Origin of the sequence: Brucella sp. 22210, from assembly GCF_052045675.1 — a bacterium.
Taxonomy (GTDB): domain Bacteria; phylum Pseudomonadota; class Alphaproteobacteria; order Rhizobiales; family Rhizobiaceae; genus Brucella.
In genome coordinates this window covers 172,640-222,578 of record NZ_JBQEPD010000008.1, presented here as the reverse complement: position 1 = coordinate 222,578, position 49,939 = coordinate 172,640, and the positions used below count along the sequence as shown (strand labels likewise).

Below are 49,939 nucleotides of genomic sequence, written 5' to 3'. Positions count from 1 at the left end.
AGAATGTCGAGGGCGACGTCGATGATCATGTCTTCCTGACCGCCGACCATGCGGCGCTTGCCAAGTTCGATGAGGATTTCGCGCGTATCGACGCCATAGAGTTTCGAGGCGTTTTCCGCATGACGCAGGAAGCTCGAATAAACGCCCGCATAGCCGAGCGAGAGGCTTTCACGGTCCACCCGCACCGGGCGGTCCTGCAACGGACGCACCAGATCGTCAGCTGCATCCATCAGGCCATAGAGGTCGCAGCCCGTATCAATGCCCTTGCGGTTGAGAACGGCGATCAGGCCTTCAAGCGGCGCATTACCGGCCCCTGCCCCCATGCCTGCCAGCGATGCATCGACGCGAACAGCGCCCGCTTCGATACCGGCAACGGCATTGGCAACGCCAAGCGTCAGATTGTGGTGGGTGTGAACGCCGATTTCTGTTTCCGGACGCAGCGCATCGCGCAGCGCCTTGACGCGCAGCGTATATTGCTCCGGCAACAGCGCGCCTGCCGAGTCGGTGACATAGACGCATTCCGCGCCATAGCTTTCCATCAGCTTCGCCTGTTCGACCAGCTTTTCCGGCTCAGCCATATGCGACATCATCAGGAAGCCGATCGTGTCCATGCCCAGTTCACGTGCAGCCTCGATATGCTGGCGTGATACATCGGCCTCGGTGCAATGGGTTGCAACGCGAACCGAACGTGCACCGGCATCATAGGCTTCTTTCAGATCATGCACCGTGCCAATGCCCGGAATGAGCAGCACGGTGACACGGGCATGCTCGCAGGCGTCGGCAACCGCGCCGATCCATTCGACATCGTCATGCAGGCCAAAACCATAATTGAAGGTCGAACCGGCAAGGCCGTCACCATGGGTGATTTCAATCGCGTCCACCTTGGCTGCATCCAGCGCCTTCGCAATGGCGACGACATCCTTCAGCGTGTATTGGTGGCGGATCGAATGCATGCCGTCGCGCAGCGTGACATCCTGAACATAGAGCTTATCGGGATTGGAGCGGGCCATTATGCAGCCTCCTTGGCAAGCGCTTTTGCTGCCCAATGATCGGCGGTGACCAATGCAGCGGATGTCATGATGTCGAGATTGCCGGCATAGGCAGGCAGATAATGTGCAGCGCCTTCCACCTCGAGCAGGATCGTCGTCTTGAGACCCGATACGAGCCCGATGCCCGGCACGCGAACCGGCGCATTATCGCCGATGACTTCGAACTGCACTTTCTGCTTCAGGCGATAGCCCGGCACATAGGCCTGAACCGTCTTGACCATTTCGGCAATCGAAGCCTCGATGGCTTCGCGGCTGCCGCCCTGCGACAGAACAAACACCGTATCGCGCATGATCAGCGGAGGTTCGGCAGGGTTGAGAATGATCAGCGCCTTGCCGCGTTCGGCACCGCCCAGATCACGGATCGCCTTCGACGTGGTTTCGGTGAATTCATCGATATTGGCGCGGGTGCCGGGACCAGCCGAACGCGACGAGATCGAAGCGACGATTTCGCCATAGACCACGCGGTCGGTGGTGCGCTTGACGGCATAGACCATCGGGATCGTCGCCTGACCGCCGCATGTGACCATGTTAACGTTCGGCTCGTCGATATTGGCATCGCCATTGATGGCCGGAATGGTGAAAGGGCCGATGGCGGCAGGTGTCAGGTCGATGACCTTCTTGCCGTCCTTCTGCAACAGCGCGTCATTATGCAGATGCGCCTTGGCCGAGGTTGCATCGAACACGATATCGATATCGCGATATTCCGGCATACGCAGCAGCCCGTCGATGCCTTCATGGGTGACCGGCACGCCGAGCCGTGCGGCGCGTGCCAGACCATCCGAATTCGGATCAATGCCGACCATTGCGCCCATTTCGATATTCTTCGACGTGCGCATCACCTTGATCATCAAATCCGTGCCAATATTGCCGGAACCAATGATCGCGCATTTCTTCTTGGACATAGTGGGTCCTTTCTGATCTTCAAGCCGGTTATTAAAGGCCTTGCTTAAAGTTCAACCGCAGCCAATTCCTGCAAACTATAGCTTGGCTCAACGGCAACCGTATTGCGCAGAGGATGACCAAACCCTTCAGCCATGATCTCGAAAACATCGCCGAGTTGGGTGTGAATTTTATCGGCAAATGAAAGCGTGGCTGTGCCGAACATATGGACATGAACATCGCCCGGCTGGCGGAAAATCCCGTATTTGAAATGGTGATATTCGAGATTGGCAATCGTGTGGGACATGTTCGCCTCACCAGACAAAAACGGCTTTTCCCATAGAACTCTGTCATCACGCAGAATGCGACTAGTCCCCCGAATATCCAGAGGCGCAGCACCAATCCGGATTTCCGGTCCCAAGGAAGCTGGACGCAGCTTGGAATGGGCAAGCCAGAGATAGTTGCCCCGCTCCGTCACATGATCGGAGAACTCATTGGCCACGGCAAACCCCAAGCGCATCGGGCGACCGTCATCTGCGATAACGTAAATTCCCGCTATCTCCGGCTCTTCCCCGAAATCCTGTGCGAATGCCGGCGAAACCAATGCCGCATCAGGTGCGGCTAGCGTGTGGCCGTTGCCTTTGTAAAACCATTCCGGCTGCACGCCTGGTTCACCTGCCAACGGTTTGCCGCCTTCAAGGCCCATACGGAACATCTTCATGGAATCCGTTAGTTCGGCTTCTTCTGTCATGACTTTCGCATGCATGCTGTCACGGGTCGCAGCCGACCCCAGATGGGTGAGCCCCGTGCCGGTCAAATGTAAATGTGCAGGATCGAAATGAGTAATCGGCGGCAGGTAGAGGCCATCGGCGGCAAGCCTTTCCGGTTCAAACTGCGCTCCGAAGCCTTGTCCCTTGACCTGATCGACGAGGCTCCTACCGCTTCTGGCCGCAGCAAGCGCCAGCTCGCGCACGCTGGCCGCGCCAAGCACTTCGCGCGCTGGTTCGCCGTCCTCCCGTGCAAGAACGCGGATCGTTCCGTTCTCGTCCTGAATTTGAGATAACAACATTTCCAAACTACCTTTGCTGGAGCGTTACATGCTCAGGATCAGCTTGCCGAAATTGTCGGCAGCTTCCAGCATGCGATGTGCTTCCATTGCGTCACTGAAGGGCAAAACCCCGTGGATGGTCGGCGCGATTGCGCCCGATGCGAGAACCGGCAACCAGCATTGGCGGAAACGCTCGACAACTTCGGCTTTCTCGTCTGCCGTATGCGGCCGCAGGGTAAAACCACGTAGCTGCAGCATCTTGGTCAGAATGGCGGGCACATCAGCCTCGGCCTTTCCGTCGCTGAGCAGCCCCACGAATGTTATGCGGCCTCGCCAGCGTAAAAGTGCGATATGACGCGCCAGATATGCGGGGCCGACAAAGTCTTCGATCACATCTATGCCATCAGGGTAGATCTCGCGGGTTGCCTCTGCAAAATCTACCTCGCGATAATTCAGAACATTTGTTACGCCCCAATCGCGCAGGCGACGGGCCTTGTCCTCGCGCCCCACCGTTGTAATGATTTCCGCCCTTACATGTTGCGCCATGCGGATCGCAGTACTGCCGACGGCGCTACCGCCCGCGTGAATTAGTACCCGCTCACCCGCCTTAAGGCGCGACAATTCGAATAAGGTCTCATGGGCCGTACAGAATGTTTCAATGACTGCAGCTGCCTGCACATCATCCCAGTCTGAAGGAACCACAACCACATGCCGCCAGTCGGCGACAGCGTATTCTGCATAACCACCGCCGGAAAGAAGAGCTGCAACCCGCTTGCCGCGTAGATAATTTGGTACGTCGCCGCCCGTTTCGACAACCTCACCGCCGCATTCAACGCCCAGCACGGGATTTGCGCCCGCAGGCAATGGATAGATACCTGCTCGCTGCATAGCATCAAGCCGATTGACCCCCACAGCGCCAACACGGATCAGCACCTCATTCGCAGTCGGTGTCGGGCGCTCCACTTGCATAAAACGCAGCGCTTCCGGCCCACCCGGTTCCGGAGCATGACAGATTTTCATCATAGACACGGATCAGTTTCCTCCAGTTTGCTCGGCAGGCTTGCGCATTTCAGCATGGAACCATTGTTCCTGAATGAAGCGATACTCCCCTTCATATCCGCGCCTGACACGAGCAAAGCCGGGAAAGTGGATATGCATTCCGCCAACAAGAAGGTCTTCATCGACACAGCGCTGCAGAATCCTGCGACGCGACAAAGCAGCAGCAGGCGTATCGGTGTCGAAAATCATCCCAACATCAGGATCGGCAAGCTGCACCTCGGGCACATGAACAGTGTCCCCCCAAATGATCATTGCTTCACTGCGGGAGCGCAGAATGTAGCAGCTGTGTCCCGGCGTATGTCCAACGGATGGAACAGCAACGATCCCGGGCAGAACTTCGCACTCAGCATTGAAAATGCGTACGTTATCAGCGAGATAAGGCGTTATCTGAATGCGTCCAGCATCAAAGTAAACGCGCTTCTGGCGCTCCGTAGCGCGAGCTTTTGCCTCGTCATCGAACCAATGCTGAATTTCCGCCTCATGAACATGAACAACCGCTTGCGGAAAAAGCTTAACGCCGGTTTCCGGATTGGTGAGACCATTGGAATGATCTGGATGGATATGGGTCAAAAGCACGTCAGTGACCGCTTCTGGCGCGATATCTAGCCGTGCGAGAAGTTCGGGCAATCGCCCGCAAGTTGGCCCCATGATGTCGCCCGAACCGCAGTCGATAAGGATAACCCGGCTTTCATACCGGACAAGAAACGCGTTGATCGACACAACTGGAGGCGCAATCCGTGTCTCAGCGGTCAGAAACTGTTCCAGCCGCCCAGCATCGCCATCACGGAAAATATCGAAAGTGTCGTAGGCGACGTAGCCGTCGCAAAGCGTTGTGACCAACATATCGCCCAGCGGGCGATGATAAATAGCTGGTATCTGTTCGAAGCCGCTCATATGTGCCTGCCTTTCCCGACAAGTGCCGGTTGCGGCGTTTCAATGAGGTCGTAAAGCTCCGCAAGCCGGCGGCGTAGTTCGGCGCGTGACAGTTTGCCGATTGCATTGCGCGGCAACTCATCAATGGCGACAAAAAGCCTTGGCCGCTTGTACGAGGTCATGCTGGCCAGTGCAGGGGCCAGACGCTCCTGCCAATCCGATGGTGGACACTCGGCAACCAAAGTGACTATTTCACCCCAATATTCCGACGGAAAGCCGAGCGCGATTATTTCGGTTTCGGGAAGTGCGGCGGCCAGCGCTCGTTCGACCTCATCTGGGGCTACTTTGTAGCCGCCGGTTTTCATCATGTCGGACTGGCGTCCCACGAGAAAAAGACAGCCCGTCCGGTCAATCCTTCCTAGATCACCGGTATCGTGAAACTCGCCGGGCGCAAGCATCTTCAGGCCGCTGACCGTGATGTAGCCCCGAAACATATGCGGGCTATGCAGGAAAATATGCCCCGGCTCGCCGTCTCGAAGTACGCGACCTTCATCGTCGCGAATTTCAATCCGCACGCCCGTTGCCGCCCAGCCGACGCACAGCCCCTCATCGCTGCTGGCGTTTCCGGCATAGGCTTCGGCGGTCTCGGGAGGTGAGAGCACGGTGATGGGATTGAACATCTCGCTTTTCCCGTAGGTGACGCGGATGATCTCACCAAATTGCGCAACAGCCTTGTGATACAGCATCGGGGACAGAGGAGCCGTTCCTGTCAGTATCGTATGCAATTGCGGCTTGGCGCTGTCGGTTTGTTCCAACGCCTCGGTCAACTTGGAGAGCACTGTCGGCGGCGCAAACATTTCAGTGATCGAACCTGACGCCAGAAGCGGCAGAACGGCGGCTGTATTCACACCATGCATCAGATGCACGCTCGCGCCTTCGGCAAGATAAGCGAAGGTCAGCAGTGAACTCCCATGCGAAAAGGGCGTCATCAAGAGAATGCGGTTTTGCGCGCCCGGACGAGTGGGAAGAACCGAACGCAAGAGAAGCCCCGCCGTCCAGCGTCCGAGATGCGTGTGGATAGCACCCTTAGCGGGCCCCGTGGTGCCACTTGTGAAAACGATACGGCTCGGCGTTTCCGGCTCCACATCCGGCCACCCTTCCGCCGTCAGCGGGCGCGGTGCGCATTTGCGCACATCCTCCACCGCAACGCACGGCGTCAATGTCATCGTTGTCGCTCGGTCGAGAAGCACAATCCGAGTACCCGTGCAGGAGACCGCGTGATCGAACTCTTTCTGGCTGAGTACGGGATTAATCGGAACCTCTGTCGCTCCAGTCAGCGCAACGGCATAGCTTGCCGCCGCGGCCAGCATCGAATTTTGAAAAACCGTTGCGATAAAATCACCGGGACCAAAGCTAAGCGCACTCAGACGATCGGCAATGCCCGCCGCACGGTCAACAATTTCAGCGATTGTATGGCTACCCTCAGCATCAATGATGCCGACACGCTGACCATAGCGTCCGCGCATGGTCGCAAGTTCATTTCCCCAATGCATTTGATCCTCCCGTATTCACAGTACTTCCTCGGGAAAATGTTCAGGCCCAAGCGGGTCCTCATTGTTCGCCGCCAAGGCCCGAGACCATTTTTCCAACCACCAACCATAGGGTTCAGGCCAACTGGAAAAATCGCGTTCTACTCCCATCTCCCAGGCCACATGGCGCACCCAAAAAGGGTTGAACAGCATCTGGCGGCCGATACAGATCAAATCGGCCTTGCCCTCGCGGAGAATGGTTTCAGCATATTGGCCCGTGCGGATCATACCAACAGCGGCGGTTGGCATTCCTGCTTCGCGACGCAGTCTTTCAGACAGTGCCACCTGATAGCCCGGTCCCCGCGACAGGTTCGAGTTGGTCGCGCCAGCACGCATATTGCCGCCAGAGGAACAGTCGATGAGATCGACACCCGCAGCCTTCAGCGCTCGGGACAGCACGACGCTTTCGTCTTCGGTCCAGCCGCCGTCGATCCAGTCCGTCACCGAAAGCCTCGCAAAAAGCGGCATCGAATCCGGCATAATTGAGCGAAGCCGGTCAACCACCATCAGGGGCAGGCGCATTCGGTTTTCAAGATTACCGCCAAAACGGTCGGTGCGCTGATTGGCCAATGGCGAAAGAAAGCTCTGGAGCAGATAGCCATGCGCCAAATGTAGTTCGAACAAATCAAACCCTGCGAGAATAGCCCGACGAGCACCCGCTGCGTAGGCATCAACGATACCATCAATCTGCTGTTCACTCATTTCGACCGGCGTTAGCCAGCTTTCCGATAACGGAATGGGTGAAGCTCCCATCGGATAAAGCTGAATATCGCCCGCAGCCAGATTGCGCTCAGAAATCGGACCGTTACCTTCGTGCGCGCGCTGTTGCCCGCCCTTGCGCCCGCCATGACTGATCTGGATGGCAGTCTTCGCGCCATAGCGTTTCATCTCGGAGACCAATCGCGCCATTGGCTCGATATGGCTGTCGGACCAAAGACCGGGATCGCCGTTGCTCACACGACCGGCGCGGGTCACGAAAGTCTGCTCCATGATGACAAGACCCGCGCTTCCCATGGCCATGCGTTCATAATGCGCGAACTGAAAGGGCGTCAGGCACCCGTCTTCCGCCGAATAAGTACCCATGGGCGAAACGACGATGCGATTTTTCAAAGTCACGCCGCGCACATGGTAGGGATGGAATAGAAGTGGTCCTTTTGTCATCTGGTATTCCGATCCTATCGGTTACCGGTCAATGCGAGCGTGTCACGCAAAACGTCGGCAATCGGAATATTCGCCCCGTCATCAAGCGCCGCGAAGAGTTTCGCGGCGTGATCACGCGCAACACCAACCGGGGCTCCAAGCTTGGTCAACCTGCGCTCGAACACATCCAGAGAACGTTCCTGTGTTTGATAGATCAGATTGCGTGGCATTTCCTGAGAATGCGCTTCGCGTTCACTGCCATCCTTCATGGTCACCGTCAGCAGCGAATCCCACGCACCGTTAACCGCGTCGGGGATAACAGCCGTCTTGGCGATCAGATCGAGGACCAGCGGATCGTTGCGCAGCTCATTGCCCATGTCATAGGTGATGTCACCTTGCGACAGCATAGTCGCCACTGCAAAAGCGGTGCTTGCCTGCGTCTGAACCAAACGTTCGTAAGGGCCCTTAAAGTTGGTGCCTGGATAGGCCGTGAATGGCTCCCAGAGTGTCACCTTGATGTCAGCAATCTCGCGCGGATCGATTTTGTCCAAGTAGAGCTTCTGCGCAGCCATGGCTGCTGCCATGTTGTCCCCGAGTGTTGCGTAGGGCTTCGCTTGTATGGAGTTCATGATCGCCGGATCGGGGGGCAGAGACCACACTTCCGGGGTGGCATCCATACCGGCCACTGTGGCCAGAAAACCTTTCGGACCATCAAGAGCCTGCGGCGCGCCCGTGACGCCTGCCTCGGCAAGACAGGCTGCAATCAGCCCGCCCTGTGCTGCGCGGCCATTCTGTACACGCCATTCATCGGCACCAGCACGAACCGGTTCTAACGTGCCTGCGGTGGTGGATGCAGCGATCGAAACAGCGGAGCCTGCTTGTGTCGCATTTAGTCCGAGAAGAGCAGCACTACCGGCAGCAGCAGCGATAGTGCCGAAGGTTGGGCTGGTGCGAAATCCGCGTGCAATCAGTTTCCGCGCGACGACTTCATTACGCCCGAGCCAGTTGATCACACTATAGCCAGCGACAAGCGCGCGAAGCACATCTTCAAGCGTCGCACCGTTGCGCTCACCAAGCGCGACAATAGCAGGGGGCACAAGCGAGCCGGGATGTGTCCAGGATTCATGGTCCGTGTCATCCTGAAAATGCGCATGTACCGCGAGGCCATTGGCGAAGGCAGCTTCGCTTGCCGAAAAACGTGCGCCGGATATCCATGCGGTCGCGGAATTGGGGGCACCCTCACCCAGCGGATATGACAAAGCAACCGCTGCCCGCGCAGTGGGTTCTGTGCGCGCCGAAAGTGCCAAACCCAATGCATCGAGCAGGCAGATCAAAGCCTTTTCCCGAACGGAACGTTCCAGTATCAATGTGGAATAACTGGCAAGGTAGTCGCCAAGAATCTGGCTTGCGATTTTCATAGTGTCCTTCTCCCAAAAGACGAATTTTTTATTGTGATGGGCCCTACCGCCTATCCGCGGCTGTAAAGCCAGGCACGGCTGGTTCCTATACCGGCCTTGCGCAGGCGCACGAGGCTCAAGGCATGGCTCCAGGCCGCAGCGAAAACATCCAGCACTGTCGCTTTGTCGATCTGTTTGAGGCCTTCGCGTGCCAGAATTTCCGCCATCACGCCCTCGGCCGGAACAATAACTTCCGCCCCCCGCGCAATTAGCTCCCGCGCAGTTGCCGTAAACGTTTCAATTAATTGAGCGGGCTCGTCGCGCGCTGCAATAAGCTCATATTCGTCCATGCCGGGCGATAGCGCCGTGACCTCCAGGACCCGTGTTTCCAAATGATGCTTGGCCACCGAGAGCTTGGTCATGTAGGCAACATTCGGAGCGTTCGAAATCAGACCAATTTGTCCACCAAGCGAACAACCGGTCAGCAGAGCAGCTTCCGTCAGCGAAACAACTGGAATATCGACAGCCGTACGCATCTCTCGCAGATATGGCTCGCTAAATGACCCCATGATGAAGGCGTCATAGCCCTGCTTCTCTGCCTCGACAGCCTGCTCTACGATAGGTGCAAGCACACGATGATAGAGATAGGCGTTGCCAAGAGCATCGCTTGGGCTCTGGTCGCCGTAAGTACCCTCCGGTAAGCCCTGAACATGCACTTCAGCCTCGCCATCCAGCAAATTGCGGGCATGGGCTTCTATACCGCGCTTGTAGGCGTCAATTCGGCTCAACTCATTGACCGATTGGTGCCAGAATTTCATTGCCATGCTTTTTCCTCCCTAAGTTCTCCCGTTCAGGCGGAAGCTTGGCTCTTCACAGCTGCGGCGGTGGGAAACACCTCTGGTCCCATCGGCTTTTCGCCGTTGGACGAAAGTGCCCGGCCCCATTTTTCGAGCCACCAGCCATATTGCGGCGGCCAACCGGAGAAATCGCGATTAACGCCAAGCGCCTCGGCCGCATGATGTGCCCAGAACGGATCAAACAGCGCCTGACGGCCCAGGCAAATCAGATCAGCACGGTCTTCCTGCAATATGGCTTCCGCGAATTCCGGCGTCCGGATCATGCCGACAGCGGCAGTTGGAATGCCCGTTTCCTTGCGTATCTGCTCAGCGAAAGGCACCTGATAACCCGGACCACGACCAAGGCTGGAATTGGTAGCACCGATGCGTAGATTGCCGCCGGAGGAACAGTCGACAAGATCGACACCCGCGTCGGACAATGCGCGCGCCAGAACGACACTGTCCTCCATCGTCCAACCACCATCGATCCAGTCTGTGGCTGAAATGCGCGCGAGAAGCGCCATGGAATCAGGGATGACCTGCCGTACGGCGCGCACGACTTCCAGCGGAAAGCGCATACGATTTTCGAGACTGCCGCCATAGTCGTCAGTGCGCTGATTGGCGAGCGGCGACAGAAAGTTCTGCAAAAGATAGCCGTGCGCCATATGGATCTCGATGAGGTCGAAACCTGCAAGCATCGCGCGTTTTGCTGCGGCGACAAAAGCCGACCGAAGGCCGTCAAGGTGATCCAGAGAAATCGGTTCCGGCGTCAGCCAGCCCTCGCCTAGTGGCAGCGCCGATGGCGCCAGTGGTACCCATTGTTCTTCCCCCATCGCCAGATCACGTTCGGTCAAGGGTCCGTTACCGCGAATGGCGCGCTGCATACTGCCCTTGCGCCCACCGTGATTCAGCTGAATGCCGGTCTTCGCACCATAAGATTTCATATGACTGACAATCGACCGCATTCCAGCAATCTGGCTGTCATCCCAAAGGCCCGGATCACCATTCGTCACGCGGCCACGTCGGGTGATAGAGGTCTGCTCCACCATGACCAAGCCAGCGCCGCCCATGGCAAAATTCGCGTAATGCGTATGGTGAAAGGGCTGCAATTGCCCGTTCTCCGCCGAATAGGTTCCCATCGGCGAAATCACGATGCGGTTTTTCAGCGTCACACCACGCAGTTTGAATTCGGAAAATAATCGGACATTCGTCGGCATTTTTGCTCCTCCACAAATTTCCCGGACTATGCCTTTTGACAGGCATAGCTCTCCCGTTCCGCGACCATGCGAGCGCGGATTGCATCATTCCCTGTTGGCGATTGCCGGTTACTTCGGCGTCAAATCCCCCACGAGAGGCGGCGTGCAGGACGCCTGCGCATTGAACGTGGTTGGAATGATGACGCGACGTGGCTCTTCCCTTTTCCCGTGCGCAATCAGATCAAGCAGCAAGGCCGCAGCCGTTGCGCCCACTTCGTTTTGATCCCAGCTGACGACAGCAATCGGCGGCTGATGCAGATCGGCCAGTTCGCTTTGCCCGGACCCAACGACCGAAATATCCTGCGGAATGCGCAGTCCCCGCGTGCGAACCGCCTTCAACACGCCCGCAAGCATATCAATGCCGCCTGCAATAATGGCTGTCGGAGGTTGTGACATTCCGAGCAGAGAAGACGTCACTCGATAAGCCTGATCGCGTAAAAAGCTCTCTGCAATGATCAGTTCCGGGGCTGGTTCCAAACCGCGCTCCTTGTAAGCGCGCATGAAGCCGCGAACGCGTGCGCCACCCGGGTGCAACCTGGTCGGGCCCGTCAAAAGTGCGATGCGACGATGACCAAGATCAAGCAAATGGCCTGTCGCCTGAGCAATACCGGCCTCGTGATCGGCATAGACGGCGTTGCACCATGACGGTTGATCGCGGTCGATCATTACGAACGGCACAGGTAACGTGCGCAGCAGCTCTTCAAACTCGCCTTCTATCGGCGTATAAGGCCCCATCAATACGCCATCGACCTGCCCGCTCGAAAAGCTGCGCAGCAATTCAACCTCGCGGTTGCGGCGGCCTTCGGAATTCGCGATCAGCAGTGCATAACCGGACTCATTGAGCATGTTATGTGCCGTGGATACAAAACCGCCCAGTTGCGCAATATTGATTTCGCGCAGGATGCAGCCCACCGTCTTTGTCCGCCCCATGCGCATCGACTTTGCTGCGGCATTGGGCACATAGCCTAATTCCGCAATCGCACTTTCAACCGCCTTGCGGATCTGCGGACGCACATCGGCAGCATCGTTGACCACGCGCGAAACCGTACCGATCGATACGTTAGCGAGCAAAGCGACATCGCGTATGGTTGGGGTTTTGGCCATGTTCGATCCGTAGCGAAGCCTTTCAGATTTCAAAGTTCCATTGTTCGGTAGCGACCCTATATCCGGTTCCCTCCCGCACAAGCCAGCCGAATCCGGGGAAATGAATATGCATTCCGGCAACGAGCGTGTCCTGTTCGAAAATCCGTGCCAGCAGGTTTGTGCGGTTACGAGCCGCCATATCCGGATCATGATCGAAGCTCATTGAAACTTCGGGACGGGCAACCTGAATTTCGGGAACATGTGCAAGATCGCCCCAGACAATCATCTGCTTGCCTTCCGAATTCAAGAGCCAGGTACTGTGGCCCGGCGTATGGCCCGCGCATTCCACAAGCGTAATGCCTGGCAGCACCTCTTCACCATCGCCAGCAAGTCTTAATCGCCCATCACGATACGGGTCCACCTGCTCACGCGCCCAACCGAAGTAACGAAGTCGCTTACGTTCGTCTGCTGCTTGCATTTCGGCATCTGAGTACCAGTGCTCGATTTCCTTGCGGTTGGCGATGACCGTCGCATTCGCAAACAATCGTTCACCCGTCACAGGGTCGGTCAGTCCACAGGAATGATCCGGATGACAATGCGTGAGGAGAATATGGTCCACCTCCTCCGGCCGCACGCCAGCTACCTCCAGATTTTCGAACAATTTGCCCGCCGTCGGACCGAATTTTTCGCCGGAACCACAATCAATCAACACGGTGCCGGCAGGACCGCGCAGGAGGAAACAATTGACCGAGATTCTCGGCGGTGAAACCCGATGATCCCGCGCCATCATCTCATCGACTTCATGCGGTTCGAATTCACGGAAAATATTATAACCCATCTCAACATAGCCGTCGGAAAGGGCTGTCACGAGAAAAGAACCGAAGCGGCGATGATAGACGCCGGGTATCTGTCGGGTGGGCAAGCTGTTCATCACAAATCGTTCCAGATCAAATATGCATGCATTTCATATCGGGCCGTTGTTTCATCACATCAGATCAAGCTCGCGCAGATCTTTCATTGCCTCAATGCGGTATAGCTTTTCAAACAACGGACCCAGCTTTTCTTCGGGCAGGAGAATGCCAGCGCAATCCTCGAATTTTTCCTTCAAAGCTTCACGGTCAAGCTGCATCTGCCAGCTTCCACGTGCATGTTCCACCGGTTCATGACGCAGCACTGTGCCATCTTTCAGGGTGATCCAGACGAGATCGAACGGTGCAAACGGTAGATCTTCGCCCGCTTCTTCTTCACTGACCGTCACCTCGACACGCTCCAGCATAGACTGCACGTCGCTGCGACTGACGAATTCATCTGTCAACTCCTTCAGTCCCACTCGTCGGGCCACGACAGCACTCGCCATTGCGAACTCCATCGAGAATTTGGCTGCCAGACCGGTCTGCGGACGGGCATTGCGCAACATGAGTTGCTGGGTCACACCTGTATGAACATTGATTTTCGCGATTTCGGATGGAGCAATATCGTTTTCATCAACAAGATCGAGCATGGCATCAATAGAACGATGGGTCGCATAGCATGTAGGATAGCGTTTAATATTGACGCCATAACGCGCAGCCATCGATTCCTCACCAATTTTGAACGCATCGGCGCTCAAAGTCGGAGCCCCTGACGGTGAAAACGATTGCAGGAAACCTACCCGGTGCTCAAGCGCATCAGTGCTACCGGTGTAGCCTGTCTTGGCAAGCCGCGCAGCCTGAATGCCTGATTGCGCCGTTCGTCCGGCATGCAACGACTTGGTCATCGAACCAAAGTTTGCAACCAAACCAGCCGCGAGCGAAGCAGCAATGGCCAACGCATGTGCGGTTTCTTCAGAAGAGAGCTTGTTGAGCCTAGCAGCACCAGCAGCACAGGCCAGCGTACCCATGACCGCGGTGGGATGGAACCCACGGTCATGTAAGCGTCCCGCCTCGAGTGCCGCCAGATGAGCCCATAATTCGTAACCGACGAGATAGGCTTCCAGCACCTCCTGGCCAGAGGATTGCAGCGCATGTCCTTCCGCCAAGATCATGGGTACCAGCACCGCACTGGGATGACCGGCAAGCGCCACATCATCAAAGTCCAGAACATGGGCCGCCACGCCATTGACGAGTGCGGCATCCGCCGCACCATATCGCTGGCCGTTGACGGCACCGGGTGCGTCATTGCTTCCACTGGCAGGCGTTGCAATCGTCGCGACGAGTTCGACCGCCGGTTCACGCGCGCCAGCAAGCATAGTGCCGACACAGTCCACGATACCGATGCGTGCGGCGTGAACCGCCTCTGCCGGAACATGAGCGAGGTCGAAATCCTTGATGAACTCCGCGGCCTTGATCGTGATGCTATCCATGATGGACCTCAATAGGACCGTGGGAGACCCAACATGTGCTGACCGACATAGGCCAGGATCATGTTGGTCGAGATCGGCGCAGTCTGATAAATGCGGCACTCACGCCACTTCCGTTCGATGCCGTATTCCACTGCATAACCGAAGCCGCCAAACGTCTGCAGCGCAGTATCAGCTGCTTTCCAGGTCGCCTCCGAGGCAAGCAGTTTGGCAATATTGGCTTCGCCACCACAGGGTTGGTGCGCGTCGAACAAGGCAGCAGCCTTACGGGCCATGAGATCGGCGGCTTCAAGTTCCGCATGGGCGCGAGCAATAGGGAATTGCACACCCTGATTGGCGCCAATTTCGCGATTGAAAACGCGACGTTCCTTGGCATATTCCACCGCGCGGCGGACCATATAGCGGCCATCGCCAACACATTCCGACGCAACGAGAATGCGTTCTGCATTCATGCCATCCAGAATGTAGCGGAAACCTTTGCCTTCCTCACCGATTAGTGCTGACGCCGGTACGCGTAGATTTTCGATGAAAACTTCCGTCGTGTTGTGGTTGATCAATGCGTTGATCGGACGAATGTCAACACCGTTTCCACGCGCTTCACGCAGATCGATCAGGAAAACCGAAATGCCGTCCGTTTTCTTGGCAACCTGATCAAGCGGCGTGGTGCGGGCTAGAAGCAGAAGGAGATCAGAATAAAGCGCGCGCGATGTCCAGACTTTCTGGCCGTTAATCACATAGTGATCACCGTCACGCACGGCACGGGTTTTGAGCTGCGTCGTGTCCGAACCAGTCGTCGGCTCTGTCACGCCAAAGGCCTGGAGGCGCAGCCGTCCCGCGGCAATCTCAGGCAGGTAAGTGCGCTTCTGCTCCTCAGAACCGTGGCGCAGCAATGTGCCCATGATATACATTTGCGCATGTGCAGGGCTCGCCTGACAGCCACAGGCATTGATTTCTTCCAAAATCACAGCCGCAGCGCGCAGTGGCAATCCAGCTCCGCCAAATTCTTCCGGGATGAGCGCCGCCAGAAAGCCTCCATCTGTCAATTCCTGTACAAATTCAGACGGGTATCCAGATTTTTCATCCAGCTTTGCCCAGTAATCGAGCGGATAGTTTTCACAAATTCGACGGATCGATTCACGCAGTTCCGGAAAGTCTTCGCCCAGTTCCATGGTAGCGACGGTATTGGTCATAGCGTAGTCTCACTTTGCGACTGAAAATGTTTTGGGAAGACCGGCGCGTGCTATCGCGCCGCTGTAGCGTTCTTCTTGGCCAAGCCACGCTTCGACAGCGCGGCGGATATCCAGCAGTGCATCAATGTCGACACCAGTAGAAAAACCCATGCTTTCAAGCATATAGGCTGTATCTTCCGTGTTGATGTTACCTGTTGCACCCGGTGCAAATGGACATCCGCCAAGCCCGGCCAGCGAACTGTCGAACGCACGGACGCCGGTTTCCAACGCGGCTGCCACATTGGCGAGGCCGAGGCCGCGCGTATCGTGGAAATGACAGATGATGCGGCGTCCATCTGCGATCTCGACAATCGGCGGCAGGATTTCGTGGACCTGCGCCGGATTGCCGTAACCGACCGTATCCGCCACGATCAGCTCGTCTGCCCCCATATCCGTCACACGGCGGGCAATCTCGAACACGCGTTCCGGCGCGACATAACCTTGCAGTGTGCACCCAAAACTGGTTGCCAGCCCACAGGCGAGCACCATATCGCGACCAGCCTCCGACTGTTTTAGCGCCACGATGCGCCCGAATTCCACGACCGCCTCTTCCGCAGAGCGACGGACATTGGCCTGACTATGGGCTTCAGAAACTGAAAGCACGTAGTTGATATGGCGAAAGCCAGCGGCAAGCGCCCGCTCGGCGCCTTTGAGATTGGGCACCAGTGCTGAACAGACCACGCCAGAAAAGTCAGGCAAGCTGGTAGCCAAAACGTCGGCATCAGCAAATTGCGGCACGATCTTCGGCGGTACAAAAGAAGTCAGTTCGATTTCGCGGACACCAGCCGCAATAAGCCGCCTTGCCCATTCGCGTTTGCGATCGGTCTCGAGAAAGCGTTTTGCCATCTGAATTCCGTCGCGAAGTCCCACTTCGCGCAAGGTCACATGCTCTGCCATGACCTAAACTCCCCTGAAGACAGGTGGGCGCTTTTCATTGAAAGCCCGCACGCCTTCGTGACGGTCCTCCGTCGACACCATGCGGTTGTAGCATTCGATCTCGAAAGCCAGACCGTCAGCCAGTGACATTTGCAAACCGCGATGAATAGACTGCTTGGCCTGGCGCACAGAAATAGGCGCGTTGCCCGCTATACGACGCGCAGTGGCAAGTGCTGCACCAAGAAGCTCGACCTGCGGGAACACACGATTGATAAGCCCCCACTCAAATGCCTCTTGCGCCGCAAAAGGCAGGCCAGTGAGGATAACTTCCTTGGCGCGTCGTTCTCCCATGGCGCGCGGCAGGTTCTGCGTACCACCCGCACCTGGCATGATGCCGAGCGTTACCTCGGTCAATGCGAAACGTGCATTTTCAGACGCATAGGCAAAATCAAGAGCTGCCGTAATCTCGCAGCCCCCACCATAGGCCGCACCATTGATTGCACCGATCAGCGGCACCGGACAGGCAATTATTGCGCGGAGCATGCGCTCAAACATTGCATGCTGGCGCAACCATTGCGCATCGGTCATGCCATTGCGTTCCTTCAGGTCACCGCCTGCGCAGAAGGCCTTTTCGCCGGAACCCGTCAGCACAATCGCGCGCACGCCTTCGGAAACGACCTGGAACCTCTCGAAAAGGTCCATCAGTTCCTCGCCCATCCGGGTGTTCATCGCATTGGCTGCTTGCGGCCTATTGAGCCGGACTAACAGCACATGGTCATCGATGCGCTCCAGTTCGAGCGTTTCATAAGTGCGTTCCATCAGCTTTCCTGTCGAATTGTCTGGTTGTGCGCTCCAAGTGTGGGCGCTGAACCGCCCGACGTTGGGCGAGCGTCATCAATGGTGAATGGGAGGCCGATCCACTTCTGCCCGTCAGCTTCCGTCACAATACCAACAGCCTCGGTCTGCGGATGGGTCCAGACCTTGTCGATGGTCAAAAGCGGGCAATTCGGCACACTGACAGCGTCGAGTTTTTCGCCGAGTTCGCTGACCGTGAGTTTAGCGACCGCGGCCGCGATCTGTGGTATCAACTCGTCGCGCAGCAACACTCTGTCGCGGTTCTGCGCAAACCTCTGATCTTTAGCCAGATGCTCCAGCCCCGGTAACGCCTGGCAGAGTTTTGCAAACAACCGGTCATTGCCCGCTGCGATCATCACCCAGCCGTCATCCGCCTCGAAGGCCTGATAAGGCACAATTTCAGCCAGGCCGGAACCATGAGGCTTGCGCACTTCGCCTGCAACCGCATGCGCGGCAAGCGGGATGGTCATCCAGGCAAGCCCAGTCTCAAACAGAGACGTTGCGATATGCGCGCCTTCGCCATTTTTATTGCGCTCAAGAAGGGCTGCCAACAGGCCGATGACGGTCCACATCCCCGACCCCATATCCACCAGCGACACACCGACGCGGACGGGAGGACGATCCGCTTCGCCGGTGATGGACATGATGCCAGAGGAAGCCTGCGCCAGCGGATCATAACCAAGCTTGCGCGACAGCGGGCCAGTTTTGCCAAAAGCGCCGATATCACACCAGATCATACCAGGCGCCTGCCGCCGCATCTCGTCGACATCAACACCGAATTTGGTGAGCAGACCAGGTCTCAGGTTCTGGATAACAGCATCAGCCCCAAGGATCAGCTTCTTGAGATGCGCACATTGTTCTGGGTCTGAAAAATCGAGTGTGAGACTTTCCTTTCCCCGGTTTAGAGCGTGAAATGCGGTGGCGTCTTCTTTGAAGAAGGGGGGCCCCCAACCGCGCGCATAATCCCCAGTGGAAGGGTTTTCAATCTTGATTACCCGTGCTCCCAACTCTGCCAGAATAAGGCCTGCATAGGGAGCGGCCACGCTGTGCCCCAGCTCGAGAACGGTAAGACCGTGAAGTGGTGCGGATTTACCCAAAATAATTCTCCTGTCGAATTTCGGAGACCAAACGGATCAGAGATATTCCTCCGCCAGTGCGGCGCCTCTGATTTCATTGGTCGTTCCCGAACGGCGGATGAGACCGCCGCGCATGATGTGTCCGCTATGCGCAAGTTTGAGTGCTGGCCGCGCCATCTGCTCGGTCATGAGCACTGCGATACCGTCCTCTTGCATCTGACGTACGGCGGTCGAAATCTGTTGGATCCAGACCGGGGCGAGACCCAGAAACGGCTCATCCAAAAGCAATAGTTTCGGGCCACCGCACATCGCTCTGGCAATCGCCACCAATTGCTGTTGGCCACCCGAAAGTTGACCTGCTGGCTGGGCCTGACGTTCAGCCAGAAAAGGGAAACTTGCCACAAGACGATCCCAGGCCTTCGACTGATCACGTGTGCCGAGCGAACCGGCACCTGCCAGCACGTTGTCCTTGACACTCATGGTTGGAAAAACGCGTCGTCCTTCGGGTGAGTAGCCAATACCTAGCCGGGCGCGCGCATCACTCGAAAGACCGGAAATATCACGGCCATCGAAACTGATCTGGCCACGAGCCGCTCTGACGAGCCCGATAACAGCATTGATCAGACTCGACTTCCCTGCGCCATTGGCCCCGATGAGAAGTACTGTCTGGCCGGCTTCGACTGCGATATCGACACCAGACAATGCGTGCGTGCCGCTATAGGTCACATGCAAATCACGAATGCTGAGCATCGTCTTCCTCCTCATCGCTGCCCCCAAGATAGGCATTGATTACATCCGGATTTGTCAGCACCGTTTCCGGCGGGCCTTCTGCGATGAGCTTGCCGCCATCGAGAACGATGACCGACGGACACAGACGCTTGATCAACTCCATATCGTGCTCAACCAGAAGCACACCGCAGCCGAAGGCTTCTTGAGCGAAACGCACATATGTATCGATGTTGGTGCGCTCGGATTTTTCCAACCCTGCCGCCGGTTCATCGAGCAGAAGCACCTTTGGCTGTGTTGCAAGTGCCATGGTGAGACCCAGCATCTTCTGAAGTCCGTAGGGAAGAATTTCCGCACTGCGCGTCCAGTTTTCGACGAGACCAAACTGATCAAGCAGCGGAGACAGCTGTTCGAGTGCCGACCGCCCTCTCTTTGAAAAGCGGAGCGCCGAAAGAAGATTGTCCTCGACGGTGTAGCCATTGAAGGTTGCGGTCTGCTGGAAGCTGCGCACCAGACCTCGACCAGCATTCTCATAGACAGGCTTGCCGTCGATCTGCGTGTCGCCAAGAAGAACACGGCCCGAGCTTGGCTTTAGCCGACCCGAGATGATGTTGATCATCGTGGTCTTGCCGGCACCGTTTGGTCCAATGACACCGAGAAGTCCGCCGGCTGGCAAGGTGAAACTGACATCGGTGAAGACCTTCAGTCCGCCGAATGCCTTGGAGATGCGATCCGCTTTCAGGGCATTTGTTGAAGTCTGGTTCATCGACCATTCTCCCCAATAGCAAGATTGCCTTCATGCACCGCCGCTTTGGTCCGATCTTTCCCAACTGAGCCACTATCTGTACCGCGCAGACGCTTGATGAGCGTGATTGCGATACCGACCAGACCGCCGCGCGCCACAAGCGTCACAACAATGATCAGCACACCGAAGAGACCAGGTGACAATTCACCGGAAAGTGCGAAGTAATTGGTCGCCGAGACCAGAACAATTGCACCCACAAGCGAGCCCAGAATGGTCCGCTTTCCACCAACGATCGCGTAGGTGATGTAGGTGATTGATGACATCGGAGCGAAGGACGTGGGATGGGCGGTCAAAAGCATGTTGACGAGCGCAAAGCCTGCGAAGCCCGACACGCCAGCTGCGACGCAGAACGCCATCGCCTTATATTTCCAGACCGGGAGGCCGAGGCTTTCCGCCAGCACATCGTTGGTCTCAATGGCCGCAAATTCGTAGCGATACCAACGTGTGAAGGCGGCAGTGATCAGGAAACCGGCGAAGGCGAGTGCGCAGGTGGTGAGTACAACGTGGGAATTGTCCCACAGGTCCATACCGAACAACGTCACTGGCGGCATGCCGACAAGTCCGTTTGCTCCACCCGTCAACGGCTCAGCTTCAAACAGCAGGAGTTGGACGATTTCGGTCAGCACAAAAGTGACCAGCACGAAATACACCCCCTTCAATCGCAATATCAACGAGCCGAGCGGAATTGCACAGAGCACCGGCACGAGAAAGGCCGCTGCCGAGAGGACAAAAATGTCGGTAATGCCAAGCCTCAGGCTCAATATGGCAACGGTATAGCCACCGACAGCCATGAAAGCAGGAACGGCGAAGCTCATCAGATCGAGCCGTTGCATAATATAGACGCCGAGTGCCGCCGTTGCCGCGATCAGGATCAAATTGGTCTGAGACAAGACCTGCGGATTGGTGCTGACAAGTGGCACAATGAAGGACAGAAGCACCAGGCCGAGTGTGATCCAATCAGGGATACTGAAGAATGGCTGACGTCGAATGGTGATGTCTGAGGAAATGGTGGTGCGGCTCATGAACGGCGGACCTCCTTGCCGAAAAGTCCCTGTGGGCGAACCACAAGCGTCACCATGACGATTGCAAAAAGCGTGAGCGCACCTTTGGATCCGCCGAGATAGACGGCAGCATAAGCTTCAACCATACCGACAATGAAGGCTGCGACGGTGGCACCGGTGACACTCCCAAGGCCACCCAGAATGACGGTAATGAACGAATAAGCGAGCGTCGCATCTCCAACATGCGGGGCGAGTGACAGGATTGGCGTGACCAGCGCACCCGTCACCCCGGCAAGCCCGGTGGCGAGAGCAAATGCAAAAGGAAAGAGCGCCTTGGTCCGCATGCCGAGCGCGCTTGCTACCGCGCGGTCTTCGGCCATTGCACGCATGCCACGCCCGACATTGGTGCGATAGATCAGCCAATAGACCAATGCGATAGCCACGAGACACGCGGCGAGCACGATCATATTAGCATAGGGAAAATAGATGCCACCAAAACGCCAGACCCCGGTTACAGGGAATGAGAATTGCGGCGATTCAGCCCCGAAAATTACCAGGATCGCTGTGGCCAGGACGAGATAGAAGCCCATCGTGACCATCAATGTCGCCTGATGATCTTCAATCACTCTTTCAAGAATGATTGCCTCGAACAGCCAACCGAGCACTGCCGTCGCCACAAGGGCTATCAACACCGCCACAGGATAAGGCAATCCGAGCATTGTAGTGCAGTAATAGGCGACGTAGCCGCCCATTACATAGAAGCCGCCGTGAGCGAAATTCACCACGCCGAGGATCCCGAAAATCAGTGTGAACCCAAGCGCAAGCAAAGTATATTGTGAGCCGAGACTGATACCAATCAGCCCCGTCGTGATGAAGCTTTCCATGATACGGTGCCTTACTTTTCGCTGACTGCTTCCGCGCGCAGCAGAGGCTGCTTCTTGCCATCCTGAACGATGCCGATAGCGAACGGATAAGACATTTCCTGATTGATGCCGAAGAAGGACTGACCGATCCAATGACCCTTGCCAATGTTCTCGTCTTCCACGGAAAGCTTGCGCATTTCGGCGGCGATCTTCTCGGAATCGTCGACAGTGCCGGCAGCTTGCGCAGCTTTAATCATCATGCGAGCGGCAAAGACCCATCGGAAGAAGTCGCTATTTTCCGGGCGTGGTGAACCCATCAGCTTCTTGTACTTGTCTTCCAAAGCTTGCGTGTTTTCGTCCATATAGATTGGCTCGTACCAGAGGAAATCCTTCAGCACGTCGACGCCACCGGCCACACGGGCAATTTCATCAAAACCAGGACCACCCAGACGGAAAATGGGTCCCTCGAAGCCAGCCTGACGCAATTGTTTTACGATGATGCCAGCATCGCCCGCTGGCGATGAAGCGAGATCCAGAGCCCCAGGATTTGCGCTCATTATACGCGTGACGATCGGCGCAAAATTGCTGGTTCCGCGCTGGTAGTATTCTTCGGAGACATTAACACCCTTCTCCTTGAATATCTGTGCATTCACGCCAGCAACATCGGTACCACCCTGATCGTTCGGAGCCACAATCGCTACGCTGTCGAACTTGAAACGCTCGCGACCAGCATCAATGATCGGACCGGCCCAACCAGACGGTCCGGGACCGATATGGAATATGCTCGGCCATTGAGGACCAATTGCGTTCTTGGCGAAACTATCAACCATAGCAACCATGCGATTGCGTGCTGCAACAGGCTTCATACCGGTCACTTCCGGCGAGCCGACACTACCGACAATGACCTTGATACCCTGAGCGGCAAGCTGGTTCATCGCCGACGCCGCACCTTCGGCGGTATATTTGGAGTCAATCACGACAGTGGAAACCGAACATGGAGTTCCATCAATAACCAGACGCTTTTCGTCAGTTGTTTCCTTGGCGACAAAGTTGACGGCGTCGCGCAAAGCAATGCCCCATTGGGCTGCCGGACCCGACAACACAGCTGGGGTACCGATCTTGAGTTCACAGGCAGCAGACGCCACGCTCGTATACGCTGCAGACGCAAGTAGAACGCCGCCCAAGAGGCGACCAAGACGCAATGACATATTTTCTCCTCCCATTGTGTAGCCGCATCGTCGCTTCGCTTGTTACCAACGCGAAGTCTCCTCCTGATTGCCAGCTACCTCGTGACCATAGCTGCGAGGGAAACACCTGTCAATAAAACGTTTCATTGAAAAATTTCTCAATTTCTTCCGATTATCGGATTGGAATTTAACGTTATTTATCAATATTTTATTTGAAATCTAAGTCGAGAAGCCTTGGCGCTTCACTGCAATCTCCAGGAAAAAATCGGCGGATTGCCATAGAAATATGAATCGTTTTTTTATTCACTCAATACGCGGTGAATGCGCCTTGAGTACCCCCACCCGAGCCGAATCGCGCAAGCGGATCGGAACACTTTCCGAGAGATAAACAGGCCAGCAATAAGAATGGATATATGAAGCGAGCATTGCAGCGCTGCGGCGCTAGGCAAAATTAGTATCGAAATCACATGGTAAAATCGCACGCTCTTGACCGGCGTTTTACACGCTTTAAGAACGCATTTATTTTAAATTATCTTGGTATCGCGGCAATCGACGGCGATACAGAATACCGCCGTCGTTCGAGGCCTAGAACGCACTATACTACTTGATACCCGCGCGCATAAAGCTCTGAACGAACTGGCGCTGAAAAAGCAAAAAACCGATCAGCAAAGGCGCTGACGTCATCAATGCAGCAGCCGAGATAATACTCCACTGCACACCCTGATCCGGTGATGAAAACACCTGCAGCCCAACCGTCAGAGGACGGGTGGAAACGGAATTGGTAATGACCAGCGGCCAGAGCAGGTTGTTCCAGTGATAGCTGACCGATACGAGACCGTAGGCCACATAGATGGGCTTGGCCAACGGCACGTAGACCTTGAGAAGCGTGGTGAGTGCCCCCGCCCCTTCGACACGCGCTGCGTCGTCCAGTTCCTTCGGCACAGTGAGGAAGGTCTGGCGTAGAAGGAAAATACCAAAGGCCGACGCCATATAAGGCAGCCCCATAGCCACAACTGTATCCACCAGACCCAACTTCGCAATGGTGCGGTAGTTTTCGACCAGCAGCACTTCCGGCATGATCATCAGCTGTACCAACACCAGCATAAAGACAATCGTTTTGCCGCGGAATTCATAGCGAGCAAAAGCATAGGCCGCCAGCGTGCAGATGATGAACTGGCTGATCAGTATCGTGGTAATCAGCAGGAATGTGTTGAGGAAGTAGCGTCCGAAAGGCGCGGCATTCCACGCATTGCTGAAGTTCTCCAGTGTCACCGGAGCGAAGAGATCAAACCGAGCTTCATATTGCGCTGGATGAAACGCCATCCACACGGCATAGAGCAAAGGCAGTATCCAGAGCAACCCCAGCAGATAACACCCAACGGTTTCAAGGCCCCGCCAAAACGAGAATTCGCGTGGCTGATGCGGTAATGTCATTGCACTCATTTGTAATGCACCTTGCGGTCAAGAACCCCGAACTGGACGAAGGCGATAAGAGCAAGCGCCAGCAACAGCACAACCGTCAAAGCCGATGCGTAGGCCGTATCCCAGAAACGGAATGCAACATTGTAAACATAGTAGAGCAGCAGAGTGCTGGCATTGTCCGGCCCGCCACGGGTCATGACAATCACATGGTCGATCAGGCGGAACGCATTGATCACCGCATTGATCAGCACAAACAGAGTGGTTGGCATCAATAGTGGAAACGTCACACGGCGGAAGAAGTACCAGCGTCCCGTGCCTTCAAGCGCTGCCGCTTCGGACAGGCTCGGGCTGATCTGCTGTAATGCCGCCAGATAGAAGATCATGAAGAAACCGGCTTCCTTCCAGATAGCCAACACCATCAGACTGCCAAGCACGGTATCGGGATTACCCAGCCAGTTGGTTTCATGGAAACCGAACAGGCCCAGAAACTGATCGATCAAACCATAGCCCGGCGTGTAGAAAAACAGCCAGATATTGGCAACTGCAATCATCGGCAGCACGGTCGGCATGAAGAACGACATCCGCATCAACGAGCGACCGCGAATGGACGAATTCACGATGATCGCCATCAGCATGGCCAATGCTATGGATGCAGGTACAGTGCCGAGCGCGTAGATAGCGTTATTCTTGAGGGCCGCCCAGAAAACCGGGTCGCTTATCATTGTCGTATAATGATCAACGCCGACAAAGCGAGGCGGACGCTTGCCGCGCGGCGTCTGGTAGAAGCTGTTGATGAACGTCATGACGGCTGGAATATGCGTAAACACTGCCAACAAGACAGTGGCCGGCAACAGCAGAAGCCATGGTGTTATCTGGTTTTTCGCCTGGTTCACGCGAGTTCTCCAGCCTTCTTGCGATGATGCGAACCGGCTCTGCCGGGCACACGCCGCATTGTCATTCTTGCGCGATAAAGAGCTTCGTATGGACGAGCCGTACGAAGCTCTGATGCCAACCTATCACTGGTAGGGCTTGAGGATACGTTCGGCCTCGGCCTGCGCATCGTCGAGAGCTTGTTTAACGCTCTTGTTACCCGTCAGCGACGCCTCGATCGCATCGTCGATCACGCGTGCGACACGCTGATTTTCATAGGTTGAAAGTTCCGGCACCATGTAAGGAATCTGGTCATGCGGCACCTTTGCGCCGGGGAATTCCTCAACATATTTCTTCATGGCTTCCGTTTGCCAAGCATCATCACGGGCGGCGATATAGCCGGTCTTGATGCTCCATTCGGCAGCCTGATCCGCAGAGGAGAGCCATTTCACGAACTGGAATGCCGCCTCCTGCTTTGCCTTATCTTCAACGTTGAAAATATACGCATTGCCGCCGCTGGTCGGTGCACCATAGGCTTTGTTTTTCGGCAGGATCTGCACGCCGAACGGGAAAGGCGCATTGGTTTTCACATTGGTGAGATTGCCGCTGGTGGTGGTGATCATAGCGGCGCGACCTTCGAAGAAGTCCTTCGGATTGGTCGCCCATTCGATTACGCCGGGCTTCATCACCTTATGCTTATGGGCTAGATCGACCCAATATTGCATCGCCTCGACAACTTCAGGCGCGTTGAAATAAGTGGTTTTCCCATCCGGCTCGGCAAGCTTGCCGCCATTCTGCGCAACATATCCCTGCAACAACCAGTAGGAGGTCAGCGACGACGGCACCTGCATGCCCCAGCGCGCGACGCTTCCATCAGCAGAGCGCTTGGTCAACTTTGTTGCGAAGTCGACAACTTCTTTCCAGTCCTGTGGGCCTTTTTCTGGATCAAGACCAACTTCCTTGAAGGCATCCTTGTTCCAGAAGAAAACGGTGGTGCCGCGTTGGAACGGCACGCCCCATGTTTTGTCTTCGCTCTTGCTGTTGACCATGAAAACCGGCGTGAAACCTGCAAGCCATGCCTTGTCATCGTCGGTCTTGGCCAGCTCCTCATAGGGAACGATGGCATCTTCATCGATCAACGTGAACATGTCGGTCGAGAGCATGACCGCGACTTCAGGTGCCTGACCGGATTTGAAAGCCGTCAACGATTTGCTCAGGGTTTCCGGATAGGTGCCGGAGTAGATCGGCTTTACCTTGATATCCGGATGTTGCCCTTCAAAACGGGTGATCAGATCATCCACGATTTTGGTAACCGGACCGCCGATTGCGACCGGATAGTAGAAGCTGATTTCGACGGGATCTGCCTGGGCTGCTCCCCAACCGCCCGCTACGGCCAGCATAGCAGATGTGGCCAAGAGCGTTACAGATCGTTTTACCTGCAAATTCATTGTTCTCTCCTCCCAAGGGATGATCGTTCCCCGATCATTTTCTGGTTAAACGGCTAATGCCGTGCGCTCGACGCGATGTCCTTCCGCTTCATCGAACACATGCACCGCGGACGGTGCCCATGTCAGACCGACGGTATCGCCGCGATTGAGGCGACGAATGCCTTCAATGCGCACTTGCAAAGACTGATCGCCCACGCGGCATTCGAGAATGCTGTCCGCACCGTGATATTCGATGGCTTCGATAGAGGCTTTTACGCGCCCCTCCTCCGCCACACGGATTTCCTCGGGACGCAATCCCAGTACAAGTCCCCGGGCAGGATCGCTCAAAATCGCCGGTCCATTTGGGGCGCCGCTGATAGCGGCCTTGCCGTCATAATCGGCCATACGGATGATGTTCATTGGTGGTGTCCCGATAAAACGGGCAACGAACGTGGTGGCGGGCTCCAGATAGAGTTCGGAAGGCTTTGCCTTCTGCTCAATCTTCCCACCCTTCATCAGAATAACCTGATCGGCAAGGCTCATGGCCTCGATCTGATCATGAGTCACGTAAACCATGGTCATACCGAGTTGCTGCTGCAAGTTACGGATTTCCTTGCGCATATCGTGGCGCAGCTGCGCATCGAGATTTGAAAGCGGTTCGTCCATCAAGCACACGGAAGCTTCTGCGACGATGGCGCGCCCCAGAGCAACACGCTGCTGCTGACCGCCAGAAAGCTGCGACGGGCGCCGATCCAGCAGATGCGACAGACCCAGAATATCGGCAGCGCGCTTCAAACGCTGGTCACGCTCACCGGCAGACACTTTGCGCACACGCAGGCCGAAAATAATGTTCTCTGCAACGGTTAAATGAGGAAACAGGGCATAGGACTGGAACACCATCGCCAGGCCCCGCTTCGCGGGCGGCGCGTTGGTGACGTCTTTGCCACCGATGATGATCTGGCCCGAGGTCACAGAATCCAGCCCGGCGATCAGACGCAGAGAGGTGGATTTACCGCAACCCGAAGGCCCAAGCAGCACAGTCAGCGTGCCGGGCTCAACGGTAAAGTTCACATCATTGACCGCGTGGAATGTCGTCCACTTCTTGTTGAGATTGACAATCTCAATTCCCGACATTCACGTCCCCTCCCAATGCTTATATCTGACTTTGAAACCGCATCGGCGCAAAGACAGTTCCCGACTGGCAACTCTTTGGGACAAACCCAAGGAACCAGTCTCCATCCGCAAAAAAATTATTGAACTTTTTATTCACAGTCAATACTTTTGTACAAAATGAGTTTCTTTGTATTGGGACTCATTCATCATGGGAGCGAACATGTCCAGATTCAGCATATTACAAATTTCAGATACTCACCTTTCGCCGCGAACCGACCATTTCCGCGAGAACAATCGCCTGCTCGCCGAACCACTGGCGGAATCAAATCATGACTTCATCATCCATACGGGCGATGTGACCCTGGACGGGATTCGTTATGACGAGGATTATGCGTTATGCCGGGATTTCTTTAAGGAATCCGGCAAAACTATCCATTTTCTTGCGGGCAATCATGACGTTGGCGACAATCCAAACCTTTCCAAGCCGGAAAGTGAAAATGGCAGCGCCATCAATGCCGCGCGCTATGCGAGATTTGCAGATTATTTTGGCGCCGACCGCTGGATAATCGATCAAGGCAATTGGCGAATCATTGGTATAAGCTCGATGCTGATCGGTTCCAGCCTGCCGCAGGAAGCCGAACAATATGACTGGATAGACCAACAGATCGCGTCATCTGGTGACCGTTACCTCGCCGTATTCTCCCACCAGCCGATTTACATCGATAATACGGACAGCCCCGAGCTGACCTATTGGACTGTCGATCCAAAGGGTTGGGGTCGCCTTGAGGGCCTGATCAACCACCCAAAGCTGCGTCTAATCGCCAGCGGCCACCTGCATCAGCAGCGCTCATCCAAGCGCGGCAATGTGCATCTGGAATGGTGCTCATCGATTGCGTTTACAACAACGGAAGAGCTTGTTCCGGAAATGGGTGGCACTCGCGAGGTCGGCTATATGGAACATCACTTTTCTGATGATGGTCACGTTGAAAGCAAGGTGCTGAAGCACGACGGTTTCGCCAATGATCACCTCGAAGACATGATCAAGGTGGTTTACCCACTGATCGGTGGCTAAGCTCTTAAAAGGCCAGAAACAGGCCGTTTTTTAAACAAACACACCCCCGTTGGCAGAGGCTAACGGGGGTGTGTTTTTACGCGCCACAGATATCAAGCAGGCTTGTGTCCGGTCACCGATGCCGGCACTTTCGAATGGCCAAACCAGTTGGGGTTGGTCACGCTGGCCTTGCCTGCGTCAATCAACGCATTCTCATCGTTGCCGTTGGATTTGTAATCACGATCCGCTAATGGCTGGATGCGAACTGAATTCTCCGTTTCTTCGAAAAGATTCACATATTTCAGATTCTTGTCGCGGCCGATTTCAGCCATTTCCAATGCGGCGGGCAGTTTGCGCGGCAGATTGACGTTCAGCCAGTGACCGTCATGTGCCCAATCATTTCTGGTTTCCCAGAAATTGCGAATATGACTGGCGAGCCACGCCAGAGCATCTGCATCGAACGCTTCACAATCACGCGGCGCGGAAAAAGCAACCGAAGCAATGCCGTTCAGCGCACCTTCGCGGGCAACCGCCATTGTCCCGGAATAGGACACATCCTCGGCCACATTGCGCCCGGCATTGATGCCCGACAAAACGAGATCTGGCATTTGCTGATCACGGAATACCCAATGAATCGCAGCGATTACGCAATCCACCGGCGTACCCGTGCAGGCGTAACGCTTGTCTGCAAGCTTGTTGACCGAAAACCCAGCCGTGAGAGAGACACAATGACCGTTTGCACTGCGATTTCCATCCGGTGCGATGATCCACACATCGTCACTCAAAAGACGCGCGGCTTTCTCAAGCACCGCAATGCCGGGAGCATCAATACCGTCGTCGTTTGAAATCAGAATTCGCATTTCCCACCTCTTGAAAACTCCTCTCCCAGCAGGAGAGTCTCCGCAATTCATGTGGCAACATATGATTTATTTGTACATTCTTTGCAATCATAATATTTTTGTTCATTTGTGTTTTCAAACAATTCTTGACGTAAAGGTAATTATCGCATCATTATCGCACGCAAATGAGATAGTGAGCCTTCTTGGAAGAAAGACGCAAAAGGTAGAATAATGGCCCGCAGCACAAAGCCGAAAACCAAGTTTCAGGCAGATCAGGACGAGCTGAAACTACGTGCCGCGTGGCTCTATTATATTGAAGGGCTAACGCAGGAGCAGGTTGCGCAGAATCTGGATATCAGTCGGATCAAGGCTTTCCGGCTGCTGGCTGCCACGCGCGACGAGGGCATCGTCCAGATTTCTCTGAATTCCCATGCCGAGCCGCTCATACGTTTGCAACGTGCGCTGGAAAAACACCTCGGGCTGTTTGAAGCCATTGTCGTGCCCTCTTCCGATCAATCCGAAGCCAGTATCTCCGCCGTGATCGGCCACGCTACCGGACGTTATCTTTCAGATCGCCTGCAAGACGGACTGACAGTCGGCGTTGGCTGGGGTGCAACGTTGCAGGCTTGTATGAGCCATCTGAAATGGCGTGAAATCAATGACCTGTCGGTTATCTCCCTGCTCGGCGGCTTGACACATTCCATGGCTGACAATCCATCAGCCGTCGCATGGCGGCTGGCTGAGTTTTACAAGACGGAACTCTTCCAGATCACCGCCCCCGTCTTCGTGCCTCATGTGGCTCTGGCGAAGGAGCTGTGGGAAATCCAGGAACTAAAAGCACTGAAAAGCAAAGTTTCCGACATAGATCTCGCTGTTTTGAGTGTAGCGGACGTCAGCAAACAGGCATCGATTTTCCGTCGCGGTTTGCTGACGGCACAAGATGCAGAAAGCCTGCAGGCAGCAGGCGCAGTGGGCGATGTGTTGTGCCAATTCGTTGATGAGGCAGGTGAGATTGTCGATCATCCGATTAACAAACGCGCCATGGCCATCAACCCAACGGAACTGCGCAAAGTGCCAAAAGTGATCATTTCGGCAGGAGGCGTTCGCAAAGCGCAGATCATCCGCGCCAGTATCCTGACCACAAAGGCTCAAGTGCTGATCACGGATGAGATGACTGCTCAGGAACTGTTGACGCTGAAAAGCCTGAACTGATTTCAGTTCTTGCCCTGCAACGAAGATGCCCGCAACCCAGTTCACGCGAATGTTCCTTGCTGCCGCGTGTTAATTGGCGCTCCATATAGGCAGAGGAGAAAACCAATGCCATTTCGTAGCGCAGCTTACCGTGGCATATTCAGCCAGGCAGAATTGTCGTTGTTGCAACAGGCTTATAACCGCAGTTGCGAACTTTTGGGCCGGTCTCCATCGACTGATGATGACAGAGACCAACTTGCACGGGTCGTTATACGCACTTTCGAAGACAGCGACCTTGATCCGGAGCTAACAGCACAGCGCGCCTCCGAACTGGCGCGCGTATTCGAATAACGGAAACTACAACTCACGCATTGCTCAGCCCGCTTCGGGCTGATTTTTTGAGTAACAGGATTTCCGTCACTCATTGCCGTGGCCAAGAGGCAAACGCGCACTAGTTTAGAGACGGCAATCCCATTTGCAGATGTTGAATTCATCTGAAGCTCAAGCGGAGGAAATCCCTATGCAGCATAGAATTCACGAGAACATGGAAGTGATCGGCGCCGACGGCGTGCATATCGGCACGGTTGATCGGCTGGAGGGCAACCGGATCAAGCTTAAGAAGACCGATAATTCCGGGCAACATAGCGACCATCATCATTACATCGAGCTGGGTTTTGTCGCCGATATCGAAAGTGACAAGGTCAGGCTTTCAGCCAATGCAGATGTGGCCATCACGCTTGAAGAAGAAGCCTCGGGACGTCCCGTCGATCTGTAACTTCGCCTTTCACGATGACATTCCGGCGCAGCGGTCAGCAACTGCCGCGCCGTAAACACGGACCGTTTGGCCTCTTAAGCACAACATTAGCTCAGCACGATACCGCCATCGACGTTGAGGCTCTGGCCGGTCACGAAGCCCGCATCATCCGAAGCCAGGAATGCGACCGGTCCGACGACATCTTCCGGATCACCAATGCGGCGCATCGCTGTCTTTTCCTGCCAGGACTGGCGCACGGCAACATCGTCCAGATTGACCCGTCCCATATCGGTCAGGATAATCCCCGGGCAGATACAGTTGGCCGTAATCCCGTAGATGCCCACCTCCTGTGCCAGAACGCGGGTAAAGCCCATGACGGCGGCCTTCGATGCGGAATAGTGGGCCTGTTCAGGCGCGCCGTGCTTGCCGCCAATGGAAGCGATATTGACGATGCGGCCGTATTTCTGCTGCTTCATGTAAGGCAAAACAGCCTGCACGACGAGGAATGTTCCCTTCGCATTGACATCGAGGACGCTATCCCAGTGCTCTTCCTTGAGGTGCTCCACATCGCTGGCAATAAGAATACCGGCATTGTTGACGATTGCATCGATACGACCAAATGCATCAGCAGTCTTCTTGACCATCGCCTCAACATCGACCTTGCTGCTCACATCGGCATAGACGATTAATGCGCGGCGACCGGTGGCCTCGATTTCCTGCGCCACTTCCTGCAATGCATCTTTTTGACGCTCGATATCGTTGATCGCGACATCGAAGCCGCGCTTGGCCATACCAATAGCAATGGCTCGGCCAATACCGCGACTTGCGCCGGTGACCAGAGCAATTTTCGCCTGTTCAGTCATCTCATTCTCCCAAAATCAAAGCGCGGTGTAACCGCCATCTACGGCAAGTACTGTTCCCGTCACGAAACTTGCGGCATCGGACGCCAGAAAAAGAACGGCATTTGCGATCTCGCGTCGTTCTCCCAGCCGCCCTTGTGGCGTCATGCGCATCCAGGTTGAAAACCATTCTTCGTTGCTGCGGCCAGCAAGCGTAAGTTCCGTTGCGGTGTAACCCGGTGCAACCGCATTGACCCGCACGCCTTGCTTTGCCCATTCAACAGCCAAAGACTTGGTGATGAGGTTTACCCCGGCCTTGGCTGCGTTATAGGCAACCTGCGGCTGCGGATAGACGACAATCTCGCCGCACATGGACGAGATGTTGACAATGGCACCCCGCCCCACAGCAGCCATACGTTTGCCAAAGACCTGAGCACAAAAGAAGACGCCGTTGAGATTGACGTCGAGCACCGCGCGCCAGTCTGCTTCAGATGTTTCGCTCGCCGGGCCGTTGCGAACAATGCCCGCATTGTTGACCAGAACGTCGGGAACGCCGATCTCGGCAGCAATCGCTTCGGCTGTTCGCTCTGCTGCATCACGATCCGTTACATCCAGAATGTAAAGGCTTGCAGATGAAGGACGGCGCGCATTGAGCTCCGCGACCGTCTGCTTGCCCGCCGCTTCATCGCGGTCCGTGATGATGACCGTCGCGCCGGCTTCAACGAAAAGCTCGGCAATGGCCCGCCCGATACCCTTTGCGCCGCCCGTTATGACAGCACGCTTACCGGCCAGTTGAAAATCTTTGAGCATTTCGTCCTCCCGCCACAATGCCTCAGGCAGCCTGTACGGCCTTCAGCGCCGGATAGAGCGCTCGATACTGCTGGTAGATTTCATTGTAGAGCGCCGTCTCGCGCGGGCGTGGTTCGATGCGTTTGCCCGGCCTCACCATCGCGGCAATGCCGTCATCAATGCTTGCAAAATGGCCAGCTCCATGCGCAGCAAGAACCGCAGCCCCGACAGAAGGCGCGTCGCGCGATTGCGGCACGCAGACCGGCAGTCCAGCCGTATCGGCGTGGATTTGCAGCCAGAGCGGCGATGCGCTGGCCCCGCCGCCAACCGTAATTTCCTGCCCGCGATAACCGGCCTCGGCCATAGCATCGAGAATGGCGCGCGTGCCGAAACTGATACCCTCCATAATGGCACGGAAGATGTGGTGCGGTTCATGCGCCAACGTCAGACCGACAATTGCGCCGCGAGACAAGGCATCGGTATAGGGCGTGCGGTTACCCTGAAAATGATCCTGTACCAGAAGGCCCTCTGCACCCGGCTCCAGCGCGGCAGCCTTGGCGTTCAACGCTTCCATATCCATGGTGCCGTTCATCATGCGCCCAAGCCATGCGATGATCGACCCTGTGGAAGTCTGTCCGCCCTCGATAATGTAGCGGTCCGGATAGACCATGTTGGGATAGCTGCCCCAAATGCCCGGCGCATGCAGAGGCTTGTCTGCAACACCAAATTGCAAGTGAGATGAACCGGTTATCAGCGCAAGTTGACCCGGCTTGGCAACACCGAGACCGATCATGCCGATAAGTGCATCGGCTCCGCCTTGCACCACCTTCACGCTCTGCGACAGGCCAAGTGCGGAAGCAGCCGATGCGCAAAGTCCGCCGATAACCTCCCCGGGTGCAACCACGCGGGACGGCCATTTCTGCAGCAGAGCGCCGAGGCCGAGTTTCTCCAGAAGCATAACCGGAAAGCCGCCGCGATCCGTAGAATAGTGCCAGCGAAGCGAAACATTGTTGAGGCTCGCCGCCTTTTCACCGGTCAAGCGCAGGGTCATGAAATCCTGATATTCGCAGATTGTATCTGCCTTTTCGAATATCTCCGGCTCATTGCGCGCGATCCACAGCGCCTTCGGGATCATCCATTCCGCGGAGACGGGCCCTCGTCCGCCGCCATTGGCCTGCAAGGCCTGATCGCCGGTGGCAAGCACGGCATCCGCCTCGGCACTTGCGCGAACATCCATCCAGATGATCGAGGGACGCAGCGGCTTGCCGTCGGCATCCAGAGCCACGACAGTGCAACTGGTCGTCGCCAGCGTGATCGCTTCAATTGCCGATGGGTCGACAGCCGATTCCGCTATCGCCTTGCGTGCGGCCTGGACGAAGCATGACCACCAGTCTTCCGGATTTTGCTCCGCGCGCGCGCCGCTGGAAAACTTCGTCTCATAGGGAACTGCCGCGCTTGCAAGGCAAGTGCCCGACAAGTCGTAAACCCGCGCCCGGATACTTTCCGTTCCTCCGTCGGCGGTGAGAAAATAAGCCATTCAATTCCTCCCGAGGCGGCTGCGAAAACTCCTCCAGTCTTCGCATGCCTCATCGTGCAATTTTCAACTCAGGCCGCGAAATGCTTCCAGCGCCTTGCCCGCATACATGACTGCCGGGCCGCCCCCCATTTCAACGGCGACTTCAAGCGCCTCGATCAGTTCCTTTTCGGTTGCGCCGTGCCGGATTGCTGCGTCCACGTGGTAGAGGATGCAGTCTTCACACCCCTTCACCACGGCAATGCCGACCGCAATCAGTTCGCGCTGCGCCGAAGAAAACGCGCCAGCCGCCGTTGCGGTTTTGCTGACCTTGGCAAAGCCGCTCATCAGTTCGGGTGCAGATTTAGCAAAAGCGCCAAGCCGTGCTTGCGCTTCTTTCAGACGAAGCCTGACATCGTCAGTCATGGGAGCCTCCCGTGGAACTTATAATCAGATCAAGCACTTCTTTGGACTGGTCCCATTGCGGCATATGGCCGGACTGGCCGAGGAAATGTATGGCAATGGACGATGGCAATGCGGTCGCCTGTTGCCATGGGATGATGCGATCCAGCAGTCCAACCAGAACACGAACCGGCTTTGCACGAGAAAGCTTTTCCAGCGCCGGAACGATGTCGGAGGTTTGCCCCGAAGGGCCGACAATCGCTGCGGAAAGCGCCTTGAGACGCCCCTTGGCCATGGTTTTCGCAAACTCCGCCGCCAGTTCCGGCGAAAGCTCCACTGGCTTGGCCGCGATACGGCGCAACAGATGGCTGACTTCTCCAGCCGTCGTTGCATTGGCCATACCGGAGATAAAGCCGGCATCGACTTCAGAACCAAGTCCAGCAGGCGCGATAAGCGTCAGGCTCGAAATGCGATCTGCATGGGCATCCGCAAATTGCGCCGCAGCGACGGCACCAAGAGAATGCGCGACGACGTCAACCTCGGCAACTCCCAGAGCATCAAGGAACGAAGGCAGGAAGGCGCTGAGTTCAGCCGCGTCCGCAGCATCGATTGTCGTCAGTCCGTGGGCAGGCAGATCAGGCACGATAACGCGGCAATTCGCACGCCGCAGACCCGCTGCAATGCCACTCCAGGTCGTCCGGTCGCCAGAGAAACCGTGCAGCAAGAGGATTGTACGACCGTTCTTCGGCCCCTGATCCAGATAGGCGACACGGCCATTTGCAAGATCGGCGAAATGCACAGCGCTATTGGATTTCGAACCGCCAGAAGCCGCAAGCACGTCTTCCTTCTCGATCCGCCCCCGACGTCCGCTGCCCGAAAGCGAATTGATGTCGATGCCATTCTGGCGAGCAACCTTGCGAGCAAGCGGCGTCGCGCGAACACGCTCGCCGCTGTTTGGCGAAGCCGCAGGTTTGGCAACGGAAGCTTCCACAGCTTCCTGAACTGGTTCGACATCTTGAGCGGTCGCCGCTTGGGCTTCCGGCGCTTCATCTTCACCGTCGCTGGTCCAATCGGGTCCAGTGCCGATGTCGATGCGGGCCAGAGGCGCGCCTACAACCACATGGTCGCCAATAGCGCCGATCCACTCATTGAGCGTGCCGTCACCCAATGCCGGAAATTCGGCTACCGTCTTGTCGGTTTCGATTTCAATGATCGAATCCCCGCGCTTGAAACTGTCACCCGGCTTGACGAGGAAGCCGACAATCTTGCCCTCCTCCATCGTCTCGCCAAGGCGCGGCATTTTCAAAATCCGTTCACTCATGACAACATTCTCTCGGCAACGGAGCGGATGAAATCGGTCGTCGGAACGCTGCCGGTTTCAAGCTCCTGCGAAACTGAAATCGGAATGTCCTCACCGGCAACACGCACCACCGGCTGTTCGAGGTAGTCGAAGCATTCCTCGGTAATCCGAGCGGCAAGCTCTGCCGCAACACCGGCAGTCATCACACCTTCCGAGACAACCATCGCCTTGCCGACGCGTTCGACATGTTCGCGCACGGTGTCGAAATCCAGCGGATTGAGCGTGCGCAGGTCGATGACCGTCGCTTCAATGCCCTTGGCGGACAGCTTCTCGGCGGCGTCGAGTGCGTAATGCAGCTGGCGCGAATAGGTGACGATGACGAGGTCCTTGCCGGTACGGCGCACAGCGGCCTTGCCCCATGCCAGCGGCTCGGCGTCGAGATCGACCTCTTCCTTGCGGGTGTAGAGCGCCTTGTGCTCGATGAAGACCACAGGGTCGGGCTTCGTCAGGCTCTGGCGCAGCAGATGGTAAGCATCCTGCACCGTGGCTGGCATGGCGAGACGCAGACCCGGCGTATGCATGATCCAGGCTTCAAGGCTCTGCGAGTGCTGGGCACCAGCGGAACGCCCGGTGCCGCCCTGGGTGCGCAGAACCATCGGTACTCCAATCTGGCCACCGAACATATAGCGTATCTTGGCTGCTTGATTGGCAAGCTGGTCCATCGTCATGCCGAGAAAATCGATATACATCAGCTCGGCAACCGGACGCAGCCCGGTCATAGCAGCGCCAACCGCAGCACCGACAATGGCCGGTTCGGAGATCGGCGTGTCGATCAGGCGTTCGGGGCCGTATTTGCCAATGAGATCCTTGGTAACACCATAAGCGCCACCATAGCGTCCCACCTCTTCGCCGATCACGACGATGGTGTTGTCTTCCGCCATGGCGTCATCCAGCGCTTTGCGCAGCGCGTCGCGGTAAGTCATGGCAACCATTATGCTTCATCCTTGGAAAGTACGCGGTCGATACGGGTGCGAACGGGTTCGGGCTCAGGTTCGCCGACCGCGTAAACATCCTTGAACATGGAGGTGAGCGGCGGCGCCTTGGACTCGACGGTGAAGTCGATGGTGGCGTCCATCTCGGCCGTGATGTCGCCATCCATGGCGTCGAGTGCAGCTTCCTGCGCCAATCCGGACGAAACAAGCCAATCCCGGGTGAACTTCACCGGATCCTTCTTGCGTCCTTCCAGTTCCTCTGCCTCTGCGCGATACGGGCTCTTGTCCATGCGCGCATGACCAAAGAACCGGTAGCAGGTGACCGACAGGAAGCCCGGCTTACCGAGCCGCGCATCGTCGATCAACCCTTGAGCGGCATTCTTGACTTCCTCGACATCGATGCCATCGACAACAGCTCCATTAAGACCAAACGCATGCGCGCGCTGATCGAAAGCCGTGTTGGCGGTGGCCTGATCGACCCGCGTTCCCATGCCGTACTGGTTGTTGATGCAGACGAACACCACCGGCAGACCCCAGAGGGCCGCCATGTTCATGCTCTCATAGAGAATGCCCTGTTGCATCGCGCCGTCACCAAAGAATGCGAGCGAAACGGAATTCTTCTTCAGATATTTGCTCGACAGTCCCGCACCAACGACGGCGGGAATACCGCCACCGACGATGGCGTTGGCACCCAGATGACCGAGCGCCATGTCGGCAATGTGCATGGAACCGCCCTTGCCGTGACAATAGCCGGTTTCCTTGCCGCCGATTTCGGCCATCATCTGCCTCGGATCAGCGCCACGCGCCAGAAAGATACCGTGGCCGCGATGATGGGTTGTGAAGGTATCCTGCGGCTGCATGGCGGCACAAACACCGGCGGCAGCACCTTCTTCACCAATGGAAAGGTGAAGCATCGAACCTGCCGTCTGGCCGCGCACGAAGAGTTCGCCGACGCGTTCTTCGAAAGTGCGGATGCGACGCATCGTTCTATAGAGTTCGAGAAGATTGGAATTACTCGGATTTTGCACGTGCGCCTCCGACAGACCTGTCTGTTGCAAATTTTTCATGGTGTCCGGTTCAGTGCCCTCACAGGAGCTTTAGTTTGGTGGTGCGCGAAACAACCGCGACCGCGACGAGAATGATGAGGCCTTTCACGATGCTCTGGATGTAAGTGTCCATGCCAATCAGATTGAGGCCGTTATTGATGACGCCGATAAACAGCGCCCCGAAGAAGGTTCCGGCAACCGTTGCCGTGCCGGGGCGGAACATGGTCATGCCGATGAAAACCGTGGCTAGGCCGTCGAGGAGATAGCGCTCACCGGCATTGGGCTGGCCGGAACCGAGGCGCGCCGCCAGAAGCGCCCCCGCGACCGCTGCAAAGATAGAGCAGACGATCAGCGCAGCCGCACGATAGAAGCGACCATTGACGCCCGAAAGTTCGGCAGCCTTGAGATTGCCGCCAACCGCGTAGATGTAGCGACCGAAGACGGTTCGCTCCATGATGAACCAGGCGACAAACACGACGATGACCATTGCATAGGCAAGCACGGGAATACCGAAAAGCTGTCCCTGTCCCAGCCAGAGATAGCTGGCCGGAAGGCCACCATAGATCGCCCGTCCGCCGGTCATCAGAAAGTTGATGCCATAAAGAATGGAGCCGATGGCAAGCGTGGCAATCAGCGAAGGCACGCCGACAAGGGTGACAAGCGCCGCATTGACGGCCCCCACGACAAACCCTGCCCCCAATCCAGCAAGCAAGGCCAATGGCAGTGGCGTTCCCGCGACCAGCAGCAGCGGCACCAAAATGCCCGCCATGCCAACCATATAGCCGACCGAAAGGTCCATTTCGCGCGCGGCAAAACCGAAGGTCAGGCCCGCGCCGACGATGGTGAGCATGGCAATCTGCTGAAGAATGTTGAGCAGATTATTGGGTGTCAGAAAACGGTCCACCGTCAGCGAGAAGCCCGCAAACAGCAGGAGCAACACGAAGAGCGTTGAATATTTCAGCAGCCATTCCCCCTTGAGCTTCTTGCCGAAGCTCTGCGCATGACGCGACGATTGCGGGGCAACGGCGGGGTTCTGTGTATTCATTGGATGACTCCTGCCATTGCGGCAATAAACTTCGCTTCGGAAAAGGCCTCACGCGGAATTTCCGCGCCCGGAGAGCCATTCACAAAGGGGATGACGCGGTCTGCCACGTCGGCAATTTCCAGAAGGTCGGACGAGGTGACCAGAATGGCCACGCCCTTGTCGGCGAGCCTGCGCATCTGCGCGTGAATTTCACGCTTGGCACCTATATCGACACCCTCTGTCGGCTCGATGAAAATCATCAGCCGGTAGTGGTCGTCTGCACCGTAAAGCCACTTGCCGATCGACACCTTCTGCTTGTTGCCGCCGCTCAGATCCTTCACGAACTGATTGCGCGAATGCGCTTTCACATTCAAAAGCTGCATGGTGCGGTCGGCTTCCTGCGCTTCACGGCGCATCGACAGCACGCCTGTACCGCCCAAGGCCGCAAAGGACGGATGCACCATGGCAAGGTTTTCACGCACATCCCAATCGCCGATCAGCGAATATTCCATGCGGTGATCGGGAACCAGCGCAACACCCTTTTTTTGCATGGTGCGCGCATCAATCCGCGCAATCGTTTCACCCTGAAAACGGCATGTGCCGCTGGTAACGCCGCTTGCCGCATAAAGCGAGCGGGCAAAGCCAAAATGGCCAGCACCAGTCAGGCCAATCAGACCGACGATCTCACCCGCACGGATGGAAAATTTGTCAACGTGCAGACCACCGGCATGCCAATCGCTGACTTCCAGCACCACAGAACCGAAATTGCGATTGTCACTGGCTTCCTGCGCCATCGCCGTCTTGCCGCCCGAGCGTTGCAGCATCATATCGATCAACCCGGCTTCGCTCGCTTCCGTAGCCTGAAGCGTCGCAATGTGACGACCATCGCGCAGAACTGTAATTCTATCGCTCAATGCCTTGATTTCAGAAAGGAAATGGCTGATCAAAACGATCCCGACGCCTTGCTGCGGCAGGGTCTTGATGATCTCCCAAAGGCTCTCTTTTTCGCGTGCAGGCAATGTCGCCGTGGGTTCATCGAGGATGAGCAGACGAACATTGCCACGCAGTGCGCGGACAATTTCGATGATCTTCTGATCTGCCATAGGCAGCATATCGACCTGCTCGTCGAGGTCGATGGAAACTTGCGGGAACCAGCGTTTGAGCAAGTCATTGGCGCGCGACAGCAGCTTGCGCTTGTCAATAACACCAAGGCCCATGCGAGGCTCGTCGCCCAGCAGAATATTCTGCGCGCCGGTCAATCCGGGAACGAGACTGCCCTCCTGCGACACATGCGCGATACCCTTGCGCAGCGCATCACCGGCACTTGCAAGCTTCACCTCGGTGCCATCAATGGTGATCGTGCCCGAAGTCGGGCTTTTGCTGCCGCCAAGAATACTGACCAGAGTGGTCTTTCCGGCGCCGTTTTCTCCGATCAGTCCATGCACCTCATCAAACCGAAACTCGGCGCTCACCTGATCCAGCGCCAGCGTTCCGGGATAGGACATAACGATCTGCGACAGGCTTACGGCCATCGGAGAACTCCCATGAATTCAATCTACTCTAAAGGGGCCGGAGCGCGGAACGTTCACGCTCCGGCCAGATGCAGGCAACTTTGGGGGCTTGCCTACTTCTTCGGGAGGAAGTCCTTGCAGTTCTGCTTGGTGACGAGCGGTGCATCGAGATAAACGGTCTTCGACGGAATGACCTTCGCAGCGTCTTCCTTCTTGACCACGATGCTCTCGATCCATTCGCCGGTCTGCGCGCCCATCTTTTCGAATGGCTGCGAAACCGTTGCGATCATCAGGCTGTCAGGCTTGCAGACTTCTTCGATCGCCTGCGGATGGCCATCGATGCCAATGACTTTGACATTCTTCAATCCGGCGGCGTTCAGCGCGTTGATGGCAGCCTGTGCAGGCTCATCCCAAGGCGCCCAGACGGCATTGATGTCTTCGCCAAAGCGCGATGCATAGTCCTGCATGGTCTTGGTCGTATCTTCGAAAAAGGCCGTGTAATCGATATTGTGCTCGGCAATGACCTTCACTTCCGGATATTCCTTCAGCACGGTTTCCATCACATCGCCGCGCTTGCGCGTGCCGTGGTGCTCTGCCATGCGCAGGAAGATCAGATTGCCCTTGCCGCCCATTTCATTAAGCAAGTATGGCGACACATCAGCCGACATTGCCCAGTTATTGGTAGTGACATCGACCACAACGCCGTCAACCTGACCGCTATCGATGGCGAAAACCGGGATTTTGGCCGCAACAGCGGAATCGATAGCAGCACGCGAGGCACGCAGATCCGACATGCTGACGATGATTGCGTCTACACCGCGCGAGGCAGCATCCTGAATGTTCGACGCCGTGCGTTCGCCCGAGCCGCCGCTATCCAGAACGCTGATGCTCCAATCCTTGTTGGTTTCCTTGAGCCAGGCATCAAAGCCCGCTTTTGCACGCTGCTCGGACTGCGCCGCAGCATTGGAATGCACCCAGGCCACATTGGTAGCCGACGCGCTTGCCGTGCCCATGAGCATGGCCAGAGCTGCAACAGCCATGGTTTTCCTGAAAAGTCCCGAACCCATTTTTTCCTCCCACAAGCCATGTGGTTGGCTCCACAACTGGCTTTGAATTGCTGTTTCCCGGCACACATGCAGTTCAGTTCGAGCTGGTCAGTGCCTGTTACGGATGGCGCCATCGCCTTCCGTACTCCTCCACACCCGATGCACTGGCGAATGTCGGTCTCTGCTCCTCCAGAAACGCCATTCGGCTGCCTGTGCTTCAGGTTCCATTCCGATTGACCTGCCCGCTCTTTCGCGCTCTTGTCCGCCGGAACGATTGGTATTAAGCGTCGGCTAATTACAAATGTCAAACAGAAATACATTTGTAATTAGCCGTGCAGAAATTGAGCGAGGGACAGATGAGTGAATCCGAAGACAGCCTCATGGTGCGCGTGGCGTGGCTCTATTACGTTGGCGGATTCAACCAGGAGGCGACCGCATCCCGACTGGGCCTGACCCGGGCGCGCGTGAACAAGATATTGGGCGAGGCCCGCGAAAGCGGCCTTGTCAGCATTTCCATCGACCACCAGAACGCAGGCACATTGCCCGTGGAAAACGAGCTGATGCGTCGACATGGATTGGATTTTTGTATTTCAACACAGCCATTTGGCTTTCATGCCGATGAAGACACGGCATCCGAAATCCGCAAGCAGGTTTCATTCCGGGCCGTCGGTGTTGCTGCCGCCACCTATCTGAAAAGCTTTCTGGCCGACAATGAGGAAGCCACCATCGGCACCGGCTGGGGCCGAACCATCGAGCAGATGACATTGCAACTTGCGGGTGTACGCGCACCACAGGCGCGCTTCATCTCCGTCATGGGATCGCTGACCGCGAACTCCGCCTATAATCCATTTGAAGTTGTGCACATGCTGGCGCGGCGGACGGGCGGGCAAGGCTTTTTCCTGCCGGTTCCGTTCATCGCTGATTCCGCAGAAGACCGAAAAGTGCTCATTTCGCAGCGCTCTGTGGCGCGTGCGCTGGAGATTGCCCGCACGGCTTCTGTTTGCTTCATCAGCGCTGGCGAGTTGACGGAGGATTCCCTGTTGCGCCGCCAGAACATGCTCAGCAAATCCGAGCTGGAAAGCCTGCGTGCCGCCGGTGCAATCGGCGACACCAACGGCATTTTCTTCGACAAGGATGGGCAGCAGGTCGAGCACGAGATGAACCAGCGCACCATCGCACTCAGCTTTGCCGAGCTGAAGAAAGTTCAGGTCGTGCTGCTCATCGCTGGGCAAGAGAAAGCTGCGGCAGCGAAGGCGCTTCTGAAAAGCGGCATCGTCAACGGCCTCATCATCGATGGTGACGCCGCTGACACGCTGCTGGCGCTTTCATAACGCGTGCCTTACCCGCGCGGAAAGCGCTGGTTGTCCTCCAGCACATTCAGGTCCATGTGGTTTCGCATATAGCGTTCTGACGCCTTTTGCAGCGGCTGGTAATCCCACGGATAATAAGCCCCGTTGCGCAAGGCCGGATAAACCACATGGCGGCGGGCCTGACTGGCGCGAACATGCGCATCGAAGAGATCGAGGTTCCAGCGCCCCAGCGCCTTTTCCATCAGTTTCTCAAGTATCGCGCGATGCTCGGACCTTTCCGCCAGATTGTTCAGCTCATCCGGATCATCCGCGAGATTGAACAATTGCGGTGGGTCGACACGGCAGAGATTGATCTTCCATTGTCCTTCACGCAGCGAAACCATCGGCGCAACCGTGCCTTCAGCAGCATATTCGCATGGCACCGCACCGCGTTCCTTCGTACCAGCCGCGACCTCCAGCAACGAAACGCCATCGGTCCACGGCATGATGCCGTTGAGGTCGATCCCTGCCAGATCGGCCAGTGTCGGCAACACGTCCAGCGTTGAGGCGGGCATATCGATCAAACCCACCGGCATCTGTGGCGCGGCGATCATCAGCGGCACACGTGCGGAGCCTTCGAAAAAGCTCATCTTAAACCACATGCCGCGTTCACCCAGCATGTCGCCGTGGTCGGAGGTGAAGATGACAATCGTATCGTCCGCCATATTGCAACGTTCGATCACATCCAGCAGGCCGCCGATTTTCTCATCGACATAGGAAATATTGGCGAAATAGGCCTGCCGCGCTGCCCTAATCTGCGCACGGGTCAGATCGTAATCCTCAGCCTTGGAAGCGCGAAGCAACCGCTCGCTATGCGGATCGATTTCGCTTTCCGGTAGCGGTCCGATCTTCGGGTCAAGTTCGGGAATATCCGCATAAAGGTCGAAGAAGCGCTTACGCGCCACGTAAGGATCGTGCGGATGGGTGCAGCTGACGGTCAGGCACCATGGACGCTCATCATGGCCCCGCGCCAGATCGTATAGCTTCGCTTCGGCCTGATAGGCGACTTCATCGTCATATTCGAGCTGGTTGGTGATTTCCGCAGAACCGGCCCCGGTGATGGAACCCAGATTGTGATACCACCAGTCGATGCGCTCTCCCGGTTTGCGATAATCCGGCGTCCAGCCAAAATCAGCAGGATAGATATCCGTCGTCAGACGCTGCTCGAAGCCGTGCAGCTGGTCGGGGCCGACAAAATGCATCTTGCCGGAAAGCGCGGTCTGATACCCCGCATTGCGCAAGTGGTGCGCATAGGTTGGTATCTCGGATGAGAATTCGGCTGCATTGTCATAAACGCCGGTGCGAAACGGCAATTGACCCGACATCAGAGAAGCGCGCGCCGGAGCGCAAAGCGGACTCGCCGTGTAGCAATTGGCAAAACGGGTGGAACGCTCGGCAAGCTTGCGCAAATGCGGAACATGCAGAAAGTCGGCTGGGCCATCCGGGAAAAACGTCCCGTTCAACTGGTCAACCATGAGAATGAGGATATTGGGCTTTTTCATCTGTGCGGAACCATCTGGCATAAGTGAAACGCGAAATGGCGGGCATCGAAATGCCCGCCTTGCAATCTTTACGTTTGACGATCAGAGACCGAGGCTTGTCTTGACGGCGGCAGCGCCTGGTTCGCCCTTCAGCGTGGTCACGCCAGCCAGCCATTTGTCGATCTGTTCCGGATGGGCTTTCAGCCATTCCTTCGCAGCCGCTGGACCTTCCGCGCCTTCGTCCAGAATCTTACCCATCAGCTCGTTTTCAATATCCACGGTGAAGGTGAGGTTCTTGAAGAAGGTTGCAGCATTCGGGCAGTTCGCCGACCAGCCGGTGCGCGCCAGCGTGTAGACTTCCGCGCCGCCAAAGTTGGGGCCGAAATAGTCATCGCCACCCGACAGATATTCAATCTTCAGCTTGGTGTTCATAGGATGCGGAGCCCAGGCAAGAAACACGACCCAGCCCTTGTCCTTGTTCTTGCGGTCCACCTGCGCCAGCATGGCCTGCTCGCTGGATTCCACGATCTTCCAGCCGTTCAGCTTGAATTTCGGATCTTCGATGATCTTCTGGATATTCTGGTTGGCAGGAGCACCCGGCTCGATACCGTAAATCTCCTTGCCGAATTTATCGCCATGGGCAGCAAGATCGGCAAAATCCTTGATGCCTTCGCTCGCGACATAATCCGGCACTGCGAGCGTGAATTTTGCGCCTTCCAGATTTTTGACGATCACCTCAGCCGCTTTGGCCTTGTCGAGATCGTCGCGGAATTTCTGCTGTGCTGGCATCCAGTTGCCAAGGAAGACATCGAGATTGCCAGTTTTAAGGGCTTCATAGCCAATCGGCACAGACATTGTCTTCACATCGGGCTTATAGCCAAGGCCTGTCAGCAGCACACTTGCAATGGAATTGGTCGAGGTAATATCAGTCCAGCCTGGATCGGACAGGCGGATTGTTTCGCATGCAGCCGGATCGGCAGCATAAGCCGTTCCCGCCAGCCCCGTGAACGCCGCAAACGCCAGTGCAGTCATCTTCAAATAACGCATCGGAGACCCCTCGTTGATGGATGCATTCCGCATCTCGTACAATCAAAAGCCGTTATGGCTTGCATTTCGACTTTCAGGAAAACACCATTTGCGCTAAGGAAAAACCCATTCATTTTTTATCGACGATATAAAGGCTCTTTATGGTTTCTCCATCCTGGGATCTTGGCAGCCTTGGCGTTTTCGAAGCGGTCGGACGTTTGGAAAATCTGACCCTCGCAGCGCGTGAACTCGGCATGACGCAACCTGCCGTCAGCTATCAAATAAAACGCATGGAAGACCGTTTGGGCGTCACGCTGTTTGCAAGGCGGGCGCGCGGCGTTGAAATTCTGCCGGATGGGCGGATTCTCTATGCGGCTGTGCGGGCTGGTCTGGATGGAATCGAAGACGCCGTGCAGCAGATCAGGCGCAGGCAGCGCTCACCCGGTTTGCGGATTGCAACGGATTACGGTTTTGCCACTTTCTGGCTGATGCCGCGCGTGGCGCAGTTCAGGCCCAAACATCCCGAGGTCGACGTGCGTATCACGGCTTCCTCCATGCTCCAGCCGCTCGATTATCGCGAGGCCGACATCGCGATCCTGTTTGGCGGGCGCAATGATTTCCCCAAGGGCTCCGTCCCTTTCATCGGCGAACAAGTAATGCCGGTCTGCTCACCCGCTTTTCTCGAAAAAAGCGGTGGCTTTCCCAACGGCAAAGGGCTAGGCGCAGCCTCGCTGCTGCATCTCGACACATTGCAGGGTGATCGCTGGTTCACTTGGCAGTCATGGCTGAATGCCATCGGTGAGGAAATCGTCGACGGCAATTATGGCCTCGTCTTCAATACCTATAATCTGGTGATTGAAGCGGCGATTGCCGATCAGGGTGTTGCGCTTGGCTGGTCCGGGCTGATCGATGGCGCTGTGCAGCGCGGACAACTTGTCCATGCCTGCGACATATCCCGGACAAGCGATAACGGTTATTGGCTGGTCTTCAATCCAGACATTTCCGACAGAGCACGGGCACTTGCGATGGAACTCATCGAGACACCTAACGACCGCTGACGCGGCGGGCGGCCCTATTCCACGAAGCCGACAATCGGGCCAAAACCTCCATGCCAGGATATGTCGTTACGGCCCAGTGCAGGGCTATAAATGCCTGTACCGTTTCCGCCATCGAGAAACAGGGCATTTGGGCATTTCAGATGGTCGCGGAACATGCGCGCGAAATCATGGAAGTTCACCGGGTCTTCGCTGATTGCAAAACGCACAGCGCCATTCTCGCAAACGCCGACGCCACTGCGGCGCGTGCGGTCCGTCGAGCCTGCAATGAAAGCCGGGTGCAATTTGTTGCGGATGACCAGCATCGGACCGGATTGGGTCGCAAAACTGGCCTTCGGCTTGCGTTTTAAGAACGTGTCGGTGGGGAGAATTCCCGCGCCCTTGTCATCCCAGAAGAAAACGCCGTTCGGCTTTTTGTAGAAGTTCGGCACAGGACCACCTGCGCTTTCACCTTTTTGTCTGTTAGCCGGACGCAGTTCCTGCTCGTTCTCGACATAAAGGCCGATCGGCGCAAAATCAGTTCCGTACATTCCGGCATTCATCGCGAAAACCAGCGTGTGACCGCCATTGCTGACGGCCTTGGCAACGCTTGAGAATGTCTGATAGGGCTCGCCATCAACCCCTTTCCAGAACAGCCTTAGCCCAGCAACGCCGTTTTCCGGTTTGCAGATGATATATTTCGTATTCTCGAAACTATCCGCCTCGCAGATACCCGGCTTGTCCGTTTCCTGCGCTTGAACCGGACAGGACATCGCCGCCACGAGCATCATGGCCGCAGTGGATAATCCGCGCTTCAGATAGATCTTCAGTGCCGCTGCATCTTTCTTCATCTCGCCACTATGCAGAAATTGAGAGATTCGAAGAAGCCCCTGCGATCAAGCCATCTCCGAAGCCTCGATCCGAGCCGCCTTGCGCGTGGCATAGATGAAGGACGCCACGAAAATCATTGAAAGCAAAAGCACAATCGTCGGAGCAGGCGCACTGTCGATGAAGAACGACAGATAGACGCCTGTGAAAGAACCAACCGCCGCGATAACAGCAGACAGCAACAGCATGGTGCTGAACTTGCGCGTCAGGAGAAACGCAATGGCACCCGGCGCGATCAGCATGGCAATGGCGAGGATGATGCCAACGGCCTGCAACGCGCCCACAATCGTCAGCGAGATGAGGCCGAGCAGCCCGTAATGCAGGAGGCTGACCCGAAGGCCAACGGCCCTCGCCTGCGCTGGATCGAAGGCGTGCAAAAGGAAGTCTTTCCATTTGATGCCGATGATTGCCACGGTAAGAACCGCGATAAGCGCCGCCTGTCCGATATCGAACCAAGAAACACCGAGCATATCGCCGAACAGAATATGGTCGAGATGAACGTCCGGCCTCACTTTGACATAGAGCACCAACCCCAGCCCGAACATGCCGGAAAACACCACGCCCATGACCGTATCCTGCTTGATGCGGCTGTTATCTTTCAAAAAGCCGGTCGCGATGGCGCAGAACATGCCCGCGACAAACGCGCCGACCGCATAGGGAAAGCCTACGACATAGGCGATCACCACCCCGGGAAACACCGCGTGACTGATTGCATCGCCCATCAGCGACCAGCCCTTGAGAACCAGAAAGCAGGACAGTAGCGCCATGGGGATTGCCACAGTGACAGAGATCACCAGCGCATTGACCATGAACGGAAATTCAAATGGCGAAAGAAGCGTTTCGATAATGCTCATTGCGATGCCTCCAGCGCCTGTGTCTCAGCGGCGCGGCGTCGGCTCGCAAGCATGCCATGCTTGGGTGCGAAGAAGAATGCGCACAGGAAAATCACCGTCTGCAACACGACGATGATGCCGCCCGTTGCACCGTCGAGGAAGTAGCTTGCATAAGCGCCCAGAAAACTGGTGGCGGCACCGATCATAACAGCGATGACCAGCAGTCGTGGAAAGCGATCCGTCAGCAGATAGGCCGTGGCACCCGGTGTCACCACCATGCAAATGACGAGGAAAGCGCCAACCGTCTGAAGCGCCGCAACTGTCGAGGCGGAAAGAAGCGTGAAAAACATGATCTTCAACGCGGTCGGATTGAGGCCAATCGAACGCGCATGGCTTTCATCGAAGAATGTGACCATAAGGTCTTTCCATTTGACGAGCAAAATGGCGAGCGACACGAAGCCGATGATACCAAGCTGAAGCTTGTCGCCCGGCGTGATCGCCAGAATATTGCCGAGCACGATGGTCTGGATGTTGACCGAGGTTGGTGAGATCGACACCATGAACAGGCCCAACCCGAAGAAGCCTGAGAAGATCAGGCCGATAATGGCGTCTTCCTTCAGCTTGGTTCGTTGGTTCAAGAACAGCATGGCAGCAGCCGCCAGCCCGCCGGAAAAGAACGCGCCGATGGAAAACGGCAGTCCCAGCATATAGGCTCCGGCAACGCCGGGAACGATGGAATGGGACAAGGCATCGCCGATCAGCGACCAGCCCTTGAGCATCAGGTAGCACGACAGGAAAGCGCAAACACCACCGACCAGCGCCGACACCCACATGGCATCAATCATATAGCCATAGGTGAATGGCTGGAAAAGCATGTCCATCATTCCTGCCCTCCCTCTCCATCGCCCGTATTGCGAATGGCTGCCTTGCCACCCTGAAGGATCAGGGGGCGTTCATCGTCGGTAATCACGCCAATGGAGGCAGAAGCTCCGCCTTGCGCTTCGTTCAAAACGAAATGACGCAGAACGCCACCA

49 protein-coding genes (1 of these 49 only partly in view) are annotated in these 49,939 nt (G+C 56.3%); 6 read left to right on the top strand and 43 right to left on the bottom strand.

The annotated features are described in order from the left end of the window. The 26 genes from dmpG to ACTJKP_RS12975 all read right to left on the bottom strand — a co-directional run. A partial coding sequence (gene dmpG / locus ACTJKP_RS13100) for a 4-hydroxy-2-oxovalerate aldolase (RefSeq protein WP_440630968.1) occupies window positions 1-1,010 on the bottom strand: 1,010 nt, incomplete at its 3' end. Beyond that, a complete protein-coding gene (locus ACTJKP_RS13095) occupies window positions 1,010-1,951 on the bottom strand; it encodes an acetaldehyde dehydrogenase (acetylating) (protein ID WP_440630967.1) in 942 nt (313 codons plus the stop codon). The genes dmpG and ACTJKP_RS13095, both read right to left, overlap by 1 nt. A gap of 44 nt (window positions 1,952-1,995) precedes the next feature. Continuing rightward, window positions 1,996-2,997: an AraD1 family protein gene (araD1, locus tag ACTJKP_RS13090; RefSeq protein ID WP_440630966.1), complete on the bottom strand. Its 1,002-nt coding sequence runs from the start codon at window positions 2,995-2,997 to the stop codon at window positions 1,996-1,998. Window positions 2,998-3,021: 24 nt separating this feature from the next. Continuing rightward, window positions 3,022-3,999: an NAD(P)H-quinone oxidoreductase gene (locus ACTJKP_RS13085; RefSeq protein WP_440630981.1), complete on the bottom strand. Its 978-nt coding sequence runs from the start codon at window positions 3,997-3,999 to the stop codon at window positions 3,022-3,024. 9 nt (window positions 4,000-4,008) lie between these two features. After that, complete coding sequence (locus ACTJKP_RS13080) at window positions 4,009-4,929, bottom strand: MBL fold metallo-hydrolase (protein ID WP_440630965.1); 921 nt, start codon at window positions 4,927-4,929, stop codon at window positions 4,009-4,011. Next, window positions 4,926-6,461, bottom strand: coding sequence for a class I adenylate-forming enzyme family protein (locus ACTJKP_RS13075; protein WP_440630964.1), 1,536 nt, complete (start codon window positions 6,459-6,461; stop codon window positions 4,926-4,928). The genes ACTJKP_RS13080 and ACTJKP_RS13075 overlap by 4 nt, the downstream gene beginning before the upstream one ends. Before the next feature lie 15 nt (window positions 6,462-6,476). After that, the gene (locus ACTJKP_RS13070) at window positions 6,477-7,658 is read right to left on the bottom strand and encodes an NADH:flavin oxidoreductase/NADH oxidase (RefSeq protein ID WP_440630963.1); all 1,182 of its coding nucleotides are present in this window, start codon (window positions 7,656-7,658) and stop codon (window positions 6,477-6,479) included. Window positions 7,659-7,672: 14 nt separating this feature from the next. Then, window positions 7,673-9,055, bottom strand: coding sequence for an MmgE/PrpD family protein (locus tag ACTJKP_RS13065; protein ID WP_440630962.1), 1,383 nt, complete (start codon window positions 9,053-9,055; stop codon window positions 7,673-7,675). A gap of 50 nt (window positions 9,056-9,105) precedes the next feature. Next, window positions 9,106-9,858: an aspartate/glutamate racemase family protein gene (locus tag ACTJKP_RS13060; RefSeq protein WP_440630961.1), complete on the bottom strand. Its 753-nt coding sequence runs from the start codon at window positions 9,856-9,858 to the stop codon at window positions 9,106-9,108. Between the two features lie 26 nt (window positions 9,859-9,884). After that, a complete protein-coding gene (locus ACTJKP_RS13055) occupies window positions 9,885-11,087 on the bottom strand; it encodes an NADH:flavin oxidoreductase/NADH oxidase (RefSeq protein WP_440630960.1) in 1,203 nt (400 codons plus the stop codon). Window positions 11,088-11,195: 108 nt separating this feature from the next. Beyond that, a complete protein-coding gene (locus ACTJKP_RS13050) occupies window positions 11,196-12,230 on the bottom strand; it encodes a LacI family DNA-binding transcriptional regulator (protein WP_078339087.1) in 1,035 nt (344 codons plus the stop codon). A 22-nt stretch (window positions 12,231-12,252) separates the two neighbouring features. Further along, window positions 12,253-13,140, bottom strand: a complete 888-nt coding sequence (locus ACTJKP_RS13045) for an MBL fold metallo-hydrolase (protein ID WP_440630959.1) — start codon at window positions 13,138-13,140, stop codon at window positions 12,253-12,255. Between the two features lie 54 nt (window positions 13,141-13,194). Then, window positions 13,195-14,550: an MmgE/PrpD family protein gene (locus tag ACTJKP_RS13040; protein WP_440630958.1), complete on the bottom strand. Its 1,356-nt coding sequence runs from the start codon at window positions 14,548-14,550 to the stop codon at window positions 13,195-13,197. Between the two features lie 8 nt (window positions 14,551-14,558). Beyond that, complete coding sequence (locus ACTJKP_RS13035) at window positions 14,559-15,737, bottom strand: acyl-CoA dehydrogenase family protein (protein WP_100648510.1); 1,179 nt, start codon at window positions 15,735-15,737, stop codon at window positions 14,559-14,561. A 9-nt stretch (window positions 15,738-15,746) separates the two neighbouring features. After that, a complete protein-coding gene (locus ACTJKP_RS13030) occupies window positions 15,747-16,673 on the bottom strand; it encodes a hydroxymethylglutaryl-CoA lyase (protein ID WP_440630957.1) in 927 nt (308 codons plus the stop codon). A gap of 3 nt (window positions 16,674-16,676) precedes the next feature. Then, complete coding sequence (locus ACTJKP_RS13025; RefSeq protein ID WP_440630956.1) at window positions 16,677-17,471, bottom strand: enoyl-CoA hydratase/isomerase family protein; 795 nt, start codon at window positions 17,469-17,471, stop codon at window positions 16,677-16,679. Then, window positions 17,471-18,604, bottom strand: a complete 1,134-nt coding sequence (locus tag ACTJKP_RS13020; RefSeq protein WP_078339092.1) for a CaiB/BaiF CoA transferase family protein — start codon at window positions 18,602-18,604, stop codon at window positions 17,471-17,473. The genes ACTJKP_RS13025 and ACTJKP_RS13020 overlap by 1 nt, the downstream gene beginning before the upstream one ends. A gap of 36 nt (window positions 18,605-18,640) precedes the next feature. Beyond that, window positions 18,641-19,333, bottom strand: a complete 693-nt coding sequence (locus ACTJKP_RS13015) for an ABC transporter ATP-binding protein (RefSeq protein WP_078339093.1) — start codon at window positions 19,331-19,333, stop codon at window positions 18,641-18,643. Further along, a complete protein-coding gene (locus tag ACTJKP_RS13010; RefSeq protein ID WP_440630955.1) occupies window positions 19,317-20,075 on the bottom strand; it encodes an ABC transporter ATP-binding protein in 759 nt (252 codons plus the stop codon). The genes ACTJKP_RS13015 and ACTJKP_RS13010 overlap by 17 nt, the downstream gene beginning before the upstream one ends. After that, complete coding sequence (locus ACTJKP_RS13005; RefSeq protein ID WP_078339095.1) at window positions 20,072-21,136, bottom strand: branched-chain amino acid ABC transporter permease; 1,065 nt, start codon at window positions 21,134-21,136, stop codon at window positions 20,072-20,074. Before ACTJKP_RS13005 ends, ACTJKP_RS13010 begins: the two co-directional genes overlap by 4 nt. Continuing rightward, window positions 21,133-21,999 (bottom strand): branched-chain amino acid ABC transporter permease, encoded by an 867-nt coding sequence (locus ACTJKP_RS13000; RefSeq protein WP_078339096.1) that lies wholly within the window; start codon window positions 21,997-21,999, stop codon window positions 21,133-21,135. The genes ACTJKP_RS13005 and ACTJKP_RS13000 overlap by 4 nt, the downstream gene beginning before the upstream one ends. An 11-nt stretch (window positions 22,000-22,010) precedes the next feature. After that, window positions 22,011-23,186: an ABC transporter substrate-binding protein gene (locus ACTJKP_RS12995; RefSeq protein WP_440630954.1), complete on the bottom strand. Its 1,176-nt coding sequence runs from the start codon at window positions 23,184-23,186 to the stop codon at window positions 22,011-22,013. Between the two features lie 579 nt (window positions 23,187-23,765). Then, window positions 23,766-24,608 (bottom strand): carbohydrate ABC transporter permease, encoded by an 843-nt coding sequence (locus ACTJKP_RS12990; RefSeq protein ID WP_078339098.1) that lies wholly within the window; start codon window positions 24,606-24,608, stop codon window positions 23,766-23,768. Then, window positions 24,605-25,480, bottom strand: coding sequence for a carbohydrate ABC transporter permease (locus tag ACTJKP_RS12985; RefSeq protein ID WP_006469828.1), 876 nt, complete (start codon window positions 25,478-25,480; stop codon window positions 24,605-24,607). Before ACTJKP_RS12985 ends, ACTJKP_RS12990 begins: the two co-directional genes overlap by 4 nt. Window positions 25,481-25,603: 123 nt before the next feature. Further along, a complete protein-coding gene (locus tag ACTJKP_RS12980) occupies window positions 25,604-26,905 on the bottom strand; it encodes an ABC transporter substrate-binding protein (protein WP_440630953.1) in 1,302 nt (433 codons plus the stop codon). A 45-nt stretch (window positions 26,906-26,950) separates the two neighbouring features. Continuing rightward, window positions 26,951-28,018, bottom strand: a complete 1,068-nt coding sequence (locus ACTJKP_RS12975; RefSeq protein ID WP_440630952.1) for an ABC transporter ATP-binding protein — start codon at window positions 28,016-28,018, stop codon at window positions 26,951-26,953. A gap of 199 nt (window positions 28,019-28,217) precedes the next feature. Here ACTJKP_RS12975 and ACTJKP_RS12970 point away from each other — a divergent pair, with 199 nt between their 5' ends. Then, on the top strand, window positions 28,218-29,069 hold the full coding sequence (locus ACTJKP_RS12970) for a metallophosphoesterase family protein (protein WP_440630951.1): 852 nt from the start codon (window positions 28,218-28,220) through the stop codon (window positions 29,067-29,069). 92 nt (window positions 29,070-29,161) lie between these two features. On the opposite strand, the gene surE is transcribed toward ACTJKP_RS12970, so the two are convergent. Beyond that, window positions 29,162-29,908 (bottom strand): 5'/3'-nucleotidase SurE, encoded by a 747-nt coding sequence (surE, locus tag ACTJKP_RS12965; RefSeq protein WP_440630950.1) that lies wholly within the window; start codon window positions 29,906-29,908, stop codon window positions 29,162-29,164. 210 nt (window positions 29,909-30,118) lie between these two features. Here surE and ACTJKP_RS12960 point away from each other — a divergent pair, with 210 nt between their 5' ends. The 3 genes from ACTJKP_RS12960 (at window position 30,119) to ACTJKP_RS12950 (ending at window position 31,853) form a co-directional block, all read left to right on the top strand. Then, window positions 30,119-31,099 (top strand): sugar-binding transcriptional regulator, encoded by a 981-nt coding sequence (locus ACTJKP_RS12960; RefSeq protein WP_210276547.1) that lies wholly within the window; start codon window positions 30,119-30,121, stop codon window positions 31,097-31,099. Window positions 31,100-31,204: 105 nt separating this feature from the next. Further along, window positions 31,205-31,429: a hypothetical protein gene (locus ACTJKP_RS12955; protein WP_078339103.1), complete on the top strand. Its 225-nt coding sequence runs from the start codon at window positions 31,205-31,207 to the stop codon at window positions 31,427-31,429. Between the two features lie 169 nt (window positions 31,430-31,598). After that, window positions 31,599-31,853: a DUF2171 domain-containing protein gene (locus ACTJKP_RS12950; RefSeq protein ID WP_440630949.1), complete on the top strand. Its 255-nt coding sequence runs from the start codon at window positions 31,599-31,601 to the stop codon at window positions 31,851-31,853. Window positions 31,854-31,939: 86 nt separating this feature from the next. On the opposite strand, the gene ACTJKP_RS12945 is transcribed toward ACTJKP_RS12950, so the two are convergent. The 10 genes from ACTJKP_RS12945 to ACTJKP_RS12900 form a co-directional block, all read right to left on the bottom strand. After that, window positions 31,940-32,695, bottom strand: coding sequence for an SDR family NAD(P)-dependent oxidoreductase (locus ACTJKP_RS12945; protein WP_440630948.1), 756 nt, complete (start codon window positions 32,693-32,695; stop codon window positions 31,940-31,942). Between the two features lie 15 nt (window positions 32,696-32,710). Continuing rightward, the gene (locus tag ACTJKP_RS12940; RefSeq protein ID WP_440630947.1) at window positions 32,711-33,481 is read right to left on the bottom strand and encodes an SDR family NAD(P)-dependent oxidoreductase; all 771 of its coding nucleotides are present in this window, start codon (window positions 33,479-33,481) and stop codon (window positions 32,711-32,713) included. Between the two features lie 22 nt (window positions 33,482-33,503). Continuing rightward, window positions 33,504-34,997: an FGGY-family carbohydrate kinase gene (locus ACTJKP_RS12935; RefSeq protein ID WP_440630946.1), complete on the bottom strand. Its 1,494-nt coding sequence runs from the start codon at window positions 34,995-34,997 to the stop codon at window positions 33,504-33,506. A gap of 63 nt (window positions 34,998-35,060) precedes the next feature. Next, window positions 35,061-35,399 (bottom strand): carboxymuconolactone decarboxylase family protein, encoded by a 339-nt coding sequence (locus ACTJKP_RS12930; RefSeq protein ID WP_114217058.1) that lies wholly within the window; start codon window positions 35,397-35,399, stop codon window positions 35,061-35,063. Next, window positions 35,392-36,696 carry an acetoin dehydrogenase dihydrolipoyllysine-residue acetyltransferase subunit gene (locus ACTJKP_RS12925; protein ID WP_440630945.1) on the bottom strand — a complete coding sequence of 435 codons (1,305 nt, stop codon included), beginning with the start codon at window positions 36,694-36,696 and terminating at the stop codon, window positions 35,392-35,394. Before ACTJKP_RS12925 ends, ACTJKP_RS12930 begins: the two co-directional genes overlap by 8 nt. After that, on the bottom strand, window positions 36,693-37,667 hold the full coding sequence (locus tag ACTJKP_RS12920; RefSeq protein WP_171058671.1) for an alpha-ketoacid dehydrogenase subunit beta: 975 nt from the start codon (window positions 37,665-37,667) through the stop codon (window positions 36,693-36,695). The genes ACTJKP_RS12925 and ACTJKP_RS12920 overlap by 4 nt, the downstream gene beginning before the upstream one ends. Beyond that, entirely contained in the window at window positions 37,667-38,695 is a 1,029-nt protein-coding gene (locus tag ACTJKP_RS12915; protein ID WP_440630944.1) for a thiamine pyrophosphate-dependent dehydrogenase E1 component subunit alpha, read from the bottom strand. Before ACTJKP_RS12915 ends, ACTJKP_RS12920 begins: the two co-directional genes overlap by 1 nt. 58 nt (window positions 38,696-38,753) lie before the next feature. Next, window positions 38,754-39,758 (bottom strand): ABC transporter permease, encoded by a 1,005-nt coding sequence (locus tag ACTJKP_RS12910; RefSeq protein ID WP_440630943.1) that lies wholly within the window; start codon window positions 39,756-39,758, stop codon window positions 38,754-38,756. Beyond that, window positions 39,755-41,269 (bottom strand): sugar ABC transporter ATP-binding protein, encoded by a 1,515-nt coding sequence (locus ACTJKP_RS12905; RefSeq protein WP_440630942.1) that lies wholly within the window; start codon window positions 41,267-41,269, stop codon window positions 39,755-39,757. The genes ACTJKP_RS12910 and ACTJKP_RS12905 overlap by 4 nt, the downstream gene beginning before the upstream one ends. Before the next feature lie 92 nt (window positions 41,270-41,361). Then, entirely contained in the window at window positions 41,362-42,315 is a 954-nt protein-coding gene (locus ACTJKP_RS12900) for a sugar ABC transporter substrate-binding protein (protein WP_078339114.1), read from the bottom strand. Window positions 42,316-42,650: 335 nt separating this feature from the next. Between ACTJKP_RS12900 and ACTJKP_RS12895 the strand changes: the two genes are divergently transcribed. Beyond that, complete coding sequence (locus ACTJKP_RS12895) at window positions 42,651-43,625, top strand: sugar-binding transcriptional regulator (protein ID WP_440630941.1); 975 nt, start codon at window positions 42,651-42,653, stop codon at window positions 43,623-43,625. Window positions 43,626-43,633: 8 nt separating this feature from the next. On the opposite strand, the gene betC is transcribed toward ACTJKP_RS12895, so the two are convergent. Both betC and choX read right to left on the bottom strand, forming a co-directional pair. Further along, a complete protein-coding gene (gene betC / locus ACTJKP_RS12890) occupies window positions 43,634-45,145 on the bottom strand; it encodes a choline-sulfatase (protein WP_440630940.1) in 1,512 nt (503 codons plus the stop codon). An 81-nt stretch (window positions 45,146-45,226) separates the two neighbouring features. Next, window positions 45,227-46,156 carry a choline ABC transporter substrate-binding protein gene (choX, locus tag ACTJKP_RS12885; RefSeq protein ID WP_440630980.1) on the bottom strand — a complete coding sequence of 310 codons (930 nt, stop codon included), beginning with the start codon at window positions 46,154-46,156 and terminating at the stop codon, window positions 45,227-45,229. Window positions 46,157-46,311: 155 nt separating this feature from the next. Here choX and ACTJKP_RS12880 point away from each other — a divergent pair, with 155 nt between their 5' ends. Next, a complete protein-coding gene (locus ACTJKP_RS12880; RefSeq protein WP_440630939.1) occupies window positions 46,312-47,208 on the top strand; it encodes a LysR substrate-binding domain-containing protein in 897 nt (298 codons plus the stop codon). Window positions 47,209-47,222: 14 nt separating this feature from the next. On the opposite strand, the gene ACTJKP_RS12875 is transcribed toward ACTJKP_RS12880, so the two are convergent. The 4 genes in view from ACTJKP_RS12875 to ACTJKP_RS12860 are tightly spaced (at most 45 nt apart) and all read right to left on the bottom strand, a layout consistent with a single transcriptional unit that may run on beyond the window. Further along, window positions 47,223-48,035 (bottom strand): phosphodiester glycosidase family protein, encoded by an 813-nt coding sequence (locus tag ACTJKP_RS12875; protein WP_440630938.1) that lies wholly within the window; start codon window positions 48,033-48,035, stop codon window positions 47,223-47,225. A gap of 45 nt (window positions 48,036-48,080) precedes the next feature. Beyond that, complete coding sequence (locus ACTJKP_RS12870; protein ID WP_440630937.1) at window positions 48,081-48,926, bottom strand: metal ABC transporter permease; 846 nt, start codon at window positions 48,924-48,926, stop codon at window positions 48,081-48,083. Next, complete coding sequence (locus ACTJKP_RS12865) at window positions 48,923-49,789, bottom strand: metal ABC transporter permease (protein ID WP_440630936.1); 867 nt, start codon at window positions 49,787-49,789, stop codon at window positions 48,923-48,925. Before ACTJKP_RS12865 ends, ACTJKP_RS12870 begins: the two co-directional genes overlap by 4 nt. Then, window positions 49,786-49,939, bottom strand: partial view of a manganese/iron ABC transporter ATP-binding protein gene (locus ACTJKP_RS12860; protein WP_440630935.1) — the final stretch only. 752 nt of this gene lie beyond the right edge of the window; only the last 154 of its 906 coding nucleotides appear in the window; its start codon lies off the right edge, out of view; it ends in the stop codon at window positions 49,786-49,788. The genes ACTJKP_RS12865 and ACTJKP_RS12860 overlap by 4 nt, the downstream gene beginning before the upstream one ends.

Coding starts and splice junctions, on each gene's coding strand:
- ACTJKP_RS13095 (WP_440630967.1), bottom strand. CDS start 1,951: ATGTCCAAGAAGAAATGCGCGATCATTGGTTCCGGCAATATTGGCACG.
- araD1 (WP_440630966.1), bottom strand. CDS start 2,997: ATGTTGTTATCTCAAATTCAGGACGAGAACGGAACGATCCGCGTTCTT.
- ACTJKP_RS13085 (WP_440630981.1), bottom strand. CDS start 3,999: ATGATGAAAATCTGTCATGCTCCGGAACCGGGTGGGCCGGAAGCGCTG.
- ACTJKP_RS13080 (WP_440630965.1), bottom strand. CDS start 4,929: ATGAGCGGCTTCGAACAGATACCAGCTATTTATCATCGCCCGCTGGGC.
- ACTJKP_RS13075 (WP_440630964.1), bottom strand. CDS start 6,461: ATGCATTGGGGAAATGAACTTGCGACCATGCGCGGACGCTATGGTCAG.
- ACTJKP_RS13070 (WP_440630963.1), bottom strand. CDS start 7,658: ATGACAAAAGGACCACTTCTATTCCATCCCTACCATGTGCGCGGCGTG.
- ACTJKP_RS13065 (WP_440630962.1), bottom strand. CDS start 9,055: ATGAAAATCGCAAGCCAGATTCTTGGCGACTACCTTGCCAGTTATTCC.
- ACTJKP_RS13060 (WP_440630961.1), bottom strand. CDS start 9,858: ATGGCAATGAAATTCTGGCACCAATCGGTCAATGAGTTGAGCCGAATT.
- ACTJKP_RS13055 (WP_440630960.1), bottom strand. CDS start 11,087: ATGCCGACGAATGTCCGATTATTTTCCGAATTCAAACTGCGTGGTGTG.
- ACTJKP_RS13050 (WP_078339087.1), bottom strand. CDS start 12,230: ATGGCCAAAACCCCAACCATACGCGATGTCGCTTTGCTCGCTAACGTA.
- ACTJKP_RS13045 (WP_440630959.1), bottom strand. CDS start 13,140: ATGAACAGCTTGCCCACCCGACAGATACCCGGCGTCTATCATCGCCGC.
- ACTJKP_RS13040 (WP_440630958.1), bottom strand. CDS start 14,550: ATGGATAGCATCACGATCAAGGCCGCGGAGTTCATCAAGGATTTCGAC.
- ACTJKP_RS13035 (WP_100648510.1), bottom strand. CDS start 15,737: ATGACCAATACCGTCGCTACCATGGAACTGGGCGAAGACTTTCCGGAA.
- ACTJKP_RS13030 (WP_440630957.1), bottom strand. CDS start 16,673: ATGGCAGAGCATGTGACCTTGCGCGAAGTGGGACTTCGCGACGGAATT.
- ACTJKP_RS13025 (WP_440630956.1), bottom strand. CDS start 17,471: ATGGAACGCACTTATGAAACGCTCGAACTGGAGCGCATCGATGACCAT.
- ACTJKP_RS13015 (WP_078339093.1), bottom strand. CDS start 19,333: ATGCTCAGCATTCGTGATTTGCATGTGACCTATAGCGGCACGCACGCA.
- ACTJKP_RS13010 (WP_440630955.1), bottom strand. CDS start 20,075: ATGAACCAGACTTCAACAAATGCCCTGAAAGCGGATCGCATCTCCAAG.
- ACTJKP_RS13005 (WP_078339095.1), bottom strand. CDS start 21,136: ATGAGCCGCACCACCATTTCCTCAGACATCACCATTCGACGTCAGCCA.
- ACTJKP_RS13000 (WP_078339096.1), bottom strand. CDS start 21,999: ATGGAAAGCTTCATCACGACGGGGCTGATTGGTATCAGTCTCGGCTCA.
- ACTJKP_RS12995 (WP_440630954.1), bottom strand. CDS start 23,186: ATGTCATTGCGTCTTGGTCGCCTCTTGGGCGGCGTTCTACTTGCGTCT.
- ACTJKP_RS12990 (WP_078339098.1), bottom strand. CDS start 24,608: ATGAGTGCAATGACATTACCGCATCAGCCACGCGAATTCTCGTTTTGG.
- ACTJKP_RS12980 (WP_440630953.1), bottom strand. CDS start 26,905: ATGAATTTGCAGGTAAAACGATCTGTAACGCTCTTGGCCACATCTGCT.
- ACTJKP_RS12975 (WP_440630952.1), bottom strand. CDS start 28,018: ATGTCGGGAATTGAGATTGTCAATCTCAACAAGAAGTGGACGACATTC.
- ACTJKP_RS12970 (WP_440630951.1), top strand. CDS start 28,218: ATGTCCAGATTCAGCATATTACAAATTTCAGATACTCACCTTTCGCCG.
- surE (WP_440630950.1), bottom strand. CDS start 29,908: ATGCGAATTCTGATTTCAAACGACGACGGTATTGATGCTCCCGGCATT.
- ACTJKP_RS12960 (WP_210276547.1), top strand. CDS start 30,119: ATGGCCCGCAGCACAAAGCCGAAAACCAAGTTTCAGGCAGATCAGGAC.
- ACTJKP_RS12955 (WP_078339103.1), top strand. CDS start 31,205: ATGCCATTTCGTAGCGCAGCTTACCGTGGCATATTCAGCCAGGCAGAA.
- ACTJKP_RS12950 (WP_440630949.1), top strand. CDS start 31,599: ATGCAGCATAGAATTCACGAGAACATGGAAGTGATCGGCGCCGACGGC.
- ACTJKP_RS12945 (WP_440630948.1), bottom strand. CDS start 32,695: ATGACTGAACAGGCGAAAATTGCTCTGGTCACCGGCGCAAGTCGCGGT.
- ACTJKP_RS12940 (WP_440630947.1), bottom strand. CDS start 33,481: ATGCTCAAAGATTTTCAACTGGCCGGTAAGCGTGCTGTCATAACGGGC.
- ACTJKP_RS12935 (WP_440630946.1), bottom strand. CDS start 34,997: ATGGCTTATTTTCTCACCGCCGACGGAGGAACGGAAAGTATCCGGGCG.
- ACTJKP_RS12930 (WP_114217058.1), bottom strand. CDS start 35,399: ATGACTGACGATGTCAGGCTTCGTCTGAAAGAAGCGCAAGCACGGCTT.
- ACTJKP_RS12925 (WP_440630945.1), bottom strand. CDS start 36,696: ATGAGTGAACGGATTTTGAAAATGCCGCGCCTTGGCGAGACGATGGAG.
- ACTJKP_RS12920 (WP_171058671.1), bottom strand. CDS start 37,667: ATGGTTGCCATGACTTACCGCGACGCGCTGCGCAAAGCGCTGGATGAC.
- ACTJKP_RS12910 (WP_440630943.1), bottom strand. CDS start 39,758: ATGAATACACAGAACCCCGCCGTTGCCCCGCAATCGTCGCGTCATGCG.
- ACTJKP_RS12905 (WP_440630942.1), bottom strand. CDS start 41,269: ATGGCCGTAAGCCTGTCGCAGATCGTTATGTCCTATCCCGGAACGCTG.
- ACTJKP_RS12900 (WP_078339114.1), bottom strand. CDS start 42,315: ATGGGTTCGGGACTTTTCAGGAAAACCATGGCTGTTGCAGCTCTGGCC.
- ACTJKP_RS12895 (WP_440630941.1), top strand. CDS start 42,651: ATGAGTGAATCCGAAGACAGCCTCATGGTGCGCGTGGCGTGGCTCTAT.
- betC (WP_440630940.1), bottom strand. CDS start 45,145: ATGAAAAAGCCCAATATCCTCATTCTCATGGTTGACCAGTTGAACGGG.
- choX (WP_440630980.1), bottom strand. CDS start 46,156: ATGACTGCACTGGCGTTTGCGGCGTTCACGGGGCTGGCGGGAACGGCT.
- ACTJKP_RS12880 (WP_440630939.1), top strand. CDS start 46,312: ATGGTTTCTCCATCCTGGGATCTTGGCAGCCTTGGCGTTTTCGAAGCG.
- ACTJKP_RS12875 (WP_440630938.1), bottom strand. CDS start 48,035: ATGAAGAAAGATGCAGCGGCACTGAAGATCTATCTGAAGCGCGGATTA.
- ACTJKP_RS12870 (WP_440630937.1), bottom strand. CDS start 48,926: ATGAGCATTATCGAAACGCTTCTTTCGCCATTTGAATTTCCGTTCATG.
- ACTJKP_RS12865 (WP_440630936.1), bottom strand. CDS start 49,789: ATGATGGACATGCTTTTCCAGCCATTCACCTATGGCTATATGATTGAT.